Source organism: Amycolatopsis sp. MJM2582 (assembly GCF_000754115.1).
Classification (GTDB): Bacteria; Actinomycetota; Actinomycetes; order Mycobacteriales; family Pseudonocardiaceae; genus Amycolatopsis; species Amycolatopsis japonica.
Map to the genome: position 1 here is coordinate 1000825 of NZ_JPLW01000003.1, position 56334 is coordinate 1057158.

Here is a 56334-nt window from a genome sequence, read left to right on the forward strand (position 1 = left end):
ACCGGTGAGACCGTTCGCGTCAAGAAGACCAACGTGCCCGCGTTCCGCGCCGGCACGACCTTCAAGGACGTCATCAGTGGTTCGAAGAAGCTGCCGAAGGCCACCGCTGTGAAGCGCGCGACCGCCGGCACCGCGACTCGTTCCACCGCCACCCGCGCGACGACGACCCGGACGGCCGCCAGCCGCCCGGCCGCGACGCGTTCCACGACCACGCGGACCCGCGCCGCCGCCACGACGACGCGCGCCGCCGCGAAGCCGGCCGCCAAGGCGACCGCGACCAAGGCCGCGGCCAAGACGACCGCGACCAAGGCCGCGCCGAAGACCGCCGCCAAGGCCACGACTCGCGCCACCACGGCCAAGAAGGCGACCGCCACCAAGGCCGCCGCGAAGCCGGCCGCCAAGGCGACCGCTGCCAAGGCTCCCGCGAAGAAGGCTCCGGCCAAGCGGACTTCGGCTGCCGCGAAGAAGAAGTAAGCTCCCTCTCCACGAGTGAGCCAACGGCAAGGCCCCGCGCATCGCGCGGGGCCTTGCCGCATTTTCCGGGGCCTCTGTTCAGCCCTCACGCGCTCGCGCGCGGTCTCCGGGGATCTTGTCCCGCCACGGATCCGCGGCCGCCCTGTGGGCGAATGTGACGCGATTCTCGTGTTTCCGGCCGAAGTCGCGGAAAAGAATCCGCTTCGATCGTCACTCCGATGGACGCATGGTCCCGGTGATCGGCTCCACAGTGGAGCGACGTGCGCCGGTTCGCCTCGACACCGCCGGAGTAGGCGCGTCACCCACGTGGGGGAGCCGCGCCGTCGGATTTCCTTGAGGGGCCAAGCCTGACGCGAGGGTTGCGAAAGCCACTTTCGCAACCTTCAACGTTGCGAAAGCCACTTTCGCAACGGGGAGGCGCGGCGGGCTCGGCCGACGTGGAGCGCGCCCCTTCGCATGTCGCGAAAGCCACTTTCGCGACATCAGACGTCCCGAAAGTGGCTTTCGCGACATCCTCGCGGTACGCGGATACGCCCAGCCAGACCTCAAATAGCCCTGTAGCGCGTGAAGGCCTCCTTCCCTCGGCTCAGCCGAGGGAAGGAGGCCTTCACGCGCTATGAAGCCTCAGGGATGAGCGGGCGCGGGCGTGGGCAAAGGCGACGCGAAATAGTCCGCGGCCACCAGTACCGGCCCGTCCTCTTCGGTCGGCGCCCGGAACGACAGCACCCAGAACGAGCCCTTCTTCGACGGCACCACACCACCGCGCGCGGCGGTCAGGTCGACGCCGTCGCGGTCGGCCAGCGCGCTGACGACGTCCGGGATCACCCCGCCCTGGCTGGAGATCACCGGCGTCCCACCGTCTCCGGCGATGGCCAGCAGCCGGGCGACACCGAGCACCGGGTCCGGCCAGTAGCCCTCTTCCGACAGCAGCGGCTCGTGCCGGATCTCGACCCCGAGATCCTCGGCGAGCCCGTTCACCGTTTGGACGCAGCGGAGCCGCGGCGCCGAAAGCACCCTGCCGGGCGCGTAGTGCCGCAGCAGCGAACGCAAAGCCTCGGCCTGACGCTGGCCCGCGTCCGACAGCGGCCGCAGATCGTCGTCGCCGTTCCACTCGTCGCGTTTACCCGCTTTGGCGTGCCGCACCAGGATCACCGTGGTGAGTTCGGGCGGCAGCGCGGAGAACTCGCGCAGCACCCGGACGTCGCCCGGCCGCGTCAACAGTTTCTCCGCCGACTCCGTGTCGAGCCAGCGCAGCTCGTCGACTTCCTCGTTCGGCGCGAACGCGCCGGAAACCGCGTGCGCGGAGAAGTAGTCGACGGTCTTCGGCGCTCCCGCGACGGTGTATTCGGTCCGCACCAGATACCGGCCGAGCACCGCTTCGAATCCGGTCTCCTCGGCGATCTCCCGGACCGCCGCGCCCGCGATGGTCTCGCCCGGATCCAGCTTTCCCTTCGGCAGCGACCAATCGTCGTAGCGCGGCCGGTGGACCAGCGCGACCTCGATCCGGTCTCCCTGACGACGCCAGAGAACGGCTCCCGCTGCCCGCACGGTCCCGCTCATCCCGCCGCTCCGTGCCGCTTCGCCAGTTCGACCTGGTGGTCTCGGACGTCGTCCCCGGACGCGGGGAACGGGGTCCACTCGCCGGTCGAGTTCAGTACCCAGCACCGGGTCGAGGGGTGCAGCGCGGATTCGAAGATGTAGTCCAGCTGCGCCGTGAGTTTCGGATCCTTGACCCGCACCAGCGCTTCGATCCGGCGGTCCAGGTTGCGGTGCATCATGTCCGCGCTGCCGATCCAGCGCGTGCCGCCGGCGAGGAAGGTGAAGATCCGCGAGTGCTCCAGGAACCGGCCGAGGATGGAGCGCACGTGGATGTTCTCGCTCAACCCCTCCACGCCCGGCTTCAGGGCGCAGATCCCGCGCACCACGATGTCGACCGGGACCCCGGCCTGCGAGGCGTGGTACAGCGCGTCGATCACCTGCTCGTCGACGAGCGAGTTGCACTTGATCCGGATCCCGGCGGTCTGGCCCGCCCTGGCGAGCTCGATCTCCTCGCCGATCGCGCGCACGATGCCGCGCCGGATCCCGTGCGGTGACGTGAGGATGTTGCGGTAGGTGTCCTGGCGGGAGTACCCGGTCAGCACGTTGAACAGATCCGTCAGGTCCGCGCCGATCGTCGGGTCGGCGGTCAGGATGCCGAGATCCTCGTACAGCCGCGCCGTCTTCGGGTTGTAGTTGCCGGTACCGATATGGCAGTAGCGGCGGATGGTCGAACCCTCCTGGCGCACCACCATCGACACCTTGCAGTGCGTCTTCAGCCCGACGAGCCCGTAGACCACGTGCACGCCCGCGCGTTCCAGCGTGCGGGCCCAGGTGATGTTGGCCTGTTCGTCGAACCGCGCCTTGATCTCGACCAGCGCGACGACCTGCTTGCCCGCCTCGGCGGCGTCGATCAGCGCGTCGACGATCGGGGAGTCGCCGGAGGTGCGGTACAGCGTTTGCTTGATCGCCAGCACCTTCGAGTCCGCGGCGGCCTGTTCGATGAACCGCTGGACGCTCGTGGAGAACGAGTCGTACGGGTGGTGCACGAGGACGTCGCCCTCGCGCAGCGTCGCGAACACCGACTTCGGCGTCTCGCGTTCACCGAACGCCGGATGCGTGGCGGGAACGAAAGGGCGGTCCTTGAGTTCCTTCCGGTCGACGCCGGACAACTGGTGCAGGCAGGTCAGATCCAGCAGACCCGGGACCTCGACGACGTCGCGCGGGTCGACCTCCAGTTCGCGCAGCAGCAGTTCGAGCATGTGCTCGCTCATGTCCTGCGCCACTTCGAGCCGCACCGGCGGCCCGAACCGCCGCTGCGCCAGTTCGCGTTCCAGCGCCTGGAGAAGATCCTCGTCCCGGTCTTCCTCGACCTCGAAGTCCGCGTTGCGGGTGACCCGGAACGCGTGGTGCTCGGTGACCTCCATCCCGGTGAACAGCTCGCCGAGATGCGCGGCGATCAGTTCCTCCAGCGGCAGGAAGGTCGCGGTGCGGACCTCGCGCGGCTGCTGCTCGATGCGCATCAGGCGCGGCACGTTGCTCGGCACCTTGACGCGCGCGAACCGCTCGGTGCCCGCCTCCGGGTCCCGGACCGTGATCGCGAGGTTGAGCGAAAGGCCGGAGATGTAGGGGAACGGGTGCGCGGGATCGACGGCCAGCGGTGTGAGCACCGGGAAGATCTGCTCGCTGAAGTAGTTGGACAGCCGGAGCTGGTCGGCGCCGGTCAGGTCGTTCCAGCCGACGATGTGGATGTCCTCGTCGGCCAGCTGCGGCCGCAGGTGCAGCTCGAAGGCGTTCGTGTGCCGCTCGACCAGGTCCTGGTTGCGCTTGGCGATGTACGCCAGCTGTTCGCGCGGGGTGAGCCCGTCCGCGCTGCGGACCGGGAGGCCGGTCTCGTCGCGGCGTTTCAGCCCGGCGACCCGCACCATGTAGAACTCGTCCAAATTGGACGCGAAGATCGCCAGGAACTTGGCGCGTTCGAGCAGCGGCTGCGACTCGTCCTCGGCCAGTGCGAGCACGCGCGCGTTGAAGTCCTGCCACGACAGCTCACGGTTGAAGTACCGGTCGTCGGGAAGGCTCCCGGCGGCCGTGGGCGCCGCCGTCACCGCGGGCGGCGCGGCGGGCAGCGCGCGGAACTCCTGGGCGGGACGGCTCGCCGAGCCACCACGCGTCGCGCGGACGGCCGTGCGCGGGGTCGAACTGTTCGTCTTCCGCGCACGGACGGGTTTCGCCGTGCCGTTGTCCGGTTCCGGTTTCGCGGCGGAGGTCTTCCGCTTCCTTGCCGAGTTCGGGGTGCCGCCGTCATTTGTGCTCACGGGCTTCATTGTTCACCACTCGGGGCGATTATGTGCGCCGCGCGCGGGTCGGCAGGGTGAACTCTCGTCACATCGGCACGCAGGGTGTTCCCAACAGCGTTGAAGTGCGCTTTCCGACACCGAGGGTGCGGACGTGAGCGAGATCATCCGCGGTGTCGACGTCGGCGCGAAGCGATTCCGCGGCGATCGTGAGCGGGGTCGCACCGGAGGCGGTGTGCGCCCGCGCGGAACCCGTGCCGAAGCGGGGTGCCAGCGCCTGCCCCGCGCCCGCGAGCAACAGGGTGGTGCCCGTTCCCTGCCGGTCCGCGACGAACGCCCGTTGCCCGGCGGCCCCGGCCAGCGCGGCGGTGAGGTCTTCGGTCCGCAGCGCGGGCAGGTCGGCCTGCAGGGCGCCGACGAGACCGGACGGCCTGTCCCGGCGCAGCAGCTCCTCGCCGTGGCGCAGGGCCGCGTTCAATCCGCCGCGCGACGGTTCGGTGACGATTTCGACGCCCAGCTCGGTGAGATCCGCCACCGACGCCGGGTCGGCGGCGACCACCAGCACCCGCCGGACCCCGTCCGCCGAGGTCGCCGCGGACAACGTGTCGTAGGCCAGCGCCAGCACCAGTTCGGCGTGCCGCTCGGGCACCACGGCGCCGCGAAGCCGTGACTTGCCCTCGGCGGGGCGTTTCATCGGCACTATCAGGTCAAAGCCCACACGGTCCACATCTCACTTCTTACCCGACCCTCCCTGGACCGCGCTCGTATGCGCGCGGCAGGATCAATGGCCTGGGACGACACGTGTGACTTCGAGGAGGACGAATTGGCCCGGCGTGAGAAGGGCGGCATCTGGGTGGGCATCGCCGCCGCACTGTTCTACCCGGCGACGGCCATCGGCAAGCGGGTCTACCGCAACGCCGAGCGGATCCCCCGCGAAGGCGGCGCGCTGCTCCTGCTCAACCACGTGTCCCACATGGACCCGGCGGTGGACGCGGTGTTCGTGCACCGGCAGAAGCGGGTGCCGCGGTTCCTCGGCAAGGAGAGCCTGACCAGGACGCCGCTCTTCGGCAAGATCTTCGTCGGCGCCGGGCAGATCCCGGTGTCCCGCGGTTCGGCCGCCGCCGGCGACAGTCTCAAGGCCGCCCACCAGGCGTTGCGTGACGGCAAGGTCGTGGTGATCTATCCGGAGGGGACGATCACCAAGGACCCGGACGGCTGGCCGAAGAAGCCGTTCACCGGGGCCGCGCGGCTCGCGCTGGAGACCGACGTGCCGGTGATCCCGATCGCCCGCTGGGGCACGAACCACATCTTCAACGGCTACACGAAGAAGTTCACGCCGTTCCCGCGCAAGAAGATCACGCACCTGGTCGGCGAGCCGATGGACCTTTCGGCCTACAAGAACGGTTCGACCCGCAGCGCGTCCAAGCTGCGCGAGGTCACCGACCTGATGATGACGGAGATCACCGCGCTGCTCGCGGAGATCCGGCAGGAGGAACCGCCCGCGAAGAAGCCGGAGGACGACGCCTGATGGCCGAGGTCCAGCGGGTGACCGTGCTCGGCGCCGGATCGTGGGGGACGGCGTTCGCCAAGGTGCTCGGCGACGCCGGTCGCGACGTGACCATGTGGGCCCGGCGGCCCGAGGTCGCGGCCGAAATCCGGGAGCGGCATCTCAATTCGTCCTATTTACCCGGTATCGAACTGCCGGAGCGGATCACCGCGACAGCCGATCCGGCCGAAGCCCTCGACGGCGCGCAGGCCGTGGTCCTCGCGGTGCCGAGCCAGACGTTGCGGACCAATCTCTCGGAGTGGTCCGGTCTGCTGCCGTCCGACGCGATCCTCGTGAGCCTCGCGAAGGGTGTCGAGCTGGGCACGCTCAAGCGGATGAGCGAGGTCATCGCCGAGATCGCGCGGGTCGACGACGGGCAGATCGTGGTCGTGTCCGGGCCGAACCTGGCGAAGGAGATCGCGCTGGGGCAGCCCGCGGCGGCGGTGCTGGCGTGCACCGACCACGACAACGCCAAGGCGATCCAGCAGGCGAGCTTCAACCAGTACTTCCGGCCGTACACCAACACCGACGTCGTCGGCTGCGAGCTGGGCGGGGCGTGCAAGAACGTCATCGCGCTCAGCTGCGGGATGGCGGCGGGGCTGGGGCTGGGCACCAACACCACGGCGACGCTGATCACCCGCGGGCTGGCCGAGATGGCCAGGCTCGGCGCGAAACTCGGCGCCGACCCGCTGACCTTCGCCGGGCTCGCCGGTGTCGGTGACCTGGTGGCGACCTGTTCGTCGCCGTTGTCGCGCAACCGGACCTTCGGCGAACGGCTCGGCCGGGGCGAGACGCTGGAGCAGGCACTGGCGGCCACCGGCGGCCAGGTCGCCGAGGGTGTCAAGTCGTGCACGTCGATCCGGGAACTGGCGATGGGGCTCGGTGTCGACATGCCGATCACCGACGCGATGCACCGCGTGTGTCACGAAGGTGTCGACCCGCGGCGTGCGGGAGCCGAACTGCTCGGGCGGTCGCAGAAGCACGAGTGGTCCTGAGACCGCAATATCGCGACAGACCGGGGCGGATCCGTGTTGCGAGCATGGACGTCAGGTGCGGAACTCACGGTCCACGGTATGAGATCTGTTGACCGCCGGGCTCCGCACTGGTTCGCTGGGAGCATGTTCGCACGTGGGATGACTGTGTCGCGGGGCCTCTCGGGTCTTGGTGCGGTCGCGTGCGCGCGTTTTTCGTGTGCGCAGTGCTGTTGTCGGTGAACCCAGCCCCGACCCCCTGCTCGACACCTTCTTTCTTCTGCGAGGACACCTCCATGTTCGCCGTCCCGGACAACACGCTCGTCATTCCCGAAAACCCCGCCCTGCGTCACCCGGTGCGCGTCGCGCTCGAATTCGCCGCGGACCGTGACCGCTGGCGGCACCTGCTGCGTTACGACCCCGACGAGCGCTTTTCGGCGCTCGTCGACGCGGACGAACTGCAGGAGATCTGGTTGATGAGCTGGCTGCCCGGCCAGCACACCGACCTGCACGACCACGAGTTCGCCGCGGGCGCGTTCACCGTCGTCAGCGGGAAGCTGAGCGAGACCGTCGCCCGGCGGGCGGCCGACGGGCGGGCCGTGACCGAACTGCACTCGCTGTCGGAAGGGCAGTCCCGCGTCTTCGGCCCCGGCTACATCCACGAGGTGCGCAACGACGGGCCGGATCCCGCCGTCAGCGTGCACGTCTACCGGCACCGGCCCCGCGCCATGCGGCCGTACCACCTGGACCCCATCTCGGGCCCCTCTCGCGTTTAGTCCTCTGAATGCGTTCCTTACGCATTCAGAGGACTAAATGCGGGCATCAGGCGAGGTCGCCGCGCAGGCGGAATTCGGCTTCGACGCGCTCCCGGGAGGCGCCGGTGGCGAGCAGGGTGTGCAGCAGGAGCCGGGATTTGCGCGGGTCCAGCCAGCCCGCCATCGTCGCGCCCATCGCGATCAGATCCGACTCCGAACCCCGGAAGCCGTAGGTGCCGCGGAACGTCGGCCCGGCCCCGGTGCGGCCGGCGACCACGATCGGCACCTCCGCCAGGGCCCGCTCGATCACGTCGGCGGACCCCGCCGAAACGTGCCCGGCGCCGTTGGCGGCGAGCACCACTCCCTTGACCCCGGCCTTGACCAGTGTTTCCAAGAGTTCGCCGGTGTCCTCGACGCCGCTCTCGACGATCGGCACCAGCCCGGAGAAGTCCGCGTTCTCCAGCGGCAACGCCGCCGGACGGGCGGCCGCCGGGTGGAAGTAGTGCACCAAACCCTCGCTGACCAGCGCGAGCGGGCCGGCGGGGGCCGAGGAGAACGCCTCGACGTGGCTCGAATGCGTCTTCCGGACCCAGCGCCCGGCGTGGACGTCGTCGTTGAACGCGACCAGCGAGCCGCGGCCCCGGCTGCGGGGATCGGCGGCGACGGTCAGCGCGGCGAGGATGTTCCCCGCGCCGTCGGCGCTGGGCAGGCTGGGGTTGCGCATCGCGCCGGTGATCACGATGGGCGCCTCGGAAGCCCACGTCAGCTCGAAGAAGTACGCGGTCTCTTCGAGCGTGTCCGTCCCCTGGATCACGACGACGCCTTCAGCGCCTTCGTCGACGGCCCGGGCGGCCCAGTCCCGCGTCCTGATCAGGGTCGCGAAGTCCATCGAGGCGCTGGAAATCCCCGCCAGCGTCTCCGCGCGGACGTCCATCTCGAGGTTCTCGCCCAGTTCGCCGAGCAGGTCGGCGGCGGTGAGCCGGGGGACGGCGTGGTCTTCGCCGTCACCGGGGACCATGGAGATGGTGCCGCCCAGGGCGGCGACTGCGACAAGGGGCCGTTTCTCAGGGGAGACGCTCATACGGACATCTTCCCAAAACTTTGTGAAGGGCAAGGCGAATGTGGCGCGATGCCGAGGCGCGTCGCGGCGCGGACAGAAGCGATGTCCTGAAGGCCACCTTTGAGACATCCAGCGTCCCGAAGGGGGCCTTCAGGACGCCATGCCTGACAAGTACGTGAAGGCCCCTTCCCTCGGCTCAGCCGAAGGGCCCGGCAAAGTCGCATAAGCGCTGGTCGGTGCCACTCTTGATGACTCGGGCTGGATGTCCGTTTGATGCGCATATGCACGATTTCCGGTCGGGGTCGTGAGTGGCGATGAGGGTTCTAACGCTCATTGCCACTCACGACCCCTGTGTAATACGCCTGAATCGGGCACCGTCACCCCGAAAGTGTCTCTTGTGGACATTCGAGAAGGCGGCAGGCCGATGCAGTGAGCCCCCGTCAGTCGCTTGACCAGTGCTTATGCGACTTAAATGCTCACCGTGCCTTGACGGCCTCGATGGTGAAACTCGCCGCCAGCCGCTGCGGATCCTCGGTCAGCCGCCATTCCTCGGTCGCCTCGTTCAGCGTCATGAATCCCGGCAGCGCGTTCCACGGCACGCTGTCGTGCTCCACCAGCCGCGTCAGTGTCAGCCCCGCGTCGAGCAGCGACATGACGATCTCGCCCAGCCCGTGGTTCCATTCGTGCGTCCGGTTGTGCTGGAACGAAACGTCGGTGTCCACATAGGTCCCCGGCTCGTCGAACACCAGCGGTTCGGCCTGCTCGAAGTACGGGTATTTCGGCGTTATCTGCGGCTGCGTCTCGTCGAGGGTGCCCAGCATCGGATGCATGTCGCGGATGAACAGCCGTCCGCCCGGCTTCAGCAGCTGCCCGACGACCTGTCCCCAGCGGGCGATGTCCGGCAGCCAGCAGATCGCGCCGATCCCCGTGTAGACGAGGTCGAATTCCCCGGCGCCCAGCACGTCGGCGGCACTGTACACATCGGACTCGTGGTAGTCGATCTCCGCGCCGGTCTCGGCGGCCAGCCGTCGCGCGATCTCCAGCGCGGGCGCGGAAAAGTCGAGACCGGTCATCCGGGCGCCGAGGCGGGACAGGGAAAGCGTGTCCGTGCCGATATGGCACTGCAGGTGGACCCCGCGCGCCCCGGAGACATCGCCGAGCAGCGGCTGGTCGAAGGTGACCACGCCGCTGAGATGCGTCGGATCCGCGACGAACTTCTCGTAGCCGTAGTCGGCCGAAGCGGCGTGCGCGGGAGCGCGTTCGTCCCAGTTCGCCCGGTTGACCGTCACGTAATCCGTCACGACGTCGCGGCCTTCTCGGCGGCGCTGCGCAGCACGCAGAATTCGTTGCCTTCGGGGTCTGCGAGGACGGCCCAGCCGGTGCCGTCGGGATTGCGCCGGTCGTGCAGGAGGGTCGCGCCGAGCTTCAGTAGACGCTCCACCTCTTCGTCGCGCGGGATGTCCGGGGTGAGGCAGAGATGGATCCGGTTCTTCACCGTCTTCGGCTCCGGGACCTGCCCGAAGAACAGCGTGACACCGTTGTCCATCTCGATGATCGCCTCGGGATCGCCGGGCTGATCGTCGTCCGCCATCGGTTTGCCGACGACACCGCTCCAGAACCGGCCCAGTTCGTAGGCGTCGGCGCAGTCGAAGAAGAAGTTCTGTACGACAGAGGTCATGACGCCGCAGTCTGCCCGAGCCCGCGGAACCCGGCCAACGGTTTACGCCAGCCGCAGCCCCGGCGACCGGTGCACCTGCCGTTCCGCGTCGATGACCAGCACCTGGCAGCCCGGCCGCGACGCGACCCACGCGATCCCTTCCGTCCCCATCGCGAAGGCGGCCGTCGCGAGGGAATCCGCGGTGACGAGGTCGTCGGCGGCGACCGTGACGCTCAGCAGCCCGACGGGCGGGCGCCCGGTCCGGCCGTCGAGGATATGCGCGCCGCGTTCGTATTCGGCCGACGTCGCGACCGCGCCGCCGGAGGATTCCACCACGGCGCAGACCGCGTCGGGCCGTTCGGGATGCCGGATGCCGACCCGCCAGGCGCGCCCGGGTTCCGGTTCGCCGGAGGTGATCACGTCGCCGCCGGCGTTGATGCAGAACACGTCCAATCCCTCGGCCAGCAACAGCGACGCCGCCTGCTGCACCGCCCAGCCCTTGACCACCGCGTTCGGATCGAGCCGCCGTCCGGGGAGCCGGGCGGTGAACGCCCCGCCGGACAGCCGTTCGTAGTGGTCGCACAGCGAAAGCACTTCCAGGAGGTCGTCGCTCAATTCCGAAGGCGAGAGTTCGCCGCGGTCGTAGCGGCAGACCTCGCTGTCGGCCTTGAACGGGCTGAACCGCGCGTCGACCTCCCGCAGCCAGCCGAAGACGCCGTCGATGGCGTGGTCGACGAGCCCGCCGCCCGCCCGGACGTCGACCGAGACCGGCAACCCCATCACCTGTTCGACGCGGTTCATCTGGCGTCCAGCGCCGCCTGCAGCGATTTGACGTACGACTCGCTCGTCGACGTCGCCCCGGAAACGGTGTCGATGTCGGCGCTCTGCGCGGTCAGCGTCTCCTCCTGCAGGATCGGGATCGCGTCGACCCCTCGGCCGCTCGTCGGCCGTTGCAGCAGGCGGACTTCGGCGATCTTGTCCTCGGCCGAGATCACCAGCCGCACCTGCACGGTGCCGTAACGGTTGCTCTCCACCGAGCCGTCGAGCGTGCGTTCGGCACCCTCGGACGCTCCGCCGTCCGCACTCGACGACGGTGCCGGGGCGGGTGCGGCGACGGCCACGGTCTCCGAGCCGAGCGGTCCCGGTTCGTACAGCCACACACCGAGGAACCCGGCGGCCGACAGGGCGACCGTGGCCGCGACGATGGTCTTCTTCATGATCGGGTCTCCCTGGTTCAGGCGGCGAGGCTGAAACGTTCGGCGTGGACCTGGCTGCCCGGCACCCGCAATTCCCGCAGGCTGCGCAGGGCCGCCGAGGTCATCCCGGGCGGGCCGCAGACGAAGACGTCCCGGTCCGCGATATCCGGCACCAGCCGCCGCAGATTGGGGGCGCCGAGTACCGGACCGGCCTGATCGGACGGTCCACTGAGGACTCGGACGGCCGCGCCGCGCGCCCGCGCCAAACCGATCAGCTCCGGCAGGAGGACGGCGTCGCGTTCGTCGCGGACGCGGTAGAGCACCACGACATGCCCGGAGATCTCCTCCAGCAGCGCGCGGATCGGGGTGATCCCGACGCCGCCCGCGACCAGCAGCGCGTCCGGCTTCTGTTGGTGCATCGTGGTGAACGCGCCGTACGGGCCTTCGGCGAACACCCGGGTGCCGACCTTGAGCGACCGCAAGGACGCGCTGCCGTCGCCGGCGGCCTTCGCGGTCAGCCGCAGGGTGCGGCCGTCCGGCGCGGCGGAGAGGGAGAACGGATTCGCCTGCCACCATCGATCCCGTGTCATGAAGCGCCACAGGAAGAACTGGCCCGCCCTCGCGGGCATCTTGTCGAGATCCTTGCCGGAGATGTACACCGAGACGACGTCGTGGGATTCGGGCACCACGGCGACGACCTTCAAGCGGTGCCGCAGATTCCGCGCCAGCGGCAGCACCACCCGGCCGGCGACGACGGAGCCGAGCGCGACACCCCACACCGCCCACCAGTAGACCTGGGCTCCCGGCGAAGAAGCGAACGATCCGCCCAGCGCGATTTGATGCGTGAACGCCAGCACGACCGCGGCGTAGGTGTAGAGGTGGATGAAATGCCAGGTCTCGTACGCCAGCCGTCGGCGGGCGAACCGGGCGGAGACCGCGCCGACGAGCAGGATCAGCGCGAACGCGACGACGGCGCGCAGGATCCCTTCCAGTTTGGTCACCATCGTGACGAACTCGTCGACCACACCGTTGTCCTCGACCTGCGCGTAGCCGAAGACGATGAACACGAAATGGGCGAGCAGCGTCCACAGCAGCCCGAATCCCGTCCAGCGGTGCCAGCCGGTGAGCCGGTCCATGCCGAGGCGGCGGTCGAGCCACGGCAGCCGGGCGACCAGCAGCAGCTGGAACGCCATCGTCAGCGCCCCGTACAGCCCGGCGAGCCTGCCGATGCTGATGAGCACGTTGTCCGACGGCCCGGCGGCGAAGAACAGCACGGTCACGGCGGCCACGTTGGCCCCGAGGAAGAGGAAGAGCCCGGCGCGCGCGGCGATCCTGGGCCGGATCGCCGGGCGCGGTCTCACGGCGGTCTGCGTCATGGTGGTCACACGTGGTCCCTTCCGGCCCGGTTCAAGTCCCGAGCCTGCTGTGCCAACCTGTGACCTTTCTTGGCGGAAGCTGTCGGCTTGCTGTCGTATGCGGTCCCGCCTCGCCCTCGCGCGCGCGTTCACGGAGGATGGCCTTTGTGAACACCGAGAACCCCGTGCGCCTGCTGGTGGTGGACGACGAGCCGCATATCGCCGATCTGGTGGCCACCGTCGCCCGCTACGAGGGCTGGCAGGCCGTGACCGCCGGATCGGGCGAGGCCGCGCTGGCCAAGGCGGCCGAATTCGTGCCCGACATCGTCGTGCTCGACCTGATGCTGCCCGGGATCGACGGGTTCACCGTGCTGGACAAGCTCCGCGAAGCCGGGACGGCGGTGCCCGTGGTCTTCCTCACCGCGAAGGACGCGACCGCGGACCGCGTCGCCGGGCTCACCCGGGGCGGTGACGACTACCTCGTGAAGCCGTTCTCCGTCGAGGAACTGATGGCGCGGCTGCGCGCGGTCCTGCGACGGAGCACCAACCAGGCCAAGGCCGCGGTGCTGCGGGTCGGCGACCTGACCCTCAACGAGGACACTCGCGAGGTCGCCCGCGACGGCGAACCGGCCGACCTGACCCCGACCGAATACGAGCTGCTGCGCTATCTCATGCGGCATTCGCCCACGGTGATGACGAAGGCGCAGATCCTCGACCACGTCTGGGAGTACGACTTCGGCGGCCGGTCCAATGTGGTCGAACTCGTCATCTCGCATCTGCGCCGCAAACTCGACACGGGCGACGAACCGCTGATCCACACCGTGCGCGGCGTGGGCTACGTCGTGCGGCAGGCGGCGAGATGAAGATGGTGCGCCGGTGGTACGACGCCTGGCGCCGGTCGAGGCTCGGAACCCGGCTGGCGCTCGGGCTCGGCGCGCTGGCGCTGGTGGTGTTCGCCGTCGTCGGCACCGTGATGGTCGGCATCATGAAGGGCTATCTCAACGACCGGCTCGACGAACAGCTCGCCAAGACCCAGATCAGCCAGGTGCCGTCGCTGCGCACCACGCACGGCGGGAAACCGCAGCAGGCCTACGGCTGGTTCTCCGCGGTCTTCGCGGTGCAGAACGGCGACGCGCTGCCGCAGGCGGGCGGTTCCCTGCCGCCGGACACGAAAGCGCTCGAAAAGGTCGCCGAGGACGCGACGCGGACCGAGGTCCTGCGCACTGTCTACATCGAGGACAAGGGCACGTACCGCGTCCGGGCCTGCCCGATCGAACCGACGCGGAACATCGTGCTGGTCAGCGCCGCGCCGCAGGCGGATCTGGACCGGACGGTCAGCCAGCTGATCATGGTCGAGGTCGTCGCGTTCCTGCTGGCGCTCGCGGTACTGGTGATCGCGGGACGGCTCGTGCTGCGGCGCGGGCTGCGGCCGCTGAGCGACATGGCCGGGACGGCGCACGACATCGCGTCGCACGACCTCACCACGAACGCCGATCTCCCGGTGCGCGCGCGGGCGAACGGCGGCGGCGCCGAGGTCGAGGAACTGCGGACGGCGTTCAACGTCATGTTGGCGCATCTGGATTCCTCGCTGGTCGCGCGCCGGGAAGCCAACGAACGACTGCGGCGGTTCATCGCCGACGCCTCCCACGAACTGCGCACGCCGCTCACGTCGATCCGGGGCTACGCCGAGCTTTTCCGCTACGCCGCGGCGAACGAACCCGCCGAACGCGAGGCGCATCTGGCGAAGATCCGGGAAGAGACGCAGCGGATGAGCGTGCTCGTCGACGACCTCCTGCTCCTCGCGCGCCTCGACGCGCCGGAGAGCGAACCACCGTTGCGGCTGGTCGATGTCGACCTCGCCGAGCTGGTCACCGACGCGGGAGAGGCCTTCGCGGCCGGACGTCCGGAGCATCCGCTGAGCGTCGGCGCGTTACCGGAAGGTGTTGTCCTGCAAGCGGATCCGGTGCGCCTGCGGCAGGTGTTGGACAATCTGCTCGCCAACGCCGCGGTACACACGCCGCCCGGGACCGCGGTGACGTTGTCGGCCGCGGCGTCGGATTCGGAGGTCGTCCTGCGGGTGAGCGACGCCGGGCCCGGGATCCCGCCGGAGGCGCGGGAACGGATCTTCGACCGGTTCTACCGGGTCGACACCGCCCGCACGCGCGGCAACGGCGGGACGGGGCTCGGGCTTTCGGTGGTGCTCTCGCTGGTTTCGGCGCACGGCGGGACGATCGAGGTCGAGAGCGTGCCGGGGGCGACGACGTTCACCGTGCGGCTGCCGCGCCACCGCTCGTAAGCCCCTTCCCGAGTGTCATGAAAGGGCCGTTCAGGACGAAAAATGTCCTGAACGGCCCTTTCATGACATCCGCGAGTGCTACCCGACGCGCCGCTTCACATGGTCCGGCACCGTCCACTCACCGACCAGGTCCACCGACGGCTCCGGCTCCCCGAACACGGTCCGCACCGGCAGCACCCCCGCCCACGCGAGATCGTCCGCGACCTCGTCTTCGGGATCGTCGGGACCTTCGCCGCGCATCTTCACCGACGCCTCGGTGAGGTCCAGTTCCAGCACCGAAACGGACGCGAACTCCTTCGCGTTGATGTCCCGCGCGTGTTCCCACGAACCGGGCGCGAGGTGGTCGGTCAGCACGTGGAGGCCGTGCATCTTCCGGTCGCGATCGGTGACCGCGGCGGCCTTCCCCAGGATCACCGCGCTGCGGTAGTTCATCGAGTGGTTGTTGATCGAGCGCGCGTAGACGATGCCGTCGAGCAGGGTCACCGTGACGCAGACCTCGACGCCGTCGGAGTCGCGCATACTCCTCGCCCCGGTGGATCCGTGCAGGTAGAGCGTGTTCCCGTCGCGGCCGTAGCCGGTCGGGATCACCAGCGGGACGCCGTCGCGCACGACGCCCAGATGGCAGATCAGGCCTTCGTCGAGCACCGCGTACAGCGCCGAGCGGTCGGTGAGCGCGCGGTTCTTCTTGCGGCCGAGGGTGGTCCGGTCGGTGGGAGAGAGCGGGGTGGACATGCGACCAGTCTCACCCACGAGAGTGGCCTGTAATAATGTCCAATTCTCCTATACTTGAGAAGTCCACTTCAGGAGTACGCCATGTCCGACACCGCCCTGCCGGTCAGTCTCGACCGCGATTCGGCCGTCCCGCTCGCGGTCCAGCTGGCCGACGCGTTGCGCGCGGCCGCGGGCGACGGGCATCTGCGCGGCGGGGACAGGCTGCCGTCGACCAGGGCGCTCGCGAGCCGTCTCGGCGTCAGCCGCACGGTGACGTCGGCCGCGTACGAGCAGCTCCACGCGGAAGGCTGGATCGCGGGCCGTCACGGCTCCGGCACGTATGTCACCACCACACCGCCCGCGGACCGGCCGTCGAAGGGGCCCGCTCCCGGAACACCCGCCGCGCCGCCCACGCTGGTCGACCTCACCCCGGGTGTCCCGTGGGCCGACGGCGTCGAGAAGGCCGCTTGGCGCCGCGCGTGGCGGGCCGCCGCCGATCCGCGCCCGACCTACCGCGAGGACCGGGCCGGGCTGCGCGCGTACCGGGACGCCGTGTCCGAACATCTGCTGCGTCACCGCGGTCTCGCGGCCGGAACGGTGCTCGCGACCGGCGGGACCACGGCCGCGGTGATCGAACTCGCGGGCGCGATGCTCTCGCGCGGGGACCGCGTCGCGATCGAGGAGCCGGGGTATCAGCGGGCCGTGCAGGCGTTCCGCCGGGCGGGGATGGAGGTCGTGCCCGTCCCGGTCGACGAAGAGGGCCTGCGCCCGGACGCCGTCCCCGCCGACGTGCGCGCGGTGTACTGCTCGCCCGCGCACCAGTATCCGCTCGGCAGCCGGATGAGCGCGTCGCGCCGCGTCGACCTGGTCCAGCTCGCCCGTGCCCAAGGCATGCTGGTGATCGAGGACGACTACGACGGCGAGCTGCGGTTCGACGTCGCGCCGCTGCCGCTGCTGGCCGCGCTCGCGCCCGACGTCGTCGCGCATCTCGGGACCACCAGCAAGATCCTCACCCCGGCGCTGGGCGCGGGCTGGATGGTCGCGCCCGCCCCGGTCGCGGCCGCGGTGCTGGAGTACCGCGAGGCGACCGGAACGCGGCCGTCGCCCGCGGGGCAGCGGGTACTCGCCGAACTGGCGCGGCACGGCGATCTCGGCAGGCATCTGCGGAAACTCCGGCGGGAACTGTCGGAGCGCCGGTCACTGGTGTCGGCCGCGCTGACGTCGGCGGGGATCCCGGTGCTCGGCGACGACGCGGGCGCGCATCTGGTCGTCCCTTGTGGATCCGCGGCGGAGGAGGCGGCGCGGATGGCGGCGGCGGAACGCGCCGGGATCCGGCTCGACGGGCTGGCCCGGCATTTCGCCGGGACGCCGACGGTGTTCGGGAACCTCATCGGTTACGCGGGCTGCTCGCGCGAGGCGCTCCATTCCGCGCTCAAGCCGCTGATCGCCGTGCTCGGTTGACCTCGACCAAGCTGGAGGTCATAGCTTGCGTTCATGCGTGAGATCAGAGTGTCCCGGTTCGGCGATCCGAGCGTCCTCGAGCAGGTCGAAGTGCCCACTCCCGAACCCGGCGCGGGGGAGCTCCGCGTCACGGTGACGGCGGCCGGGGTCGGCTGGCTCGACGCCCTCATCCGGCGAGGTGACGGTCCCGACGTGTTCGCCGTCGAGCCGCCGTACGTCCCGGGCGGGGCGGTGGCGGGCACCGTCGACGCGGTGGGCGACGGCGTCGACGAAGACTGGCTGGGCAAGACGGTCCTCACCCACGCGCCGGGCGGTTATGGCGGGGGATACGCGGACACGGTCGTCGCGCTGCCGGACGACACCTTCGCGATCCCGGAGAAGCTGGATCCCCGGCACGCGGTGGCCCTGTTCGACGACGGCAGTACCGCGCTGGCGTTGCTGGAGAAGACCCCGGTCGCCGCCGGCGAGCGGATCCTGGTGATGCCGGGTGTGGGCGGACTCGGCAGTGTCCTGGTGCAGCTCGCCCGCGCCGCGGGCGCGACGGTCGTCGCGGCGGTCCGAGGTGAGGAAAAGGCGGCGATCGCGCGGAAACTGGGCGCCGAGCCGGTCGACTACTCGGCGGCGGACTGGACGGGGGAGGTCCTCGCCCGCACGGGAGGCCACCGGCTGGACGTGGTCTTCGACGGCGTCGGAGGTGAACTGGGAGCCGCCTCCCTGGCCTTGCTGGGCAACGGCGGCCGCTTCTCCGGCTACGGCATGTCCAGCGGGGCGGAGACCGTGATCGGTGACGCCGACCGCGCCCGGCTGTCCGTTGTGGACATGGCGCAGCTGGTCGGGTTCTGGCCCGACAACGCGCGCCGGGTGCGGGAGATCCTGCGGCGGGCGGCCGGAGGAACGGTGACCCCGGTCATCGGCCGGACGTATCCGATGGCCGAGGCGTCCGCCGCGCACTCGGACATCGAGGCGCGGCGGTACACCGGGAAGAGCCTGCTCCTGCCCTGAGCGCTCAGAACCGCAGCGGCACCGCGGGGAGGTTGGCGGCGATGACGTCCGAAACGGTCTGGAGCGGCCCCGTCCCCGCGGTGTTCGGCACAGTGAGCGCTGTGTAGACGGGCCGGTCCACCACGAACCACGTCGCGGTGCCCTCACCCTCGACCTGCAGCCACTGGACGGTGTTGATCGTCCGCAGCTGCGAGGTCCGGGTCAGCTCCGGCGGCTTGCCGAGACCGCACCGCAGGACCACTGGATCGCCGGTGCCCCAGCCGATCGTCGCCTCGGGGGCCGGATCGGCCAGCGTCCGCCGGACCAGCGTGGTGCCGGACGACGTGAGCTCGTGGGGGAGCGCGCCGATGAGTTTCGCGCATTCGGGTGACCCCGACTGCGGCGCCGGGACCGGGACGAGCGGGAGCGGACCGTCCGCCGCCGGGGCGTCGGATTCCGCGCCGCGGGTCAGCCCGAAGACGGCCACGCCCGCGACGAGCAGGATCGCCAGGCAGGCGGCCGCGATCAGCAGAGGTTTCGGCGGAGCGCCGGTGTCCGTGTCAGCCACCGGACCACTACACCACCTCTTACAGATGCACCACCGGGCAGGTCAGCGTACGCGTGATGCCCTCCACGTTCTGCACCTTGGCGACCACGAGCTGGCCGAGCTGGTCGACGGTGTCGGCGGCGGCCTTGACGATGACGTCGTACGGGCCGGTGACATCCTCCGAACTGGTGACACCGGGGATGGTGGAGATCTCCGCGGCGACCGCGGCGGCTTTGCCGACCTCGGTCTGGATGAGGATGTATGCGTGGACCACGGCGCGCCCCTTCGTAAAAGTCGGCTCAAGGTAGGAACGTTGTAGCAACGTATCGCCAGCCCCGGGAAAAACCTAGGGCTTCCGACTATCGGTGATCGATATTTGTCCGGACAAGGGAAAGTGGAGGTGACGGGTGTCACCGAACGACGGCACGGTCGCCGGGACCGGTGAATTCCGGTTGATCGAAGCGGTGACGGCAGGCCGGAAACAGCCGGAGTCGACCCTGCTCGGACCGGGGGACGACGCGGCCGTCGTGGCCAGCCCGGACGGCCGGACGGTGGCGTCCACCGACGTCCTCGTGCAGGGCGTCCACTTCCGGCTCGACTGGTCCAGTGCCGAACAGGTGGGCCGCAAGGCGGTCGCGGTGAACCTCACCGACATCGCCGCGATGGGCGCCCGCCCGACGTCCGTCCTCATGGGATTCGCCTGCCCGTCGGACACCCCGACGGCACTCGTCACCGAACTCACCCAGGGCATGTGGCTCGAAGCCGATCGCGCCGGCATCGGGATCGTCGGCGGCGACATGGTGCGCGCCGACCAGATCGTGATCAGCGTCACCGCCCTGGGCGACCTCGGCGGCCGGGAGCCGGTGACGCGGTCCGGTGCGCGGCCCGGCGACGTCGTCGCGGTCTGCGGACGGCTCGGCTGGGCGGCCGCCGGTCTCGCCGTGCTCGGCCGGGGTTTCCGGTCACCGGTCAGCGTGGTCAACGCGCAGCGCTGCCCCGAACCGGATTACGAGGCGGGCATCCGCGCGGCCGACGGCGGCGCGACGTCGATGATCGACGTGTCCGACGGGCTCCTGTCCGACCTCGGCCACATCGCCGAGGCGTCCGGCGTGGGGATCGACGTGCGGACGGCGGATCTCGACGTGTCGAGCAGGCTGACCGAGGTCGGGACCGCGCTCGGCGCCGACCCGCTGAAATGGGTGCTCACCGGCGGCGAGGACCACGCGTTCGCGGCCACCTTCCCCTCGTTCGCCGAACTGCCGGAGGGCTGGACCGAGATCGGCGTCGTCACCATGCCGGATTCGGGGGTCACGGTGGACGGGAAACGGTACGGCCACGACAGCGGCTGGCAGCACTGGCGTTAGGAGCGTGAAGCCCACCAGGTCGACTCGCCGGCGACGGTGAAGCCGAGGGATTCGTACAGGGGCCTGCCCGCTTTGGACGCGGTGAGGGTCACCGGCTTTTCCGCCAAGGGGACGAGGGAACCGAGCATCACGGCTCGCCCGACGCCCCGGGAGCGGAAGGCCGGCGGCGTGCCGACCCAGTAATGGCTGCCGAAGCCGTCCTCGACGACGGTGACGCACGCCCCGGCGACCTCGCCGTCGAGCCGCGCGACGAATACCTCGACCCCCGGCTCGTCGAGCAGGGCCATCGGGAACAGCTCTCCCGCGCGGTAGGGCTCGAACCGGTCGAGTTCGAAGCCCGCGATGACCGCGCGTTCGGCGGCTCGCAGGTCTTCCTCCCCGTCGACCCGGGCCACCTCCATCGAGGGTTCGGCGACCGGGGAGGGCGGGCGCAGCATGACGGGCATCCGCCAGCTGCGCATATCCCCAAGGTGGCTCAGATCGGTGACGCTGAAGGGATCTTCCGCGTCCACAGGGCCCTTCGCCCGCCCGGCGAGCTCCGTGATCTCCGCCACCTCGGCGTCGGTGAGGCCGGGTTCCTGGATCAGGACACGCAATCCCGCGCGCTCGTCACCGGCGACGGCGAGAAAACCGTTGCGGCGGATCACTTCGTGACCGCGGGAGCGGCCGGTGGCCGCCCAGAAGGCGGCGGAGTTGCGGGCCTGGCGGAGTTGCGCCTCGTCGAGGCCTGCTTCGATCGACATGAGCAGAACCTAGCGCTCGCTTCCCCGGCGGGAGGGCGGATCGCTAATCTCGCGCCCATGGACCTTCGTGTGCTGGCCTACGACCACCCCGACGCGGTGAAACTGTTGGCCGAAGCCCAGCTCGAGCTGGCCGCCCGGTACGGCAGCGAAGACGAGACGCCCATGGACGCGGCGCAGTTCGCCTCGCCGAAGGGACTGTTCCTGGCCGCCTACCTCGACGACGTCCCGGTCGCGTGCGGTGCCTGGCGGGCGCACGACGGTCCGGACCCGCTGCGGCCCGGCGACGCCGAGATCAAGCGGATGTTCGTGATGGCCTCGGCGCGCGGCCGTGGCCTCGCGCGGGCGCTGCTCGCCGATCTGGAGCGGACGGCCGCCGAGGCCGGGCGGCTGCGCATGGTGCTGGAGACCGGGGACAAGCAGCCGGAGGCCATCGCGCTGTACGAGTCGGCCGGTTACCGGGAGATCCCGGGTTTCGGGTACTACAAGGACGAGCCGGAAAGCATCTGTTACGGCAAGTCGCTGGTATAGGAGGACGGATGCCGATCTACGCACTGGGCGACCTCGAACCCTCGATCCACCCGGACGCCTACGTCCATCCCGACGCGACGGTGATCGGCGACGTCCGGATCGCGGCGTTCGCGTCGGTGTGGCCGCAGACGGTGCTGCGAGGCGACCACGGGTACATCGAGATCGGCGAGCGGTCCAACGTCCAGGACGGCTGCGTCCTGCACTGCACCCGCAAGGAGCCGACGATCATCGGGAAGTCCTCCGCCGTCGGGCATTCCGTGCACATCGAGGGCGCGCGGATCGGCGAAGGCTGCCTGATCGCTTCGGGATCGGTGGTGCTGAACGGAACCGTCGTCGAGGACGGCGGGATGGTCGGCGCGGGCGCGGTCCTCTCCTACGGGTCCTATGTGGACAGTGGGCATATCGCGCTCGGTGTCCCCGCCAAGACCCGGCCGAACACGTCGTTCGGGCCGGACATGATCAAGCTCGTGGTGGACGGGTATGTCGAGCGGGCGGCCCGGTTCCGGGTCGAACTCCGGCGGCTCGACGGACGTGAGTAAGCTCGCACGCCGTGACCGCACGACCGCTGCAGGACATCGTCGAAGCAGGCTGGGCGCAGGCCCTCGAACCGGTGGCGCCGCAGGTCGCCGCGATGGGGGAATTCCTCCGCGCGGAGATCGCCGCGGGCCGGACCTATCTCCCGGCGGGTGAACACGTGCTGCGGGCGTTCCAGCAGCCGTTCCACGACGTGCGGGTGCTGATCGTCGGGCAGGACCCGTACCCGACGCCCGGGCACGCGGTCGGGCTGAGCTTCTCGGTGGCGCCGGACGTCCGGCCGATCCCGAAGAGCCTGATCAACATCTACAAGGAGTACTGCGAAGACCTCGGGTACCCGCTTCCGTCGAACGGCGACCTGACGCCGTGGGCCGACCAGGGAGTCCTGCTGCTCAACAGGTCGCTGACCGTGCAGCCGGGCAAGTCGAACTCGCACCAGGGCAAGGGCTGGGAAGCGGTCACCGAGCAGGCCATCAAGGCCCTCGCGGCGCGGGACGAGCCGATGGTCGCGATCCTGTGGGGCCGCAACGCGCGGAATCTGAAGCCGATGCTGGGGAAGGTGCCGTGCATCGAGTCGGCGCACCCGAGCCCGCTCTCGGCGCACGCCGGCTTCTTCGGCTCGCGGCCGTTCAGCCGGGCGAACCAGCTGCTGGCCGATCAGGGCGCCGGCCCGGTGGAGTGGAAGCTCCCCTGAGGTTTTGCGCGTGAAGGCCTCCTTTCCTCGGCTGAGCCGAGGAAAGGAGGCCTTCACGCGCATTGAGGCACTTGTGTGACAGCAGTGACCGCTGTGACTCCTGAGGTTTCGCCGCGGTCCGTGAAGGCCTCCTTCACTACCTTCAGGGTAGGGAAGGAGGCCTTCACGGACGGTGCGGGCTGCGGCTCGGTCACCGTGGTCGTGAGTGGCGATTCGGGTTCTAAGCCGAATCGCCACTCACGACCAACGCCACCCGACCGCCACCAGAGCACAAAAAATGGCGGGTGCCCCGAAGAGCACCCGCCATTCCCCAAAAACCCGGCTCAGCCGCGAACGACCTTGCCCGCCTTGATGCACGAGGTGCAGGCGTTCAGGCGCTTGCGCTGGGACAGACCGATCTTGGCGTGAACGGTCTGGATGTTCGGGTTCCACCGGCGGTTGGTACGCCGGTGGGAGTGCGAGACCGACTTGCCAAAGCCCGGTCCCTTGCCACAGACGTCGCACACGGCAGCCACGTCGAACTCCTCTGGATCTGGGACAAAGAATGATGCGCCCAGCATGCTGGGCAACTCGACCATAGTAACCAGTGGCTCAGAGCCCTCCGGCACCGGGTCGATACCCTCGCTGGAACAGGTAGGAGGTTACGGGGTGCGGGTGCTGGACGTGGCGGCGGTCTCGGCTTGGTCCGCGGCCTGTGTGCACAGCTTGGCCGTGCTGCGGCCGGCGATCGACGGCATCAACGTCTACCCGGTCGCCGACTCCGACACCGGCTCCAACCTGCTGTTCACCATGACCGCGGCCCGCGACGCGCTGGCGGGGGCCGAGCCCGCGACGACCGCCGAGGCGCTGGCGGCGTTCGCCAAGGGCGCGGTCGCGGCGGCCAAGGGCAACTCCGGCGTGATCATGTCGCAGGTAGTACGCGGGATCGCCGAGTCGGCGGCCGCGAGGGAGCTCGACGGGCCCGGGCTCGCGGAGGCGCTCGGCTGCGCGGACCGGGCCGCCACGGGCGCGGTGAGCCGTCCGGTGGCCGGGACCATTCTGACCGTCCTCCACACCGTCGCCGCGGCCGTCCGCGACGCGACGGGCTCACTCGAAGAGGTAGCCGCCGAAGCCGCGCGCGTCGCCGCCGAAGCGCTCGAAGAGACCCCGAAGCAGCTGCCCGTCCTGGCGGTGGCCGGGGTGGTCGACGCGGGTGCCCGCGGCCTGGTCGCGGTCCTCGACGCCCTTGCCGGCGTGATCTCCGGCGGCCTCACCGAGCCGGAGCACCCGCTCGAAGCGCATCACCATCACACGATCGACGCGCCGACCGCGTGGGAGGTCATGTACCTGCTCGACGGCGTCGACGAAGGCAGCCTTCCCGGGCTTCGCAAGACCCTCAGCGGCCTCGGCGACAGCGTCACCGTCGCGGGGGACGGCGCGGGCGCGTATGCCGTCCATGTCCATTGCGCGGACATCGGCGCGGCGCTGGAGGCAGGGATCGAGCTCGGCCGTCCCCGCCGCGTCCGGGTCGAGCCGCTGATCACGCCCACCCCGGTCGAGGTCGGCGGCGGGATCGACCGGTCCGTGGTCGCCGTGGTCCACGGTGGGCAGCTGGCCGAGCTCCTCCGCGCGGAGGGGGTCGCGGTGCTGGCGGTCCCGCAGGGCAGCGAGCCGACGGTCGAGGAGATGCTGGGCCTGATCAACGAGGCCGCCGGGCACCACGTCACCGTCCTTCCCGGCGGGCAGCGGCTGACCGCGGCGGCCGACGCGGCGGCCGGGCACGCGATGGCGGCGGATCGCGACGTCGTCGTCATCCCGTGCGTTTCACCCGTCCAGGTGCTCGCCGCGCTGGCCGTCCACGACAAGGACCGCCGCACCAACGACGACGTGGTCGCGATGGCCGAAGCGGCGGCCGCGACCAGGCGTGGCGAACTGCGGATCGCGCAGGAGGAGTCGCTAACCTGGGTGGGCCGGGCGCAGGCCGGTGACGTCGTCGGCCTCGTCGACGGCGAGGTCGTGCTGATCGAGCCCGCGCCCGCCTCGGAGACGAGCCTGGTCGCGGCGGCGGTCGGCGTGCTGAACCGGATGCTGGCCCTCGGCGGCGAACTGGTCACCGTGCTGACCGGCGTGGACGCGCCGGTCCGGCTGCCGGGTGAGCTGGCCGACCAGCTCCGCCTGGAGCATCCCGAGGTCGAATTGACGAGTTACGCCGGCGGTCAGTCCGACGCCGTGCTGCTGATGGGGGTGGAGTGACCGCATGACCAACCTGCGCGCGGACCTCAAGCTGGTCGTGGGCGCGGCGACGGCGAAGGCGCTGGCCAAGGGCCTCAAGATCGAGACGGTCAGCGACCTCCTGCGCCACTACCCCCGCCGCTACGCCGAGCGCGGGCAGCTCACCGACATCGCCGGTCTCGAACTCGGCGAGCACGCCACCGTGATGGCGCGGATCGAGCGGGTCAACAAACGCCGGATGAAGGCGCGCAGCGGCACCTTGCTCGAAATGGTGATCACCGACGGCAAACGCCGCCTGCAGTGCACCTTCTTCAACCAGGCCTGGCGCGAGAAGGAGCTCGTGCCCGGCAAGAACGGGCTGTTCGCGGGCAAGGTCACCGCCTTCCGCGACGTCCTCCAGCTGGCGAACCCCGAATACGAACTGTTCGACGCCGACCGGCAGGCCGAAGCGATGGACGACTTCCTCGCCGAGATCATCCCGGTGTACCCGGCGGCGCAGGGGATCCCGACCTGGGTGATCGCCAAGGCCGTCCGGCAGGTGCTGGACGTGCTGGAGGTCGACGAGGACCCGATGCCGATCGAGCTGCTCGCCCAGTACGGCCTGCCCAGCCTGGAAAGCGCGCTGCGCGGTATCCACCGCCCGTCGGGCTGGGACGCGCTGAACTCCGCGCGCCGGCGGCTCAAATGGGACGAAGCCATGGCGGTGCAGCTGATTTTCGCGCAGCGACGGCATTCCCTGGTCTCGCGGCCCGCGAAAGCCTGCCCGCACACCGAAGGCGGCATCCTCGACGCCTTCGACAAGCGGCTCCCGTTCGCACTGACCTCGGGCCAGCAGGAGATCGGCGAAGAGATCGCCCGTGATCTGTCCACCGAGCATCCGATGAACCGGCTGCTGCAGGGTGAGGTCGGTTCCGGCAAGACGGTGGTCGCGTTGCGCGCCATGCTGCAGGTCGTCGATTCCGGACGGCAGGCGGCGATGCTCGCGCCGACGGAGGTTCTCGCCGCGCAGCACGCCCGGTCGTTGCGCGAGATGCTGGGCGACCTCGGGCAGGCGGGTGAACTCGGCGGCGCGGAGAACGCGACGCGCGTGACCCTGCTGACCGGTTCGATGGGTGCCAAGGAACGCAAGAAGGCGTTGCTGGAGACGGTCAGCGGCGAGGCCGGGATCGTCGTCGGCACGCACGCGCTCATCCAGGACACCGTGTCCTTCGCGGATCTCGGCCTGGTCGTGGTCGACGAACAGCACCGCTTCGGCGTGGAGCAGCGGGACGCGCTGCGTTCCCGCGGTTCCGACGAGACCAGCCCGCACGTCCTCGTCATGACCGCGACACCCATCCCGCGCACGGTCGCGATGACCGTCTACGGGGACCTGGAGACGTCCGCGCTGCGCGTGATGCCCGCCGGCCGGTCGCCGATCAAGACGTCGGTGGTGCCGGTCGCGGAGCGGCCCGCCTGGCTGGACCGGGCGTGGCAGCGGGTCCGCGAGGAATGCGGCAAGGGCCATCAGGCGTACATCGTCTGCCCGCGTATCGGGGACGAACCGGCTTCGGACAAGGGGGACAAGCGGCCCGCGCTCGCCGTCCTCGACGTGGCGCCCGAGCTGGCCGAAGGACCGTTGAAGGGGCTGAAGATCGGCGCCCTGCACGGCCGGATGCCCGCCGACGACAAGGACGCCGTGATGCAGGCGTTCGCCAAAGGTGACCTGGACGTGCTCGTCGCGACCACCGTGATCGAGGTCGGCGTGAACGTGCCGAACGCGACGGCGATGGTGATCATGGACGCCGACCGCTTCGGCATCAGCCAGCTGCACCAGTTGCGCGGCCGGGTCGGCCGGGGCAGCGTGCCGGGGCTGTGCCTGCTGGTCACCGAAACCCTGGACGGCACGACCACCCGCGAGCGGCTCGCCGCCGTCGAGTCCACGACGGACGGTTTCGAACTGTCCAGAATGGACTTGGAACTGCGCCGCGAGGGCGACATCCTCGGCGCCGCGCAGTCGGGGAAGAAGTCGACGCTGAAGCTGCTGTCGTTGCTGCAGGACGAGGAGGTCATCGCCGAGGCGAGGGCCCGCGCGTCGGAAATCGTCGAAAAGGACCCGGCCTTGGGGAATTACTTGGGGCTGGCGCACATGATCGCGGACGTCGTCGACGAAGATCGCGTGGAGTACCTGGAAAAAAGCTGACGTGAACATCTCTGCCCGATCGGACCTTGCCGCCGGACGGGCAGAGGGGTTTTCCTCGATCCGTACGGGCGAGGGAGGCCGGGATGACAGCAGCGGTGCGGGTCCAGCTCGGTGAGGAGGGGGCCGACGCGGAACGGGTCGAGCGGCTCGCCGGGTACCTCCGAGGCGAACTGATCGATCGCGGCGTCTCCGACGTCAAGGCGTTGCCCGCCGGCGAGGCGCCACCAGGTTCGCGGGGCTTCGACGTGGCGACCGCGGGAGGCCTGCTCGTCACGCTCGGGAAGTCCGCCGACGGCCTGCGCTCGGTGGTGACGGCCGTGCGGGAATGGCTTTCGCGCGGCGGACGGGTGAAACGCACGGTCCGGCTGGAGATCGACGGCGACGTGCTGGAGCTGTCCGAAGCGACGCTCACCGATCAGGACAAACTCGTCGATCTCTTCGTGCGCAGGCATTCGTCGTCATGACCGGCGAACGGCGGGCCCTGATCATCGCCAACGGGGAGTACGACAACCCCGGGCTGAGCGCGCTGCGGTCCCCGGCCGCCGACGCCGAGGCGCTCGCCGAGGTTCTCGCGGACCGTGCCGTCAGCGAGTTCGACGTCCAGGTGGTACGCGACGAGACCGCGCACGTGATCGCGGGCCGGGTCGAGGATCTGTTCGCCGACAGCGCGCCGGACGACGTCCTGCTGGTGCATTTCTCTTGCCACGGCTTGAAAAGCGAATCGGGCGAGCTGTTCTTCGCCGCCCGCAACACCCGGCCGGAGCGGCTCGCGTCGACCGCCGTCCCCGCCGACTTCGTCCAGCGCTGTATGCGGATGAGCCGGTCGCGCAGCATCGTCCTCCTGCTGGACTGCTGTTACGGCGGCGCTTTCAGCCAAGGGGTCGCCGTGCGCGCCACCGGCGAGGCCAACGTGCTCGACGCGTTCCCCGGCGGGGGTTTCGGCGGCCGCGGCCGCGCGGTGATCACGGCGTCGAACTCCATCGAGTACGCCTTCGAGGGCGATCAGCTCGCCGACGACCACGCGCGGCCGTCGGTGTTCACCTCGGCACTGGTCGACGGGTTGCGGACGGGCGACGCGGACCGCGACGAGGACGGCTGGATCGCGCTCAGCGAGCTCTACGACTACCTGTTCGACAGCGTCCGGGAACGGAATCCGAACCAGACACCCAGTCGTGACATCGAGATGCAGGGCGAGCTGTACCTGGCCAGGAGCAGGCGCCGCCGGATCAAACCGTCGCCGGTCCCGGCCGATCTGCGCGCGGCGAGCGAGGATCCCAACATGTTCACCCGCCTCGGCGCGGTGACCGAACTCCAGCGACGGCTGACGAGTGAGAACCTGTCGGTCGCCATCGGTGCGCACGAGGTCCTCACGACGATGGCGCAGACCGACATCCGGCATATCGCCGAGGCAGCCGAACTGGCGCGGGCGGAAGCACGGGTGCGGGCAGAGTCCGACGTGGTCCGGTTCGGCGAGGTCGTCCGGGGAACGCGGCCGGTGGCGCGCGTCCGGCTGGCCGGGCCGCCGATCGCGCGGGCGTGCCACTTCGCTTCGTCGCATTCCTGGCTGCGGGTGACCGAGGACGCCGACGGCGCCGAGATCTCCCTGGAGCTGTCGGAACTCGGGGCGTTCGACGGGCGGATCACGGTGACCGGACCGACCGGCGAGGTCGTGGTGCGGGTCGAGGGCCAGGTGGTCGCGGAACCCGCGCCGGTGCCGCCGTCGCGGCCGGAGCCCGCCCCGCCCGTGGAGATCCCGGAAGCGGCGGTCGTGGAACCCGTGCGGCCGGTCGAAGCGGCGCCGAAGTCCGAGCCGTTCGCCATCGCCGCCGGTCTGCTCGCGTTCGCCGCCGCGGTGTACCTGGTGCCGATCAGTTTCGCGCTCAGCCACAGCATGGAGGACTTCTTCGAAGACGGCGGCTGGACGGTCTTACCGCTCGTCGCCTTCGCGACCGCGGTGGGAATCCTGATGCTCCTGCCGAACACCCGCCGGATGACGGGGCCGGGCGCACTGTGCGGGCTCGCGCTGCTGTCGGCGATCCCGTCCGGGCCGGTACTGCTGGTCCTCACTGACGGCTGCCTGTTCGCGGGCGCCGTCTGCGCGCTGATCGCGGTGCGGCGTGACCGGAGTTTCCGTCTCGGGCTGGGGAAGCCGAGGGGCGGACTCGCCGTCGCGGCCCTCGTGGCGGGGGCCGCCGGTACGGCCGGGCTGGTGGTGGAGGCCGTCGAACTGATCGACTACTCGTCGAGCCGGGCCGACGAGGCCGCGATCTACCTCGTGGTCTCGGTGGTGCTCCTGATCGGGACGCTGCTCGGTGTGCTGCTGCGGCCGGCGGCCTTCGGGATCGCCTTCCTCGGTGGAGTGGCCGGAGGCGGCATCGTCATGGTGTGCGTGCTTTCCTATGCGATGCCGAGCAGTTCGAGCGTCACCGGCGCCGGCTGGTGGATCGCGCTGGGGGCGGTGCTCGCGCTGGCCGCCGTGACCGGTTTCGCCGCCCGTAAAGCGAACGGCTGACGATGGCCACGATCCGCCTCGCGACCGTCGAGGACGCCTGGCCCATCGCGGAGGTGAACGTGCGGTCGTGGCAGTCGGCGTACCAGGGCCTGCTGCCCGAGCTCTATCTTCGCGATCTGTCCGTGGAGGGACGCGCGGCCCGCTGGCAGCGGACGCTCGCCGATCCCGCCAACCGGGGCGACATCCTGGTCCTGGTCGAAGACGGATCGCTGCTCGGCTTCACCGCCGTCGACCGGATCCGCGGGGAACTGCGCGCGATCTACCTCGAACCGGCGCGCTGGGGAACCGGACTGGGCAGGCTGCTGCTCGACACCGCCGTCGCCGCGCTGCGGGATTCGGGGCACCGCGAGGCGACGCTCTGGGTGCTCGAAACCAACGAACGCGCCCAGCGTTTCTACTCGGCCGGGGGATGGGTGCCGGACGGGGCGACGAAGACCGACACCATGCCCGGCGAGGACGTCCCGCTTTCCGAAGTGCGCTACCGGATCGATCTCGTCAGCGCTTGAACCAGGCGGTCTCTTCGGGTTTGTTGAGGGTGACGATGATGCCGACGGCGATGCCCATACCGATCAGCTGGGTGATCGCCCCGCCGTTGACCAGGCTGATCAGTCCCATGACGACGGAGAGCCCTTCCACGGCGATGACCGTCGGCCGCACCCAGGGCGAACCGTGGGAAATCCTTATCGCGCAAGCGATCAGCACGACGGCGACGACGAAACCGAGGATCGCCAGCGCCAGGGCGAGGCCGGCTTCCTCGTTGCCGTGGTCGAGTTCGTTGATCGCGAGCGCGGTCACGAGCACGCTGACGAGGACGTTGAGGACCGCTTGCACCCAAAGGAAAACGCGGACGATCTTGAGCTGGCGCGGCATCTCGCGCGTCGGCTTCCGGACTTCCTCGGTCATGACGGTCCCCTCTCGTGGCACGGAGAGACCAGTCTGGCCCGGAAAGTTCCCGGCGCTGACGGTAAAACTGACCAACCCTCCCGCATTCAGAGGACTAAACGCGGGTGGTTGGTACCCCGAACTTCCGCATTTAGTCCTCTGAATGCGGGAGGGGGACGAAGGCGCCGGAGGCGGCAGCGGCGGCCACGGCCCGTGCGGTGACCCGAGCGTCCGCCAGCGTGACACTTTCCCGCGACAGGAAGAGCCGGTAGAACATCGGCCCGCACACCGCCCGCACCAGTTCGTCGCCATCCGTGCCTGCCGGGATCTCGCCCCGCGCGACGGCCCGTTCCGCGATCGGCGCCATACGCACGTGCCGGTCGGCGTAGAAGTCGTGCAGCGCCTCGGCCGCTTGCGGAGACTGGAAGGCCGCCAGCACCGACGCCGTCGGCAGTTCCTTCAGCGCGGGCTCGGTGAAATACCGCACCACCTCGGCCGCGAGTGCGTACAGATCGTCCTCGAGCGACCCCGTGTCGGGCGCTTCCCAGTCGTCCTCCGCGCCCATCTGCAGCGCGGCGGCGACGAGACCGTCCGGTGAGGACCAGCGCCGGTACACCGTGGTCTTGTGCACGCCGGACCGCTCGGCGACCGCGTCCACGGTCAGTTCGCCGAACCCGCGTTCGGCCAGCAGATCGAGGGTGGCGTGCAGGACGGCTTGGCGCGTGCGCTCGGTCCGGCCGCCAGGCCGCTGGGTACCGGAGGTTGCCAATTGCTACTCCTGTTGCGTTAGTGTGGCCAGTATGTCAGACCCAGCGAAGATCGCCGAACTCGTCGGGGACGCCAAGATCGTCGCCATCGGTGAGAACAACCACCACGTCCACGAGTTCGGGGACCTGCGCAATCGTTTGCTCCGCCACCTCGTCGAGCAGCACGGCTTCCGGGTCTTGGCGTTCGAATCCGGATTCGCCGAAGGACAGCTCGTCGAAGACTGGCTGAAGGGCGCGCCCGGGGACGTCGCCGACATCGGTCGCGACGGCTTCACGTTCTCGCTCGGGGAGTCCCCCGAGGCGCACGAAATGCTGACGTGGCTCCGCGAACGGGGCGACGTCCGGTACTACGGTCTCGACGTACCGAGTTCCGCGGGCTCGCCGGTACCGTCGCTCGACGCCGTCCGCGCCTATCTGTCCACTGTGGATGAGAACGCCACGGGCCTCGTCGATGCGGCGATCGAGGCGACCAAGGGGTACGCGTCGGTCAGCAGCGCGGACGCGCCCGCCAAGTACGCCGCCCTGGACGCCGAGGCCAAGGACAAGGCGACCGCGGCGCTCACGCGGCTCAAGACGCACCTCACTTCGCTGCGTCCCGTCTACGGGGACACCGCCGTCGCAGAGCACCACGTCGAAGGCGCGTTGCGCGTCGACGCGTACCTCGCCGAGGTCGCCGCGATGATGTCCGGCGACGCGCCCGCCCTGCAGAGCGGTTCGCGCGACGCGTACATGGCCGACACCGTCCGGCTGATCCGGCGGCTTCACGGTGACGACACGAAGATCGTCGTGTTGCTCCACAACGGACACCTCCAGCGCGTGCCGTTCTCGCCGTTCCCCGGCCTCACCTCGCCGTCGGCGGGGACGCATCTGGCCGCCGAATTCGGCGACGACTACTTCGCGCTCGGGCTCACCGCGGTCGAGGGCGAGACCACCGGGCTCAAGCCCGATCCTGAAGCACGGCTCGGGTTCACCGTGTACCGCCAAGACCTCGAAGCACCGGTGGACGGCAGCGTCGAAGCCGAAGGCCCTGGGTTGATGGATCTCCGCGCACGGCGGGGAACCGCTGGACCCCAGAGCATCCGGCACGCGCACCTGTTCAACCCCGTCGACGTCGTCGAGGCGTTCGACGCGCTGGTCTGCTTCCCGAAGTCGACGGTCAGCGCCCATATCGGCCAAGACCAGTCGAACGGGTGACACTCCGGGGTTGCCGCCCCACAGGTACAGGCGTAGAGCCAAGGCATGATCATTCGACTGGTACGGATCATGGCCGCGCTGGCGCTCCTGGTGCTGGTGGCGCAGCCCGCTTCCGCGACGGAAGTCCAGCAGAACCCGCCGAACTGGGGGCTGGACCGGATCGACCAGCGAACGGGCCTCGATCAGCTCTACCACTACGAGACCGAAGCCAAGGACGTCACGGTCTACGTGATCGACAGCGGGGTCGACGCGGCGCATCCGGACTTCGGGGGCCGAGTCAAACCCGGTAAGGACTTCCTGAACGGCGGCACGGACACCTCCGACACCAACGGTCACGGCACGTACCTGGCCGGTGTCGCCGCGTCGAGGACCTTCGGCGTCGCGAAGGCCGCGCAGATCGTCCCGGTCCGGGTGATCGACGCGCAGGGCGGCGGCGCGACGGACAAGATCATCGCGGGTATCGACTGGGTGACACAGAACGCACAGCAGCCCGCCGTCGCCGTCCTCGGTATCGGCGGTGCGGCCAACGACCAGCTCGACGCCGCCGTCCGGGCGCTCGCGGCGGTCGTCCCGGTCGCCCTCCCGGCGGGCGGCGAGGCCACCGACGCGGGGAAGTTCTCACCCGGCCGGGTCACCGAGGCGCTCACCGTCGGATCGACCGACGCCAGTGACCAGGTCGGGTCGACGTCGAACTACGGCGAGGTCGTCGACCTGTTCGCACCCGGCGTCGACGTGCCGGGACCCAATGCGGGCGGAAGCGGCGGCCGGGTGCTCAGCGGCACGTCGTCGGCCGCCGCGCACGTCGCCGGGGTGGCCGCGCTGTACCGGGCCCTGCACCCGGACGCCTCGGCGCCGGACGTCGCGAAAGCCCTCGTCGACCTCGCTTCCGTCGATGTGCTGACCGGCGTCCACGAGGGCACCGCGAACAGGTTGCTGCAGAGTCCCGGAGCGCAACTCAGCCAGGGATGATGTCCATCACCTGGGCAACAACTCCCGCCCTGCGGGAGCAAGCAGGTAACGTGCCTCACCTACCGATCCGATGATGGGAAGGACCGGCATGTTCCGCAAGGTACTGGTCGCCAACCGGGGTGAGATCGCCATCCGCGCGTTCCGCGCCGGATTCGAGCTCGGCGCGGGCACGGTGGCTGTGTTCCCGCACGAAGACCGCAATTCGCTCCACCGGCTGAAGGCCGACGAGGCCTATGAGATCGGCGAACCCGGTCACCCGGTGCGGGCCTATCTGTCGGTCGAGGAAATCGTGGCGGCCGCCAAGAAGGCGGGCGCAGACGCCGTCTACCCCGGCTACGGCTTCCTCTCCGAGAACCCGGACCTCGCGCGCGCGTGCGAGGACGAAGGAATCACCTTCGTCGGACCGAGCGCGGACATCCTCGAGCTGACCGGCAACAAGGCCCGCGCGGTCAAGGCCGCCCGCGACGCCGGTGTGCCGGTGCTGGGTTCTTCCGAACCGTCCTCCGACGTCGACGCGCTGATCGCCGCGGCCGAGGAGATCGGCTTCCCGGTGTTCGTCAAGGCCGTCGCCGGTGGTGGCGGACGCGGTATGCGCCGCGTCCAGGACCCCGCGCAGCTGCGCGAGTCCATCGAGGCCGCCGCGCGCGAGGCCGAGTCGGCCTTCGGCGACCCGACGGTGTTCATCGAGAAGGCCGTCGTCGAGCCGCGCCACATCGAGGTCCAGATCCTCGCCGACGGCGCGGGCAACGTGATCCACCTCTACGAGCGCGACTGCTCGGTCCAGCGGCGGCACCAGAAGGTCGTCGAGCTGGCCCCGGCGCCGAACCTGCCGTCCGAACTGCGGGACCGGATCTGCGCCGACGCGGTGAAGTTCGCCCGCCAGATCGGCTACCGCAACGCCGGCACCGTCGAGTTCCTGCTCGACCGGGACGGCAACCACGTCTTCATCGAGATGAACCCGCGTATCCAGGTCGAGCACACGGTGACCGAGGAGGTCACCGACGTCGATCTCGTCCAGTCGCAGCTGCGCATCGCCTCCGGTGAGACACTCGAAGACCTCGGCCTCTCGCAGGACAAGGTGTACCTGCGCGGCGCCGCCCTGCAATGCCGCATCACCACCGAGGATCCCGCCAACGGCTTCCGCCCGGACACCGGGATGATCAGCGCGTACCGCTCGCCCGGTGGTTCCGGCATCCGCCTCGACGGCGGGACGGCGTTCGCCGGCACCGAGATCAGCGCGCACTTCGACTCGCTGCTGGTGAAGCTCAGCTGCCGAGGCCGCGACTTCAAGACCGCCGTCGGCCGTGCCCGCCGCGCCGTCGCCGAGTTCCGGATCCGCGGTGTGGCCACGAACATCCCGTTCCTGCAGGCCGTCCTCGACGACCCGGACTTCCGCGAAGGCCGCGTCACGACGTCGTTCATCGAGGAGCGCCCGCATCTGCTCACCGCGCGCCATTCGGCCGACCGCGGGACCAGGCTGCTGACCTACCTCGCCGACAAGACGGTCAACAAGCCGCACGGCGAACGTCCGCGCACCCTCGACCCGCAGCTCAAACTGCCGAAGCTGCCCAAGGGTCTCGAACCGGCGCCCGGCTCGAAGCAGAAGCTCACCGAACTCGGCCCGGAGGGCTTCGCCCGCTGGCTGCGGGAGTCGCCGACCATCGGCGTCACCGACACCACCTTCCGCGACGCGCACCAGTCGCTGCTCGCCACCCGCGTGCGGACGAAGGACCTGCTCGCCGTCGCGCCGGTCGTAGCGCGGACCACGCCGCAGCTGCTTTCGCTGGAGTGCTGGGGCGGCGCGACCTACGACGTCGCGCTGCGGTTCCTCGCCGAAGACCCGTGGGAGCGGCTGGCGAAGCTGCGGGAAGCGGTGCCGAACATCTGCCTGCAGATGCTGCTGCGCGGCCGCAACACCGTCGGCTACACGCCGTACCCCACCGAGGTGACCAACGCCTTCGTCGAGGAGGCGACGGCGACCGGCATCGACATCTTCCGGATCTTCGACGCGCTCAACGACGTCGAGCAGATGCGCCCGGCGATCGAAGCCGTCCGCGAGACCGGATCCGCCGTGGCCGAGGTGGCGCTCTGCTACACCTCGGATCTGTCGGACCCGTCGGAGAAGCTGTACACGCTGGACTACTACCTCAAGCTGGCGGAACAGATCGTCGGCGCGGGGGCGCACGTCCTGGCCATCAAGGATATGGCGGGCCTGCTGCGGGCGCCGGCGGCGGTGCGGCTGGTTTCCGCGCTGCGCAAGGAATTCGACCTCCCGGTGCATATCCACACGCACGACACCGCGGGTGGGCAGCTGGCGACGTACCTCGCCGCGATCCAGGCCGGGGCGGACGCCGTCGACGGTGCCGTCGCGTCGATGGCGGGCACGACGTCGCAGCCGTCGCTGTCCGCGCTCGTCGCGGCCACCGACCACTCGGACCGGCCGACCGGGCTGGACCTGCAGGCCATCGGCGACCTGGAGCCGTACTGGGAGAGCGTGCGCAAGATCTACGCGCCGTTCGAGGCTGGGCTCTCGTCGCCGACCGGGCGCGTGTACCACCACGAGATCCCGGGCGGCCAGCTGTCGAACCTGCGCACGCAGGCGATTTCGCTCGGCCTCGGCGAGCGGTTCGAGGACATCGAGGCGATGTACGCGGCCGCGGACAAGATCCTCGGGCACCTGGTCAAGGTCACCCCTTCGTCCAAAGTGGTCGGTGACCTCGCGCTGCACCTCGTCGGCGCGGGCGTCTCGCCTTCGGATTTCGAGGCGGAGCCGAACAAGTTCGACATCCCCGACTCGGTGATCGGCTTCCTGCGCGGCGAACTGGGCGACCCGCCCGGCGGTTGGCCGGAGCCGTTCCGCACCAAGGCCCTCGAAGGCCGCGCGCAGCCGAAGCCGGTGCAGGAACTGTCCGAAGAGGACCGCAAGGGGCTCGCCGAAGACCGGCGCGCGACGCTGAACCGGCTGCTGTTCCCCGGGCCCACGAAGGACTTCGAGGCGCACCGCGAGCAGTACGGCGACACTTCGGTGCTGCCGTCCAAGGACTTCTTCTACGGCCTGCGGCCGGGCGAGGAGTACTCGGTCGACCTGGAACAGGGTGTCCGGCTGCTGATCGAGCTGGAGGCCATCGGCGAGGCCGACGAACGCGGCCTGCGCACGGTGATGTCCACGCTCAACGGCCAGCTGCGCCCGATCCAGGTCCGTGACACCTCGATCGCGTCGGACATCCCGGCGACGGAGAAGGCCGCCAAGGGCGACCCGAAGCAGATCGCCGCGCCGTTCGCGGGCGTGGTCACGCTGCAGGTGTCCGAGGGCGACGAGGTCGAGGCCGGTGCCACGGTCGCGACCATCGAGGCGATGAAGATGGAGGCGTCGATCACGGCGTCGACCGGCGGCAAGGTGTCGCGGCGCGCGATCAACGCCGTCCAGCAGGTGGAAGGCGGGGACCTGCTGCTCGTCTTGGAGTGATTTGCCCGTGAAGGCCTCCTTGCCTCGGCTGAGCCGCGGGAAGGAGGCCTTCACGCGCTTGCGGCGCTCGCTAACGTGGACCGGTGCTGATCAACGCCGTACCCCAGTTCCAGGGCGCACTGACCGAGCGGGCGCCGGAGTTGCCCGAGGGCTGCGTCGCGCTCGCCGAGCTCGCGGGCCACGTGCTGGGCATGCCGGTGCACCACATCCGGCAGACGCGCGAGACCTCGCCCGCGGTCGACGGCATCGCCAACCGCGCGGTGCTCACCGGCGCGAACCGGGCCGCACAGCTCGCCGCACTGGAGGCGCCTGGCGGGCCCGTGCTCACCATCGGCGGTGACTGCGGGGTCGAGCTGATCCCGATCGGCGTCGCGCGCTACCGCTTCGGTCCGGGGCTCGGTGTCGCCTGGTTCGACGCGCATTCCGACCTCAACACCGCGGAGACGTCGCCGTCGGGCGCGTTCCACGGCATGGTGCTGCGGTCGCTGCTCGGCGAGGGCGACCCGGAGTTCGCCGCGAATCCGCCGGTCGAACCCGGGCGCGTGGTGCTCGCCGGGACGCGGGCCTTCGACGACGCCGAGCGGGCCGTGGTCGAGCGCGGGCTCGTCGTCGAGACGGCCGACGTCGCCGCCGGGCTGGCGGGTGCGGACAAGGTGTACGTCCATCTCGACCTCGACGTGCTCGACCCGGCGGAGTTCGACGGGCTGAACTATCCGGAGCCCGGTGGCTTGACGATCGAACGTCTGGTGACGATGCTTCGCGGGCTGAGCGATTTCGAGGTCGTCGGCGCGGGGATCACCGAATGCGCCGGCACCGAGGTCCGCGTGCTGGCCCCCGTGCTCGAAGTACTCGGTGAATTGCTCACCGGAAGGCGATGACTCTGCGTCACGGTCGCATCCACTTCGGCCGTTCGTACGTACCGCGCGAGGCGTTTGCCGGGCACTTGTCATCAAAATTCAGGGCTGCCCCGTGATTTTGTCACGATGGTGACAAGAAATCGGTTTCTTCTGCGAAAGGTGACACATTCACGGGCGACTTCGCGATGTGTTCGTTGTCACCCCACGACGATCGTGGGATGTCTGGACGCTGGGCGGAGCAAAGGAGCTGCGATGTCGGTGGAGCGCGGAATCGAACACGCTGCGCAGCCTCCCGCGGTACTTCCCCGCAAACTCGCCGACATTTTGCGACCGGAGCTCGGCAGTCTCGCCAACGAGATCGTCGACGAGATCCGGGCGACCATCCCCGCGTACGCGCGCCCGCTCGACGGGCCCTACGGCAAATCGATCCGTGCGGGCGTCGAGTACGCGATCACGCTGTTCGTCGCCCAGATCGCGGATCCCAGCGTCTCCAAGGAACAGTCGCACGAGGTCCATCACCGGCTCGGGCAGAACGAGATGCGGGAAGGCCGCAGTCTCGACACCCTCCAGTCGGCGTACCGGGTCGGCGCCCGGGTCTCGTGGCGGCGCATCATGCGCGTCGGGCGCCGCAGCGGGCTCTCGTCCGCGGTGATGTCGCAGCTGGCCGACGCGATGCTCGCGTTCATGGACGAACTCGCGTCCGTCGCGCTGGACGGGTACCTCGAAGCGAAGGCGCGCACCGCCGGCGCGCTGGACACGTGGCGCCGCAAACTGCTGCACCTGGTGCTGGAGACGCCGCCCGCGCCGTCGAAGGCGATCGCGGAACTCGCGCAGCTGACCGGCTGGACGGTGCCCGAACGCGCCACCCCGGTGGTGCTGCACCCGATCGGCGAGACCGTCAGACCCCGGCGGCACAACGCGGTGGATTCGGACGTCCTCGCCGAACTCGACTGCGCTGAGCCGCGTCTGCTCGTCCCCGGCGAGATCTCGATCGCCCGTCTGGCCACCCTGCAGGCCGCGCTGCCGGAGTACCGGCTGTCGATCGGCCCGTGCCGTCCGCTGGATTCCGTCGCCGATTCCCTCCGCTGGGCGCGCGAAGCCTTGTACCTGTCCGAACGCGGCATCATCCAGGCCCGCCGGGTGATCCGCGCCGAAGACCATCTCGCCACCCTGCTCGTGAACGCCGACGCCGCGCTGACCTGCCAGCTGCGCGAACGGCTGTTCGCCCCGCTCGCCGAGATGACCGGGAAACAGCGGGAACGGCTGCTCGAAACCCTCCGCGCCTGGCTCGACAGCCAGGGCAACGTCGTCGACATCGCCGAGCGGCTCCAGGTGCATCCGCAGACCGTCCGGTACCGCATGCGGCAGCTGCAGGCGACCTTCGGCGAGCACCTGCGCGACCCGGGGGCGCGGTTCGAGATGGAGCTCGCGCTGCGGGCCGGGGTCGGCCTTTCCGCTTCGCCCGAAGGCTTCACGCTTCCTGAGGTGCTGCCGTCGCCGCGTAAGAGTCCACAGTGGACGCCGAGTGGGTCGTAGGGGCCCGCCTGGATGTCATGAAAGGGCCGTTCAGGACGAAAAACGTCCTGAACGGCCCTTTCATGACACTCGTCAGCGGCCCGCCGGCGGCTCGACGTTCGGGCACTTGCGCTCGGGGTCCCAAGGCAACCCGACCTGGTTGACCCCGACGCAGGCCTGGTTCCCCGGCCCCGAAGCCATCCCGGTCAGCAGCGAGTCGAGATCCTCCTTCGCGCCGCAGCCCGAGAACGGGGGCAGCGTGAAGTCCCGATAGGCGGGATCCGTCCACTTCGGATCGGTGCGCACCACGCCGCCGGTGAACATCCCGTACTTCTCCCCGCGAAGATTGATCTTGATCGGCTCGGCGGTGAGGCAGTGGTCGCCGACGTCGAGGGCGACCCCGTTGATGGTGACCCCGCTCAGTTTCCCGTAGACCTTGAGCGGGGTGAGGACGGTCGAGCTGCCCTCCGGCTCCGGGATCGAAACGCCGTCGACGTCGATGATGTGATTGCCGGTCGCGTAGTCCTCCGGCAGCAGCTCCATGGTCGCGGTGATCGGAACGAAGCCGAAGCCGAGGAAGCTCATCTTGCTCGGCGGCATGATGACGGAGCCGGTGATCTTGCCGGGCCCTTCGGTGTTCTCCAGATCGACGTGCCACACCGCGTTGACCATGAACGCGGGCTTCAGCCGGGCGAAGGCGCCGAGCTTCGTGATGGACGACGTGCCCTGAAGCTCGAACGGCTGCAACGCGATCGGGAAGAGGGCGTCGGCGTGGACGTCGTCCGCGGCCCGCGCGTCGGTACCGGGTTTCTTCTGCTCGCCGGGTTTGCCGGACTGCGGCTTGGGTTTTCCGAGCGGCAGGAGCGCGACACTGCCGAGAAGCGTGTTCTGGTCCGGCTTCTGGGTGCAGGTGATCGGTTTGAGCGGCGTTTCCGCTGCGGTCAGCGCGAGCGACGGCGCGCCCGTGCTCAGCCGCAGTTCGGACGGCACCTTCAGCAGGATGTCGGGGACGGTGCCCGTCGCGACCAGCTTCAGTTCGCCGGTGGCGGGGACCTTCGTCGCCGGGATCGTCACGGACACCGGGATCGGGGTCTTCTTGTCCCCGTTCGCGGCCGTGAGTTCGACGGTCGCGCCACCCGTGACCTCGGCGACGGTTCCGAGCGAGCCCTCGCCGATCGTGAAGGTCAGCGAGAAGTCCTTGATCTGAACGGGTTTCCCGGTCGGGACGACTTTCGGCAGCGTCGCCTGGACGTCCATGGTGACCGGCCGTTCCCCGGCGGGATCCGGGAAGACGCAGGTGTTCGCGAGGCTCTGGTGCGCGGACGTGGTGCCCTGCGACGGCGCCGGCGGTGGCGTGTCCGGATCGGTCGCGGCCGAAGAGGACAGTGCCCCGCTCACCCCCACGAGCAGGATGACGCCCGCCAGAACGGGAAACCTCCCGAGTGCCCGGCGAACCTGCTGCGTCATGGGTGTTCCTCTCGTGCCTCGCGCGGATGGAGACCGTGCGGGGCGGGCGTCCCCGCCCCGCACGGGTGGTTCATCAGGTGATCGGGATCGCCGGGCTGAACGCGCGGTTCTGCGCCGGGTTGGTGTTCTTGACGGTGCAGTTGAAGTTCCACGCCGTCCAGGTGCCGTCCTTCTTGTGGAAGTCCAGCGGAGCGTTGATCGTGGTGCCGAGGGAGATCACGCCCGAGCCGGGAGCGCCCGCGGTCAGCGTCGGAACACCGGTGCCGGCGTCCTGGACGATGTTGAACGACCGGGGGCCGGGCACGTACGGGTTGATCTGGGTCGGAACGTCCAGGTTGGTCACCGTCGCCGACGTCGGGGTGGCGTTGGTGGCGGTGATCGGCATGTTGGCCTTGCCGCGGACACCGTCGTAGTTGGCGGCGTTGAGCAGCGCGTTGATGGTCGCGTTGATCGTCGCGGTGCCGCCGACACTCGACGGAGTGGCGGTGCCGCCGGAGGCGACCGAGTCCGGCCCGACGAAGTTCGCCTTCACGTCCAGCTGCTGCTGGCCGATGCCGGGGAAGTTGCACATGTAGGCGACGGTGCCGGTGGCGTAGGTGGTCGCGGCGGCGGCCGTGCCGGCGGTGAGCACGGCGACGGCGCCGAGCACGATGCCGGTGGTGGCGACGCCTGCCGACAGCTTGCCAAGTCTACGGGACATACCTGTCATCTCCTTTGATCCAGTTTACGTCTCGGGCGGCTTTCCCCATGCGCCTTTCGGCGGATTTTTCTGATCAAATATGCTCGACTCGAGCGGCTTTCTCGGTGGTGGGGTAAACCGAGGTTACCCGCGAGTTATGTACGTAACAAGGATTCATGTCGACATGTTTCGAAGTGGGTGAGACGCCCGTTCTTTCTTGTCAGCGGGCGCTGAATGCGATTATGAAGTTTGTCCGTGGATGACAAAGAGGCGGCCGATCGGTGCAGCCGGGTTAACATTCGGCGCATGTCTTCCGAGAATCGACGATCGGCATCACGACGGGTAGCGGGCGTCGCGATTACCGTAATGATCGCAACGGTTTCCCTTTGCGGTACGGCGAGCGCCGCGCAGACCGGCGAAGCGCGGCCATGGGGGAGCAACGACTACGGGCAGGGGACCATACCGGCCGCCGCGCTCGGCGCCAGTGCGGTCTCCGCCGGCGCGATCACCCATCTCGCGCTCAAGGACGGCGGGGTGATCGCCTGGGGGAACGACAGTTACGGCCAGTTGTCGGTTCCGGCGGCGGCCACGTCCGGCGTCTCGGCGATCGCCGCCGGCTGGGCGCACGAACTCGCGCTGAAGAACGGCGGGGTCATCGCCTGGGGCAACGGTTTCTACGGCCAGAACGTCGTACCGTCGTCCGCGACCTCGGGGGTCACGGCGATCTCCACCAGCGCGTACTTCAACCTGGCGCTCAAAACGAACGGCAGCGTGGTGAGCTGGGGCTCGCGGACCACGGTCCCCGCGTCCGTGTCCTCCGGGGTCACCGCGATCTCGGCGGGCGGCGACCACGGGCTCGCGCTGAAGAACGGCGGCGTGATCGGGTGGGGCAGCAACGGAAAGGGCCAGATCACGGTGCCCGCGGCGGCGACCTCCGGGGTCAGCGCGGTCTCGGCGGGGCTCCGGCACAGCATCGCGCTGAAGAACGGCGGCGTGATCGCGTGGGGTGACAACTTCTACGGCCAGGCCACGGTTCCGCCGGAAGCGCAGTCCGGCGTGATCGCCATCGACGCGGGCTTCAACCACAACGTCGCGCTGAAGGCCGACGGGAGTGTCTTCGCCTGGGGCAGCAACGTGAAGTCCGAAAGCCGTGACACCAGCACGGAACCGCCGACGGACTTCTGGAAGTTCTCCGGCGTGTGCGCTCCGGTCTACGCCGTTTCCGCCGGTGACAGCACCGGCGTCGCGCTGGTCGACCCCACGGCGCCGTACTTCTGCTGACGTTCCGTGAAGGCCTCCTTGAGAGACCCAGGGTCCCTCAAGGAGGCCTTCACGGACTTGAGCGTCAGGACAGGTTCGACTTCATGCTCAGGTTGATCGTGTTGTCAGGACCGGAGATCAACGCCCCCAGCGCGAGGTCGTTGATGAAGCAGTCCTTGAACTCGGGGATGGTGAAGGTGCCCGAGGACGGGATCGTCTCCGCGAACAGGTCGACGTTCTTCGAGATCAGGGTCAGGTCGAGCGGCTTGACCGTCTTGCAGGCGTTCGGCACCGTCGGCAGCGGGATGACCGGCCAGAACAGGCCGACCACGATGTTGTCGATCAGCATGTTCGCCTGCGAGTGGGTGGTCAGGTCGCCGTTGGCCAGCGTGCCGGTGACCGGGCCGGTCGGCTCGATCCGCACGCGGGCCTTGATCTTGAAGACCCCCGAGACCAGCGAGATGTTCGCCGTCGACGGCGGCAGGGCCAGATCGCCGCGGATGCCGACGTTGTCACCGTCGATGACCAGTGCGCCGTTGAGCTGACCGGGGCCGAGGTCGAGGGTGCCGCCGGTCTTCTTGACCGTGGTCTTCCCGGTGACGGTGTAGGAGACCGGGATCTCCACCGGGTCGTCCGCCAGCGCGGGGGTCGCGGCGAGGCTGCCCGCCATGGCGAGCGCGGACGTGAGCGCGACGACCGTGCCGAGACGGCGACGGGCTGTTTTAGGGCGCGTTCGACCGAACATGGGATTCTCCTCGTTTTCTCTCCTGGTTTACAAAGCGGATCACCTGGGGATGAGGTCGGTGATGACCCAATTGTCGCCTTCGCGTTCCGCGGTGATCGAAAGCTGTGCCGCGGCCGCCGTCGAAGAATTGTTGTCGGCCCGGACGGCCGCTTGATCGAGGAATACCAGCAGCCTCGCTTTACCGCCGCCGAGTTCCTGGACGGCGGATGAGGAGACCCGCGTGGTGAGGACCAGTTTCTGTGCCGGAGCCTTTTCCCGGACTTGGGCGAACAGCCGGTTATAGGACTCCAGCGCCTTTCCTCTGAGAACCGCGGCAGCCGCCTTTTCGGTGACGTCGGTCCGGTCGTAGGAATAGGAGAAGATCTTGTCGAGCGCCACCGTCACCGCGGAGTTCACCTCGGCCGTCGCGCCGACGTCGGTGAGCGCGGTGTTGGCCGCCGACGGCGCCGCCGAGATCGACCTCGCCTCCAGCGTGAACCACACCCCGGCCGCCACCAGCACGGCCGCCGCGACCAGCAGGATCAGTGGCAGGTCCGGCCGGCGGGACGGCTTCCGGGCGGCCTCTTCGGTGGTCTCTTCGGCCGTGGTCTCGGGCTCGGTCTCCGCAGTGACATCGGTGTCGGTGTCGGTCGTGGCGGTCATCGCGCACCCACCGGCAGCTGGTCGAGCGCGCTGAGCTTCCAGCCCTCGGCCGTCCTGGTCAGTCCGGCGGCGAAGCGGTTGCGTTTCGTCGTCGGCGCCGCGCCTTCCTTCGCCATCGTGATCTCCACCGATGCCAGCATCTTGGCCGTTCCCGCGTGGTCGTCGAGTTCGCTGATCGCCGCGTCGAGCACCTTGCCCGTCGAGACCGTCGCGTCCTTGGTGAGCGCCTGCCTGGTCGCGTCGTCGGTCTTGCCCAGCTGATCGCGCAGCGGGCCGGTCGACGCCGCGAGCCAGTCGGCGATGCCCTGGTCGACCCGGTGATGATCGAGGCTGGTCAGCCGGGCGACGAGTTCGCGTCCGGATTTCAGCGCTTCGTCGCGGGAGTTGCCGTAGGACACGGCCTCGGAAGCCGTCGCGGTGAACCAGGTGTACCCGGCCCATCCCGCGAACGCGCAGGCCGCGGCGAACACCGCGATCGCGATCTTCAGTTTCGCAGCCACAACATCTCCTCGAGGCTGGTGGACGTCGGCTGGCCGTCGGCGCCGAAGCCGCCGGGGATCGCGGCGGGCGGGACGCCGCCCTTCGGCGCGTTCTGCGAGCCGCGGACCGAACTCGCGTCGCCCCTGTCGAGCGTGCACGCGGCACTCGTGTTGAACGGCAGGGCCGAGAGCTCCGCGCTGTTCCGGACCTTCGTGCCCTCGTAGCCCTTGGTGCACGGCATCGGATCGAAGAAGGTCAGGACCAGTCCGATCTTCCCGGACTCCTCGTCGACGGCCGCGTCCACCGCGGACACCGCCTTCGGGGTGTTGATCAGCAGCTGCCGGAGGCCGTCGGTGCGCGCCGAGAACACGTGCGACGTCGTGAGCAGGTTCGCCAGCAGGATCGGCAGCCCCGGCTCGTTGTCCCGCAGCAGACCGGAAAGCTGTGTCGCCGCGTCGGGTGCCGTCGCGATCAGCCGCCGCAGGTCACCGTCCGAACGGGACAGCTGCTCGGCGAACTGCTTGGCGTTGCCGCTGAACTGCCGCCAGGCCTGCGACGAGTCGACCTGGGTCTTCAGCACGGTCGAGCCGTCGGTGATCAGCTTCTCCGTCTGCGGCAGGTGATCCGACGCCTGTTTGGTGAAGTCGGTGGTGGAGTCCAGCAGCACCTGCAGATTCGCGCCGGAACCGCGCAGGGCGTTGTCGAGTTCGTCGACCACGGTCCGCAGGTCCTCGGTCGGCACCGAAGCGGTCAGCGAGTCCAGATCGGTCAGCAGATTCTGTACCGGCAGCGGAACGGTCGTCGCCTCGCGCGGGATGACCGAACCCTCGGCGAGGAACGGCCCGTCGCCGGTCCGGGGTTGCAGGTCGACGAACTGCTCGCCGACCGCGGACCGGTTCGCCACGACCGCCCGCGAGTTCGCGGGGATCGGGGGCGCGCCGTCGTCGATCAGCAGATCCGCCTCCATCCCGCCGTCGGTGAGCCGCAGTTCGCCGACCCGGCCGACGGCGACGCCCCGGTAGGTCACCTCGCCGTTGGTGAACAGGCCCCCGCCGTCGGTCAGCGCGAGCTTCACGGTGTACCCGCTCGCCCCGAAGAGCCTGCCGAGCCCCGCGTAGTTCGCCCCGACGAACGCCGTCGTCGCCAGGGCGAGGATCACGAACGCGATCACCTGGATCCGGACACGGGTGGTGAGCATCAGCTACCTCCGGAGGACGGCAGCGGCAGGGTCGGGAGCCCCGGCGGGACCCCTTCGCCAGGGGGAGGGAGTTCGACGCCCGGCGCGGGGATCATCGTGGCGTAGACGTTCAGGTAGTCGCCCTTGATCCCGTCGCGGACGGCGTCGGTGAACGGGAACGTCGGCAGGATCTCCAGCGACTTGGGCAGGCTCTCGCCGGCATCGGCCAGCCGTTTCAGGATCGGTGCGAGCGCGGTGAGGTCCGCGACGAGGTCGGCGCGGCTCTTCTTGATCACGTCGACGCCGACCCCGGAGAGCCGGTCCAGCGACTGCAGCATCGAGACGAGCTGGGTGCGCTGATCGGAGAGGCTCTGGAGGCCGGGCGTGAGATCGGTGAGCGCGCCTTCGACCTGCTTCTTCCGGTTCGCCAGCGTGGCCGAGAGCTGGTTGAGACCGTCGAGCGCCGAGGTGATCTCGGAGCGGTGGGAGTCCAGGTTGGACACCAGTTTCTCCACAGTGGACAGGAACGAGCGGATCTCCTCCTCGTTGCCGTCCATCACCTTCGACAGCTCGCGGTTGATGGTCTGCAGCTGGCCGATCCCGCCGCCGTTGAGCAGCAGGGACAGCGCGCCGAAGATCTCCTCGAACTCCGGGTTGCGGTTCGTGCTCGAGACGGGGATCACCGCGCCGTGGCCCAGCCTGCCCTCGGCCTTCGCCGCGCTCGGGGCGAGTTCGATGAACTTCTCGCCGAGCAGGCTGGACTGCCGCAGCCGCGCGATGGCGTTGGCGGGCAGGTGGACGTCGCCGTTGACCGCCAAGACGGTCTCGGCCGTCCAGCCGTCCTCGCCGAGCCGGATCGTCTCGACCCGGCCGACCGGGACGTCGCCGACCTTCACCGCGGCCTGCGGGACCAGGTCGAGCACGTCGGCGAACTGCACGGTCACCCGGTACGGATGGTCGCCGATGTCCGCGCCGCCGGGCAGCGGCAGGTCGTAGACGCCCTTGAAATCCGACGAGCAGGAGGTGAGCGCGACGCAGCACGCGGCGAGCGCGGCGATCGCCCGTTTCGTGGCCATCAGCGCCCCCCGGTGTAGGTGTCGCCGGCGACGGGCAGCGGGAGCGGGGCGTATTCGAGCATGTTGCCGCGGCTCTGCAGTTTGCCGGTCTTCGGGTCGACGGCTTCGAGCACGTTCGTCACCGCCAGCGGGATCGTGTCGAGGGTCTCGGCCAGCGCGGCGCGTTTGTCGACCAGCGTCCCGGTCGTCACCGCGAGCTTGTCCACATTGGACTTGATCAGCGCGCGGTTCTCCTTGATGAACTGCTGGATCTCCGCGAGCGCACTACCGAGGCCGTTGAGCGCGCGGGCGAGTTCGTCCTTGTTCGCGGCCAGTGTCCCGGTCACCGAGGCGAGCTGCTTGTTGACCTCGCTGACGTTGCGGTCGTTGGTCGCCAGCATCGAGGTGAACCGCTGCAGCTCGTCGACGGTGGCGAACAGGTTCTGCGAGTTCCCGGACAGGGTCCTGGCGAGGTCGGCGAAGTTGCGCACCGACTCGTTGAACGGTTTGCCGTTGCCCTGCAGGTTCTTCGCGCCGGTGCGCAGCAGATCCGAAAGCGCGCCGTCGGCGTTCGCCCCCTTGGGTCCGAGCGCCTTGGCGAGCGTGTCGAGGCTGGAGTAGAGCTGGTCGAGTTCCACCGGGGTGCCGGTGCGCTCGACCGGGATCACCGCGCCGTCGTCCAGCCGGTTTCCCGCGCGGGTGAGCTTGGTGAACTGGACGTACCGGTCCGCCACCACGCTCGGCGCCACGACCAGGACGTTCGTGTCGGCGGCGATCGGTGTCGAGCCGTCGACGGTCAGCACGACCTTGACCCGCTCTCCTTCCGGGGCGACCGATTCCACCTGGCCGACCCGGACGCCGAGCACGCGCACGTCCGATCCACTGTAGACACCGACCGCGCGCGAGAAGTACACGGTGACGCGGTCGAGCCCGCTGCCGGAGAAGATCCACCAGAGCCCGCCGACGACGGCCAGCGCGAGCACGAGCGCGAGGGTGACGAATCTGCTGATCACCGGCGGCCTCCCGGGATCTTCGGGGTGCAGGGGTCCCGGTTCTCCGGGACGAGGCCGCACAGGTAGCCGTCCACCCAGCGCCCGTTGCCGAGCGAGTTGTTCACCACGCGGAAGTACGGCGCGGCGAGGTCGAGGCTCTTGGCGAGATTGTCGTTCTGCCGCTGCAGGATGTCGGTCACCTCTCCGAGCTGTCTGAGCGCTCCGCCGAGCTGGTCCTTGTTGTCCTTCACCAGTCCCGAAAGCTGGGCGGCGAGCTGCTGCGAGCCGGTCAGCAGGTCGTGGATCGCCTGCCGCCGGCGGTCCAGTTCGGTCAGCAGGAGATTGCCGTTCGAAAGGAGCTTGGCGAAGTCGTCGTTCGAATTCGCGAGCGTGGTGGTGAGGCCGTGCGCGTTGGACAGCAGGCTGGCGAGCTCGCTGTCCCTGGAGGACACGGTCTTCGACAGCGACGTCAGCCCTTCGAGCGCCTTCTTGATGTGCTCGGGCGAGTTCTTGAACGTGTCGGACAGCGTCGTGAAGCTCTCCGCGAGCTGATCGGTGTCGATCGCGCCCGCGGTGTCGGCCAGCCCGTTGAAGGCCTCGGTGACGTCGTAGGGCGTCACGGTCCTGGTGCGCGGGATGATCTGCTTCGGGTTCTGCACCGTCTCGCCGGTCGGGCGCAGCGCGAGGAACTTCCGGCCCAGCAAGGTCTTGATCTTGATCTCGGCGGCGGTCTTGTCGCCGACCCAGGCGTCCTTGACCCGGAAGCTGACCACCACGTGGTCTTCGGCGAGCCGGACGTCGCTCACCTCGCCGACCTTGATCCCGGCGATGCGGACCTCGTCGTCCTGCTGCAGGCCCGCCGCTTCGGAGAATTCGGCCTGGTAGGTGGTTCCGGAGCCGATGATCGGGAGGTTCTCGTAGTTGAGCGTCGCGGTCAGCACCGCCGCCGCCACGGCACTGCCGACGAGACCGACGACGATCGGGTTCCGTTCCTTGAAGGGTTTCACGACGTGCACCTCTCCGCCGTCGCCGGGATCCCGCGGGGAGGCGTGACCTTGAGGACGGCCGAGCACAGGTAGAAGTTCATCCACGATCCGTAGGAGCTGATCCGCCCCAGTTCGTTCAGCTTCCCCGGGAGGACGGTGAGGAAGTTGTCTACCTCGGCCTTCGCCTCGTCGGTCGTCAGCTGACCGGAGAGCAGGCCGAGGCCTTCGATGCTGTCCTTGAGCGGTTTCCTGCCCTGCTCGAGCAGACCGGCCGTGGCCGTGGTGAGTTCCGCGAGACCCGAGACGGCTTCCCCGATCTCGGTGCGGTCACCGGCGAGGCCGGTCACCAGCTCCTTCAGCGTGGAGACCAAAGTGGACAGCGCGTCACCCTTGCCGTTGATGCTCTTCAGCACCGTGTCCAGGTTCGTGATCACCTCGCCGATCACCTTGTCGCGGCCGGCGAGCGTGGTGGTCAGCGAACCGGTGTGCGCCAGCAGGCTTTCCACCGTGCCGCCCTCACCCTGCAGCACCTGGACGATTTCGCCGGAGAGCTGGTTGACGTCCTTGGGCGAGAGGGCCTGGAACAGCGGTTTGAAGCCGTTGAACAGTTCCGTGAGATCCAGCGCGGGTGTCGTGCGCTCCAGCGGGATCTCCGCGCCGGGCTCCAGGAGTTCGCGCGTGCCCTTGCCGCGTTCGAGCGCGATGTAGCGCTGGCCGACCATGTTGCGGTACTTGATCACCGCGGTGACGTCGGCGGGCAGCCTGCGCTGGGAGTCGAGGGAGAACTCGACGCGGGCCAGGCTGTGGTCGGCGATCTCGAGTGCCTCGATCTGGCCGACCCGCACCCCGGAGATCCGGACGTCGTCGCCGACGTTCAGCGAGGTCGCGTCGAGGAATTTGGCGCTGTAGTTCTTGGTGTCGCCGAGGCCGGTGTTCGTGATGGACACCGCCAGCAGCACCGTCGCCAGCGTCGTGACGACGACGAAGATCAGCCCCTTGATCAGGGGGCTCACGAAGTTCCTCATCGCAGGGTCACCTCCGTGCCGCGGTAGAGCGGGCCGACGAGCACGCTGCCCCAGGCGGGTACCTCGGCCGTCGGAACACCCATGGACGGCGCGACCAGGGTGGAGATCAGTTCCCGCTCCTGCGGCGAGTTCGGCAGCCCGAGGTCGCCCTGCGCGCCCGGCAGCGCGGCGGTCTTCTCACCGGTCGCCGCGATCCCTTGGCCCATCAGGCCGTTGGACGGATAGCAGCGCGGCTCACCGGAGGCGTTGTAGACCGGATCGTCCTTGCCCGGGACGTATTTGCCACGAGGCTGGGTCACGACGATCTCCGCGTGCAGGCCGGGTTCGTCGGTTCCGGCGCCCAGCACCTTGTCCATCTGCGGTTTCAGTTTGGCGAGCGCGTCGAGCGTGCAGGCGAAACTGGGTGAGTACTTCGCGGCGACCTCCAGCGGTGCGCGGCTGTCGGCGGCGAGCGCGATGATGTTGGCGCGGTTGTTGGCGAGGAACGCCGTGACCTGCTGGGACGACGACGTCACCTGCTGGTACACCGACGCCAGCTCGGCCCGCTTCTCCTTGACCGTGTCGAGGGTGACGGCCGAGGCGCTCAGCGCGTCGAGCAGGTCCGGTGCGATGTCGCCGTACAGCTTCGAAACCGTGGCGAGGTCGCGGATGTTGTCGTTCAGCGCCGGGAGGTTCGGGTTGAACTCCTTGAGATACGCGGCCGCGGTGGCGAGCGTGTCGCCGATCTGGTCTCCGCGGCCTTCCAGCGCGGTGGAGACCGTGGTCAGCGTGGTCGCGAGCTTCTGCGGCTGCACCGCCTTGAGCAGCGGCAACAGGTTGTCGAAGACGCGCTCCAGTTCGATCGCGTTGGCCGAACGGTCCTGGGTGATGACGTCACCCGAACTCAAGGGTTCCGCCTTCGATCCGTCCGGAATGGACAGTTGCACGTAGCGTTCGCCGAACAGCGTCTTCGGCACGAGCAATGCGGACACGTTCTTCGGCAGCTGGGAGACCTTCCCGGGCTCCATGGCCAGGTCGATCTCCGCGCCGCCCGGCGTCGCGCGGACGTCGCGGATCTCACCGACCACCACGCCGCGGGCCTTGACCTGCCCGCCGGTGCGCAGCTGGTTGCCGACGCGGTCCGCCTGCAGCGTCACCGGCACGGAGTCGACGAAATCCTTCCGGTAGATCTTGATCGACAGCAGCACGAGAGCGGACATCACCACGAGGAACAGCACCCCGGCCGTCCTGACCCCGGCTTTGCGCAGCCCGCGCCGGCTCATCCGGCCACCTGCACCGTCGTGGTCGCGCCCCAGATCGCGAGGCTGAGGAAGAAGTCGAGCACGCTGACCGCCACGATCGCGGTCCGCACGCCGCGGCCGACCGCGACCCCGACGCCCGCCGGGCCGCCGCTCGCGCGGAAGCCGTAGTAGCAGTGGGCGAGCACGATCACGACACTGAACACCAGCACCTTGCCGAACGACCAGAGCACGTCGCCCGGCGGCAGGAACAGCAGGAAGTAGTGGTCGTAGGTGCCCGCGGACTGGCCGTAGAACCAGACGGTGATCTGACGTGACGCGAGGTACGAGGTCAGCAGGCCGATGGCGTACAACGGGATGACCGCGAGGAAGCCCGCGATGATCCGGGTGGTCACCAGGTACGGGACGCTGGGGATGCCCATCACTTCGAGCGCGTCGATCTCCTCGGAGATGCGCATCGCGCCCAGCTGCGCGGTGAACCCGCAGCCGACGGTCGCCGACAAGGCGAGCCCGGCCACGAGCGGCGCGATCTCGCGGGTGTTGAAGTACGCGGAGACGAACCCGGCGAACGCCGACGTCCCGACCTGATTGAGCGCCGAATACCCCTGGAGGCCGACGACCGTGCCGGTGAACACGGTCATCCCGATCATCACGCCGATCGTGCCGCCGATGACCGCGAGCGCGCCGCTGCCGAAACTGACCTCGGCCAGCAGGCGGGTGATCTCCCGGAGATAGCGGCGCACCGCGCGCGGAACCCAGGCGAGTGCCTTGAGGAAGAAGAGGATCTGGTCGCCGAGCGTGTCCAGGAACCCGAACCGGCGGTCGACGGCTTCGCGGACCCGCGCCGTTCGGGTGGGTGTCGTCGTGACCATCAGCTGCCCTTCGCCGGGACGAGCTGCAGGTAAAGCGTCGTCAGCACGAGGTTCAACAGGAACAGGAGGAGGAACGTGATGACCACGGATTGGTTCACCGCGTCACCGACGCCTTTCGGGCCGCCTTTCGGATTGAGCCCGCGATAAGAGGCGACGATCGCCGCGACGAAACCGAAGATGACCGCTTTGATCTCGCTGATCCAGAGGTCCGGAAGCTGCGCGAGAGCGGAGAAACTGGCCAGATACGCACCCGGTGTCCCGTTCTGCATGATGACGTTGAAGAAATAACCGCCGAGGACGCCGACCACACTGACCATTCCGTTGAGGAATGCGGCGACCCCCATCGCGGCGAGCACACGCGGCACGATCAGGCGCTGGACGGGGGAGACCCCGAGCACCTCCATCGCGTCGATCTCCTCGCGGATCGTGCGGGACCCGAGGTCCGCGCACATCGCCGAACCGCCCGCACCCGCGATCAGCAACGCCGTCACGATCGGGCTGGCCTGCTGGATGATCGCCAGCACACTGGCGGCGCCGGTGAAGGATTGCGCGCCGATCTGCGCGGTCAGGGACCCGATGTGCAGCGCGATCACCGCGCCGAACGGGATCGCGACCAGCGCCGTCGGCAGGATCGACACACTCGCGATGAACCAGAACTGCTGGATCAGTTCGCGTGCCTGGAAGGGCCGCCGGAAACTCAGGCGGACGACGTCGAGGCCGAGCGAATAGAGCCTTCCGGTCTCCCGGATCGCACCCGCGCCGGGGAATGAGGGTGCGCCAGTCCGGACGCCCACGCCGACCCTCCCGTTTTCCGGGCACGGCGAATACACCCCAGCTTGCGCAATTCCTTTGCTCCGAATGGCGGAACGGAATCGTTGAATGGGATCAACGGGGTGTTACCGTGCTGTTTGCTACTGGTCGGTACGCTAATCACGCGCCTGCCTGGTGACAAGAACTTCGGTGTGATCAAGACGTCACGTCCTGGTAACCGGTGAATTCTTGTCTTTTTCTGACAAAGGCGGGCGGGGATCTTGTCGGTTCTTTCGTGTTCGGTGGGGCGTTGGTCCGTTCGGGGCGCGGGGTGGGTGAGTGCGCTTGTCCGTGAAGGCCTCCTTGAGGGACCCAGGGTCCCTCAAGGAGGCCTTCACGGAACGGCTGACCTCTACAGGCTCTGAAGCAGGTCGGTCACGTGTCATGAAAGGGCCGTTCAGGACATCTTTCGTCCTGAACGGCCCTTTCATGACATTGCCGCAGCGGGCAGGAGACCGCCCGGCGTCAGCGCGCCAGTTCGGCGACCAGCTCGTACGACCGCACCCGGTCCGCCTGGTCGTGCACCATCGTCGTGATCATCAGCTCGTCGGCACCCGTATCCGCCAGCAAGGTCTCCAGTCCCTTGTGGACGGTCTCTGGCGAACCGATGACGCTGCTCGAAGCCCGGTCCTCGATGAACACGCGCTCGATGTCGGTGTACGGGTACGCCGCGGCCTCCTCCGGCGTCGGCAGCGGGATGGGACGGCCCTTGCGCAGGCTCAGGAACGTCAGGCCGCTCGGGGCGGCGAGGTACTGGGCGCGCTCGTCGGTTTCTGCGGCGACCACGGAGACGCCGAGCATCACGTACGGCTCGTCGAGGACGTCCGACGGTTTGAACGCGTCGCGGTAGAGCGCCACGGCGGGCAGCGTGTTCTCGGCGCTGAAGTGGTGCGCGAACGAGAACGGCAGGCCCAGTTCGCCCGCCATCCGCGCGCTGAATCCGCTCGAACCGAGCAGCCAGACCGGCGGCTTGTTGCCCTCGGCGGTCACGGCGTTGACGGCGCGCTGGTCGGAGTGCTCGAAGTAGGCCAGCAGTTCCGCGAACTGCTGCGGGAAGTTCTCCGCGCTGAGCCCGCCGGGGCCGCGCAGCGCGAGCGCGGTCCGCTGGTCGGTGCCCGGGGCGCGCCCGATGCCGAGGTCGATCCGGCCGGGGTGGAACGCCTCCAGGGTGCCGAACTGCTCGGCCACCACCAGCGGCGCGTGGTTCGGCAGCATGACCCCGCCGGAGCCGACCCGGATACGTTCGGTGGCGGCCGCGACCTGGCCGATCATCACGGCAGTCGCCGAACTCGCGATACCGGGCATGTTGTGGTGCTCGGCGAGCCAGTACCGGTGATAGCCGAGGGCCTCGGTCCGGCGGGCGAGGTCGAGGGTGTTGCGCAGCGAATCCGCCACACCGCCTCCGGCCACGACGGGCGAGAGGTCGAGCACGGACAGCGGGATGTCAGGCAAAGAGGTCACGCCCCGGTACAACGCGGTGGGACCCCGATCCCTTCCCGCGCCTGTCGATCGATCGAAATTAACCACCTCGATGTACCCGGTACTCGGCGGAGTCCCCCCGTTTCCACGGTACGGTTGCCCCCGAATGCGAGGGTGGGAAAACCACTGAAAAGAAAGGATTTAGGGTGCCGCGTCCGGAGCGACCTTTGGACCCCGGGGACGATCCGTTGCTGGAGTTCGCCGCCGATCTCCGGCGTTTGCGGGAGAAGGCCGGAAACCCGACGTACCGCGAGCTGGGCAGGCGTGCCCACTACTCCGCGGGAACCCTCTCCGAAGCCGCCGGCGGGAAGAAGATGCCCAGCTTGGCGGTGACGTTGGCCTATGTCCGGGCGTGCGACGGCCCCGAGGAGGAGTGGGAGGCCCGATGGCACGACGTGACCGAGCGAACGCGCGGCGGAGTCCATGATTCACCGGTTGCCCCGCTGAATGGGGAATCGGCACCTTATATCGGCCTGACCGCATTCGGACCGGACGACGCGAGCCGATTCTTCGGTCGCGAACGACTTGTCGGAAAACTCGTCGCGAGGCTTTCGGATCAACGATTCTTGGCGGTTCTGGGAGCCTCCGGTTCCGGTAAGTCGTCGTTGCTCCGGGCGGGCCTGCTCCCCGCGCTCGCCGAGGCCTCCGTGACCATGCTGATGACCCCGGGGTCGCGGCCGCTGCAGGAGTGCGCCGTCCAGTTCGGCGCCGCGCTCGGGCTCGCGCCGGGCGGGCTGCTCGCCGAACTCACCGAGCATCCGCGCAACCTCGGCCTGGCCGCCCGTCAGCTGGTCGCCGACCGCGAGGGCGACGTCGTGCTGGTCGTCGACCAGTTCGAAGAGGTCTTCACGCTCTGCCAGGACGCCGACGAGCGGGCCGCCTTCCTGTCGGCGCTGGTCACCGCGACGACCGAGCCGGAGAGCCGGACGAGGGTCGTCCTCGGCATCCGCACCGACTTCTACACGCACTGCGCGCGGCATCCCGAGCTGGTCGAAGCCATGCAGGACGCGCAGGTCCTCGTCGGCCCGATGAGCACCGAGGAACTGCGTCAGGCCATCTCGCGGCCGGCGATCGACGCCGGGTACCGCGTCGAGAACGCGCTGGTCTCGCGGCTCGTCGCCGACGCGACGGGGCAGCCCGGCGTGCTGCCGCTGCTTTCGCACGCCCTGCTGGAGACCTGGCGCCGCCGTCACGGCAACACGCTCACCCTCACCGGCTACGAGTCCACCGGCGGGATCGAACGGTCGGTCGCCCAGACCTCCGAGCACACCTTCACCGCGCTGAGCGAACATCAGCAGCGGCTGGCGAACCAGATCTTCCTGCGGATGACCGCGCTCGGCGAAGGCACTGAGGACACCAAACGCCGCATCACCCGCGACGAGGTGGACGCCGACGACCCGGACGTCGCCGTCGTGCTGGACAGGCTGGCGTCTTCGCGGCTGGTCACCCTCGACGACAACGGCATCGAGATCGCGCACGAGGCGCTGATCCGGGGCTGGCCGCGCCTGCGCGAATGGCTCGCCGAGGATCGCGAGGGCCTGCGTGTGCACCGCCAGCTCACCGAGGCGACCGAAGCGTGGGAATCGGTCGGCCGCGACGAAGGCTGGCTCTACCGCGGCGCGCGGCTGTCCATCGCCAGGGATTGGGCGGGGGAGCACGAGAGCGCGCTTTCCCAGCGTGAACGCCGGTTCCTGGAGGCGAGCGCGGCGATCGAGAACCACGAGCAGGCCGTCGCGCGGCGCCGCACCCGGCGGCTGCGCCAGCTGGTCGCGCTCCTGGCCGTCCTGCTGGTGCTGGCGACGGCCGCGATGGTCTACGCTGTCCGCGCCGAGCAGACCGCGACCGCCCAGCGCAACAGCGCGCTCGCACAGAAGGTCGCCGGGCAGGCCATCGAAATGCGGACGACGAATCCGGCGCTGGCCGCGCAGCTCGCGCTGGCGGCGTACCGCGTCGATCCGAGCGTCGACACCCGCGGCAGCGTGCTCGGGATGTTCGAGTCGCCGTACTCGACCCGCGTCCGCGGGCACGGCCACCGCGTCAACGCGACCGCCCTGCGCGGCGACGGCCAGGTGATGGTGACCGGCAGCTGGGACCAGACGGCCAAGCTGTGGGACATCAAGGATCCCCACCGGCCGAGCGAGCTGGCCACGCTGACCGGGCACACCGGCAACG

Annotated in this window: 54 protein-coding genes (2 of these 54 cut by a window edge); 24 read left to right on the forward strand and 30 right to left on the reverse strand. The window is 69.3% G+C overall.

Annotation, left to right across the window (positions count from 1 at the left end; all coding sequences use genetic code 11):
* A protein-coding gene (locus tag ED92_RS23500; RefSeq protein ID WP_037342062.1) for an HU family DNA-binding protein crosses the window boundary here: on the forward strand, positions 1-474 show its 3' portion. It extends 192 nt beyond the left edge of the window; only the last 474 of its 666 coding nucleotides appear in the window; the start codon falls outside the window, past its left edge; the stop codon is at positions 472-474.
* 624 nt (positions 475-1098) lie between these two features.
* Here ED92_RS23500 and ED92_RS23505 read toward each other — a convergent pair.
* The 3 genes from ED92_RS23505 to cofC are packed head-to-tail and all read right to left on the reverse strand — an operon-like array spanning position 1099 to position 4998.
* Complete coding sequence (locus ED92_RS23505; RefSeq protein WP_037342064.1) at positions 1099-2034, reverse strand: NUDIX hydrolase; 936 nt, start codon at positions 2032-2034, stop codon at positions 1099-1101.
* On the reverse strand, positions 2031-4334 hold the full coding sequence (locus ED92_RS23510; protein ID WP_199755183.1) for an RNA degradosome polyphosphate kinase: 2304 nt from the start codon (positions 4332-4334) through the stop codon (positions 2031-2033). Before ED92_RS23510 ends, ED92_RS23505 begins: the two co-directional genes overlap by 4 nt.
* Before the next feature lie 58 nt (positions 4335-4392).
* The gene (gene cofC / locus ED92_RS23515; RefSeq protein ID WP_037342065.1) at positions 4393-4998 is read right to left on the reverse strand and encodes a 2-phospho-L-lactate guanylyltransferase; all 606 of its coding nucleotides are present in this window, start codon (positions 4996-4998) and stop codon (positions 4393-4395) included.
* Positions 4999-5088: 90 nt separating this feature from the next.
* On the opposite strand from cofC, the gene ED92_RS23520 reads away from it, so the two are divergent.
* The 3 genes from ED92_RS23520 to ED92_RS23530 all read left to right on the forward strand — a co-directional run bounded on the left by ED92_RS23520 (position 5089) and on the right by ED92_RS23530 (position 7597).
* The gene (locus ED92_RS23520; RefSeq protein WP_037342066.1) at positions 5089-5832 is read left to right on the forward strand and encodes a 1-acyl-sn-glycerol-3-phosphate acyltransferase; all 744 of its coding nucleotides are present in this window, start codon (positions 5089-5091) and stop codon (positions 5830-5832) included.
* Positions 5832-6845, forward strand: a complete 1014-nt coding sequence (locus ED92_RS23525) for an NAD(P)H-dependent glycerol-3-phosphate dehydrogenase (protein WP_200882740.1) — start codon at positions 5832-5834, stop codon at positions 6843-6845. The genes ED92_RS23520 and ED92_RS23525 overlap by 1 nt, the downstream gene beginning before the upstream one ends.
* Positions 6846-7117: 272 nt before the next feature.
* Positions 7118-7597 carry a cysteine dioxygenase family protein gene (locus ED92_RS23530; RefSeq protein ID WP_037342068.1) on the forward strand — a complete coding sequence of 160 codons (480 nt, stop codon included), beginning with the start codon at positions 7118-7120 and terminating at the stop codon, positions 7595-7597.
* Positions 7598-7643: 46 nt separating this feature from the next.
* Here ED92_RS23530 and ED92_RS23535 read toward each other — a convergent pair whose 3' ends face one another.
* The 6 genes from ED92_RS23535 to ED92_RS23560 form a co-directional block, all read right to left on the reverse strand.
* The gene (locus tag ED92_RS23535; RefSeq protein ID WP_037342069.1) at positions 7644-8657 is read right to left on the reverse strand and encodes an asparaginase; all 1014 of its coding nucleotides are present in this window, start codon (positions 8655-8657) and stop codon (positions 7644-7646) included.
* A gap of 455 nt (positions 8658-9112) precedes the next feature.
* Entirely contained in the window at positions 9113-9937 is an 825-nt protein-coding gene (locus tag ED92_RS23540; protein WP_037342070.1) for a bifunctional 2-polyprenyl-6-hydroxyphenol methylase/3-demethylubiquinol 3-O-methyltransferase UbiG, read from the reverse strand.
* The gene (locus ED92_RS23545; protein WP_037342072.1) at positions 9934-10314 is read right to left on the reverse strand and encodes a VOC family protein; all 381 of its coding nucleotides are present in this window, start codon (positions 10312-10314) and stop codon (positions 9934-9936) included. Before ED92_RS23545 ends, ED92_RS23540 begins: the two co-directional genes overlap by 4 nt.
* Before the next feature lie 42 nt (positions 10315-10356).
* On the reverse strand, positions 10357-11094 hold the full coding sequence (locus ED92_RS23550; protein WP_037342073.1) for an FAD:protein FMN transferase: 738 nt from the start codon (positions 11092-11094) through the stop codon (positions 10357-10359).
* Positions 11091-11510, reverse strand: a complete 420-nt coding sequence (locus ED92_RS23555; RefSeq protein WP_037342075.1) for an FMN-binding protein — start codon at positions 11508-11510, stop codon at positions 11091-11093. Before ED92_RS23555 ends, ED92_RS23550 begins: the two co-directional genes overlap by 4 nt.
* 17 nt (positions 11511-11527) lie before the next feature.
* Complete coding sequence (locus ED92_RS23560; RefSeq protein WP_037342595.1) at positions 11528-12865, reverse strand: ferric reductase-like transmembrane domain-containing protein; 1338 nt, start codon at positions 12863-12865, stop codon at positions 11528-11530.
* Between the two features lie 146 nt (positions 12866-13011).
* Between ED92_RS23560 and ED92_RS23565 the strand changes: the two genes are divergently transcribed.
* Both ED92_RS23565 and ED92_RS23570 read left to right on the forward strand, forming a co-directional pair.
* Positions 13012-13707: a response regulator transcription factor gene (locus ED92_RS23565; protein WP_037342077.1), complete on the forward strand. Its 696-nt coding sequence runs from the start codon at positions 13012-13014 to the stop codon at positions 13705-13707.
* Positions 13704-15140 (forward strand): cell wall metabolism sensor histidine kinase WalK, encoded by a 1437-nt coding sequence (locus ED92_RS23570; RefSeq protein ID WP_037342078.1) that lies wholly within the window; start codon positions 13704-13706, stop codon positions 15138-15140. The genes ED92_RS23565 and ED92_RS23570 overlap by 4 nt, the downstream gene beginning before the upstream one ends.
* A gap of 78 nt (positions 15141-15218) precedes the next feature.
* Here the strand turns inward: ED92_RS23570 and ED92_RS23575 are convergent, their stop codons facing one another.
* Positions 15219-15872 (reverse strand): pyridoxamine 5'-phosphate oxidase family protein, encoded by a 654-nt coding sequence (locus tag ED92_RS23575; protein WP_037342079.1) that lies wholly within the window; start codon positions 15870-15872, stop codon positions 15219-15221.
* A gap of 81 nt (positions 15873-15953) precedes the next feature.
* Between ED92_RS23575 and ED92_RS23580 the strand changes: the two genes are divergently transcribed.
* Together ED92_RS23580 and ED92_RS23585 are read left to right on the forward strand one after the other, a co-directional pair.
* A complete protein-coding gene (locus ED92_RS23580) occupies positions 15954-17312 on the forward strand; it encodes a PLP-dependent aminotransferase family protein (protein ID WP_037342080.1) in 1359 nt (452 codons plus the stop codon).
* Between the two features lie 33 nt (positions 17313-17345).
* On the forward strand, positions 17346-18314 hold the full coding sequence (locus tag ED92_RS23585; protein ID WP_037342081.1) for a zinc-binding dehydrogenase: 969 nt from the start codon (positions 17346-17348) through the stop codon (positions 18312-18314).
* A gap of 4 nt (positions 18315-18318) precedes the next feature.
* On the opposite strand, the gene ED92_RS23590 is transcribed toward ED92_RS23585, so the two are convergent.
* Both ED92_RS23590 and ED92_RS23595 read right to left on the reverse strand, forming a co-directional pair.
* Positions 18319-18861: a DUF3515 domain-containing protein gene (locus tag ED92_RS23590; RefSeq protein WP_037342082.1), complete on the reverse strand. Its 543-nt coding sequence runs from the start codon at positions 18859-18861 to the stop codon at positions 18319-18321.
* Positions 18862-18880: 19 nt separating this feature from the next.
* Positions 18881-19114 carry an Lrp/AsnC family transcriptional regulator gene (locus tag ED92_RS23595; RefSeq protein ID WP_007031456.1) on the reverse strand — a complete coding sequence of 78 codons (234 nt, stop codon included), beginning with the start codon at positions 19112-19114 and terminating at the stop codon, positions 18881-18883.
* 133 nt (positions 19115-19247) lie between these two features.
* Here ED92_RS23595 and ED92_RS23600 point away from each other — a divergent pair, with 133 nt between their 5' ends.
* Complete coding sequence (locus ED92_RS23600) at positions 19248-20204, forward strand: thiamine-phosphate kinase (protein WP_037342083.1); 957 nt, start codon at positions 19248-19250, stop codon at positions 20202-20204.
* Here ED92_RS23600 and ED92_RS23605 read toward each other — a convergent pair.
* The gene (locus ED92_RS23605) at positions 20201-20947 is read right to left on the reverse strand and encodes a GNAT family N-acetyltransferase (RefSeq protein WP_037342084.1); all 747 of its coding nucleotides are present in this window, start codon (positions 20945-20947) and stop codon (positions 20201-20203) included. The genes ED92_RS23600 and ED92_RS23605 overlap by 4 nt on opposite strands.
* A 57-nt stretch (positions 20948-21004) precedes the next feature.
* Here ED92_RS23605 and ED92_RS23610 point away from each other — a divergent pair, with 57 nt between their 5' ends.
* Genes ED92_RS23610 through ED92_RS23620 form a run of 3 tightly spaced genes read left to right on the forward strand, consistent with a single transcriptional unit; the run spans position 21005 to position 22703 of the window.
* Complete coding sequence (locus ED92_RS23610) at positions 21005-21475, forward strand: GNAT family N-acetyltransferase (protein ID WP_037342085.1); 471 nt, start codon at positions 21005-21007, stop codon at positions 21473-21475.
* 8 nt (positions 21476-21483) lie between these two features.
* On the forward strand, positions 21484-22014 hold the full coding sequence (locus tag ED92_RS23615; RefSeq protein ID WP_037342086.1) for a gamma carbonic anhydrase family protein: 531 nt from the start codon (positions 21484-21486) through the stop codon (positions 22012-22014).
* A gap of 11 nt (positions 22015-22025) precedes the next feature.
* Complete coding sequence (locus ED92_RS23620) at positions 22026-22703, forward strand: uracil-DNA glycosylase (protein WP_037342088.1); 678 nt, start codon at positions 22026-22028, stop codon at positions 22701-22703.
* A gap of 323 nt (positions 22704-23026) precedes the next feature.
* Here the strand turns inward: ED92_RS23620 and rpmB are convergent, their stop codons facing one another.
* Complete coding sequence (gene rpmB / locus ED92_RS23625; protein WP_007031450.1) at positions 23027-23218, reverse strand: 50S ribosomal protein L28; 192 nt, start codon at positions 23216-23218, stop codon at positions 23027-23029.
* A gap of 133 nt (positions 23219-23351) precedes the next feature.
* On the opposite strand from rpmB, the gene ED92_RS23630 reads away from it, so the two are divergent.
* From ED92_RS23630 to ED92_RS23650, 5 genes are all read left to right on the forward strand, one after another.
* Entirely contained in the window at positions 23352-24935 is a 1584-nt protein-coding gene (locus ED92_RS23630; RefSeq protein ID WP_037342089.1) for a DAK2 domain-containing protein, read from the forward strand.
* 4 nt (positions 24936-24939) lie between these two features.
* Complete coding sequence (recG, locus tag ED92_RS23635) at positions 24940-27093, forward strand: ATP-dependent DNA helicase RecG (protein ID WP_037342091.1); 2154 nt, start codon at positions 24940-24942, stop codon at positions 27091-27093.
* A gap of 83 nt (positions 27094-27176) precedes the next feature.
* Positions 27177-27557, forward strand: coding sequence for a hypothetical protein (locus ED92_RS23640; RefSeq protein ID WP_052120821.1), 381 nt, complete (start codon positions 27177-27179; stop codon positions 27555-27557).
* Positions 27554-29605: a caspase family protein gene (locus ED92_RS23645; protein ID WP_052120823.1), complete on the forward strand. Its 2052-nt coding sequence runs from the start codon at positions 27554-27556 to the stop codon at positions 29603-29605. The genes ED92_RS23640 and ED92_RS23645 overlap by 4 nt, the downstream gene beginning before the upstream one ends.
* A 2-nt stretch (positions 29606-29607) precedes the next feature.
* Positions 29608-30111: a GNAT family N-acetyltransferase gene (locus ED92_RS23650; RefSeq protein WP_037342093.1), complete on the forward strand. Its 504-nt coding sequence runs from the start codon at positions 29608-29610 to the stop codon at positions 30109-30111.
* Here the strand turns inward: ED92_RS23650 and ED92_RS23655 are convergent.
* Both ED92_RS23655 and ED92_RS23660 read right to left on the reverse strand, forming a co-directional pair.
* On the reverse strand, positions 30101-30508 hold the full coding sequence (locus ED92_RS23655; protein ID WP_037342095.1) for a hypothetical protein: 408 nt from the start codon (positions 30506-30508) through the stop codon (positions 30101-30103). The genes ED92_RS23650 and ED92_RS23655 overlap by 11 nt on opposite strands.
* Before the next feature lie 130 nt (positions 30509-30638).
* Positions 30639-31256 carry a TetR/AcrR family transcriptional regulator gene (locus ED92_RS23660; RefSeq protein WP_037342096.1) on the reverse strand — a complete coding sequence of 206 codons (618 nt, stop codon included), beginning with the start codon at positions 31254-31256 and terminating at the stop codon, positions 30639-30641.
* A gap of 31 nt (positions 31257-31287) precedes the next feature.
* On the opposite strand from ED92_RS23660, the gene ED92_RS23665 reads away from it, so the two are divergent.
* The 5 genes from ED92_RS23665 to ED92_RS23685 all read left to right on the forward strand — a co-directional run bounded on the left by ED92_RS23665 (position 31288) and on the right by ED92_RS23685 (position 39276).
* Complete coding sequence (locus ED92_RS23665) at positions 31288-32448, forward strand: erythromycin esterase family protein (RefSeq protein ID WP_037342598.1); 1161 nt, start codon at positions 31288-31290, stop codon at positions 32446-32448.
* 69 nt (positions 32449-32517) lie between these two features.
* A complete protein-coding gene (locus ED92_RS23670; protein ID WP_037342600.1) occupies positions 32518-33417 on the forward strand; it encodes a S8 family peptidase in 900 nt (299 codons plus the stop codon).
* Between the two features lie 88 nt (positions 33418-33505).
* Positions 33506-36883 carry a pyruvate carboxylase gene (locus tag ED92_RS23675; RefSeq protein WP_037342097.1) on the forward strand — a complete coding sequence of 1126 codons (3378 nt, stop codon included), beginning with the start codon at positions 33506-33508 and terminating at the stop codon, positions 36881-36883.
* 83 nt (positions 36884-36966) lie between these two features.
* Entirely contained in the window at positions 36967-37761 is a 795-nt protein-coding gene (locus ED92_RS23680) for an arginase family protein (protein WP_037342098.1), read from the forward strand.
* A gap of 231 nt (positions 37762-37992) precedes the next feature.
* Positions 37993-39276, forward strand: coding sequence for a CdaR family transcriptional regulator (locus ED92_RS23685; RefSeq protein ID WP_037342100.1), 1284 nt, complete (start codon positions 37993-37995; stop codon positions 39274-39276).
* Between the two features lie 72 nt (positions 39277-39348).
* Here the strand turns inward: ED92_RS23685 and ED92_RS23690 are convergent, their stop codons facing one another.
* Complete coding sequence (locus tag ED92_RS23690) at positions 39349-40722, reverse strand: DUF6801 domain-containing protein (RefSeq protein ID WP_037342102.1); 1374 nt, start codon at positions 40720-40722, stop codon at positions 39349-39351.
* Positions 40723-40795: 73 nt separating this feature from the next.
* Positions 40796-41422, reverse strand: a complete 627-nt coding sequence (locus ED92_RS23695; RefSeq protein ID WP_037342104.1) for a DUF6801 domain-containing protein — start codon at positions 41420-41422, stop codon at positions 40796-40798.
* 345 nt (positions 41423-41767) lie between these two features.
* Here ED92_RS23695 and ED92_RS23700 point away from each other — a divergent pair, with 345 nt between their 5' ends.
* Complete coding sequence (locus ED92_RS23700; protein WP_037342106.1) at positions 41768-42682, forward strand: hypothetical protein; 915 nt, start codon at positions 41768-41770, stop codon at positions 42680-42682.
* A 64-nt stretch (positions 42683-42746) separates the two neighbouring features.
* Here the strand turns inward: ED92_RS23700 and ED92_RS23705 are convergent, their stop codons facing one another.
* The 12 genes from ED92_RS23705 to ED92_RS23760 form a co-directional block, all read right to left on the reverse strand.
* Positions 42747-43406: a hypothetical protein gene (locus ED92_RS23705; RefSeq protein WP_037342108.1), complete on the reverse strand. Its 660-nt coding sequence runs from the start codon at positions 43404-43406 to the stop codon at positions 42747-42749.
* Between the two features lie 39 nt (positions 43407-43445).
* The gene (locus tag ED92_RS23710; RefSeq protein WP_037342109.1) at positions 43446-44048 is read right to left on the reverse strand and encodes a hypothetical protein; all 603 of its coding nucleotides are present in this window, start codon (positions 44046-44048) and stop codon (positions 43446-43448) included.
* A complete protein-coding gene (locus ED92_RS23715) occupies positions 44045-44548 on the reverse strand; it encodes a hypothetical protein (RefSeq protein ID WP_037342110.1) in 504 nt (167 codons plus the stop codon). The genes ED92_RS23710 and ED92_RS23715 overlap by 4 nt, the downstream gene beginning before the upstream one ends.
* On the reverse strand, positions 44533-45726 hold the full coding sequence (locus tag ED92_RS23720) for an MCE family protein (RefSeq protein WP_037342111.1): 1194 nt from the start codon (positions 45724-45726) through the stop codon (positions 44533-44535). The genes ED92_RS23715 and ED92_RS23720 overlap by 16 nt, the downstream gene beginning before the upstream one ends.
* Positions 45726-46781, reverse strand: a complete 1056-nt coding sequence (locus ED92_RS23725) for an MCE family protein (protein WP_037342112.1) — start codon at positions 46779-46781, stop codon at positions 45726-45728. The genes ED92_RS23720 and ED92_RS23725 overlap by 1 nt, the downstream gene beginning before the upstream one ends.
* Positions 46781-47773, reverse strand: a complete 993-nt coding sequence (locus ED92_RS23730) for an MCE family protein (protein WP_037342113.1) — start codon at positions 47771-47773, stop codon at positions 46781-46783. Before ED92_RS23730 ends, ED92_RS23725 begins: the two co-directional genes overlap by 1 nt.
* Positions 47770-48759 carry an MCE family protein gene (locus tag ED92_RS23735; RefSeq protein ID WP_037342601.1) on the reverse strand — a complete coding sequence of 330 codons (990 nt, stop codon included), beginning with the start codon at positions 48757-48759 and terminating at the stop codon, positions 47770-47772. The genes ED92_RS23730 and ED92_RS23735 overlap by 4 nt, the downstream gene beginning before the upstream one ends.
* Positions 48756-49763, reverse strand: coding sequence for an MCE family protein (locus tag ED92_RS23740; protein ID WP_037342114.1), 1008 nt, complete (start codon positions 49761-49763; stop codon positions 48756-48758). The genes ED92_RS23735 and ED92_RS23740 overlap by 4 nt, the downstream gene beginning before the upstream one ends.
* Positions 49760-51025 carry an MCE family protein gene (locus ED92_RS23745; protein ID WP_037342115.1) on the reverse strand — a complete coding sequence of 422 codons (1266 nt, stop codon included), beginning with the start codon at positions 51023-51025 and terminating at the stop codon, positions 49760-49762. The genes ED92_RS23740 and ED92_RS23745 overlap by 4 nt, the downstream gene beginning before the upstream one ends.
* Positions 51022-51873, reverse strand: coding sequence for an ABC transporter permease (locus tag ED92_RS23750; RefSeq protein WP_037342116.1), 852 nt, complete (start codon positions 51871-51873; stop codon positions 51022-51024). Before ED92_RS23750 ends, ED92_RS23745 begins: the two co-directional genes overlap by 4 nt.
* Positions 51873-52667 carry an ABC transporter permease gene (locus tag ED92_RS23755; protein WP_037342604.1) on the reverse strand — a complete coding sequence of 265 codons (795 nt, stop codon included), beginning with the start codon at positions 52665-52667 and terminating at the stop codon, positions 51873-51875. Before ED92_RS23755 ends, ED92_RS23750 begins: the two co-directional genes overlap by 1 nt.
* Positions 52668-53148: 481 nt before the next feature.
* Positions 53149-54144 carry an LLM class flavin-dependent oxidoreductase gene (locus ED92_RS23760; protein ID WP_172843578.1) on the reverse strand — a complete coding sequence of 332 codons (996 nt, stop codon included), beginning with the start codon at positions 54142-54144 and terminating at the stop codon, positions 53149-53151.
* A gap of 185 nt (positions 54145-54329) precedes the next feature.
* Here ED92_RS23760 and ED92_RS23765 point away from each other — a divergent pair, with 185 nt between their 5' ends.
* Positions 54330-56334: the 5' portion of a WD-40 repeat protein gene (locus ED92_RS23765; RefSeq protein WP_037342118.1), read on the forward strand. It continues 1790 nt past the right edge of the window; the window shows 2005 of its 3795 coding nt (coding positions 1-2005); it begins with the start codon at positions 54330-54332; the stop codon falls past the right edge of the window.

What these genes read in the sequence shown, in the direction of transcription:
- ED92_RS23505 (WP_037342064.1), bottom strand. Translation starts at nt 2,034, where the DNA reads ATGAGCGGGACCGTGCGGGCAGCGGGAGCCGTTCTCTGGCGTCGTCAG.
- ED92_RS23510 (WP_199755183.1), bottom strand. Translation starts at nt 4,334, where the DNA reads ATGAAGCCCGTGAGCACAAATGACGGCGGCACCCCGAACTCGGCAAGG.
- cofC (WP_037342065.1), bottom strand. Translation starts at nt 4,998, where the DNA reads ATGAAACGCCCCGCCGAGGGCAAGTCACGGCTTCGCGGCGCCGTGGTG.
- ED92_RS23520 (WP_037342066.1), top strand. Translation starts at nt 5,089, where the DNA reads ATGGCCTGGGACGACACGTGTGACTTCGAGGAGGACGAATTGGCCCGG.
- ED92_RS23525 (WP_200882740.1), top strand. Translation starts at nt 5,832, where the DNA reads ATGGCCGAGGTCCAGCGGGTGACCGTGCTCGGCGCCGGATCGTGGGGG.
- ED92_RS23530 (WP_037342068.1), top strand. Translation starts at nt 7,118, where the DNA reads ATGTTCGCCGTCCCGGACAACACGCTCGTCATTCCCGAAAACCCCGCC.
- ED92_RS23535 (WP_037342069.1), bottom strand. Translation starts at nt 8,657, where the DNA reads ATGAGCGTCTCCCCTGAGAAACGGCCCCTTGTCGCAGTCGCCGCCCTG.
- ED92_RS23545 (WP_037342072.1), bottom strand. Translation starts at nt 10,314, where the DNA reads ATGACCTCTGTCGTACAGAACTTCTTCTTCGACTGCGCCGACGCCTAC.
- ED92_RS23550 (WP_037342073.1), bottom strand. Translation starts at nt 11,094, where the DNA reads ATGAACCGCGTCGAACAGGTGATGGGGTTGCCGGTCTCGGTCGACGTC.
- ED92_RS23555 (WP_037342075.1), bottom strand. Translation starts at nt 11,510, where the DNA reads ATGAAGAAGACCATCGTCGCGGCCACGGTCGCCCTGTCGGCCGCCGGG.
- ED92_RS23560 (WP_037342595.1), bottom strand. Translation starts at nt 12,865, where the DNA reads ATGACGCAGACCGCCGTGAGACCGCGCCCGGCGATCCGGCCCAGGATC.
- ED92_RS23570 (WP_037342078.1), top strand. Translation starts at nt 13,704, where the DNA reads ATGAAGATGGTGCGCCGGTGGTACGACGCCTGGCGCCGGTCGAGGCTC.
- ED92_RS23575 (WP_037342079.1), bottom strand. Translation starts at nt 15,872, where the DNA reads ATGTCCACCCCGCTCTCTCCCACCGACCGGACCACCCTCGGCCGCAAG.
- ED92_RS23580 (WP_037342080.1), top strand. Translation starts at nt 15,954, where the DNA reads ATGTCCGACACCGCCCTGCCGGTCAGTCTCGACCGCGATTCGGCCGTC.
- ED92_RS23585 (WP_037342081.1), top strand. Translation starts at nt 17,346, where the DNA reads ATGCGTGAGATCAGAGTGTCCCGGTTCGGCGATCCGAGCGTCCTCGAG.
- ED92_RS23605 (WP_037342084.1), bottom strand. Translation starts at nt 20,947, where the DNA reads ATGTCGATCGAAGCAGGCCTCGACGAGGCGCAACTCCGCCAGGCCCGC.
- ED92_RS23610 (WP_037342085.1), top strand. Translation starts at nt 21,005, where the DNA reads ATGGACCTTCGTGTGCTGGCCTACGACCACCCCGACGCGGTGAAACTG.
- ED92_RS23615 (WP_037342086.1), top strand. Translation starts at nt 21,484, where the DNA reads ATGCCGATCTACGCACTGGGCGACCTCGAACCCTCGATCCACCCGGAC.
- recG (WP_037342091.1), top strand. Translation starts at nt 24,940, where the DNA reads ATGACCAACCTGCGCGCGGACCTCAAGCTGGTCGTGGGCGCGGCGACG.
- ED92_RS23640 (WP_052120821.1), top strand. Translation starts at nt 27,177, where the DNA reads ATGACAGCAGCGGTGCGGGTCCAGCTCGGTGAGGAGGGGGCCGACGCG.
- ED92_RS23645 (WP_052120823.1), top strand. Translation starts at nt 27,554, where the DNA reads ATGACCGGCGAACGGCGGGCCCTGATCATCGCCAACGGGGAGTACGAC.
- ED92_RS23650 (WP_037342093.1), top strand. Translation starts at nt 29,608, where the DNA reads ATGGCCACGATCCGCCTCGCGACCGTCGAGGACGCCTGGCCCATCGCG.
- ED92_RS23655 (WP_037342095.1), bottom strand. Translation starts at nt 30,508, where the DNA reads ATGACCGAGGAAGTCCGGAAGCCGACGCGCGAGATGCCGCGCCAGCTC.
- ED92_RS23665 (WP_037342598.1), top strand. Translation starts at nt 31,288, where the DNA reads ATGTCAGACCCAGCGAAGATCGCCGAACTCGTCGGGGACGCCAAGATC.
- ED92_RS23670 (WP_037342600.1), top strand. Translation starts at nt 32,518, where the DNA reads ATGGCCGCGCTGGCGCTCCTGGTGCTGGTGGCGCAGCCCGCTTCCGCG.
- ED92_RS23675 (WP_037342097.1), top strand. Translation starts at nt 33,506, where the DNA reads ATGTTCCGCAAGGTACTGGTCGCCAACCGGGGTGAGATCGCCATCCGC.
- ED92_RS23685 (WP_037342100.1), top strand. Translation starts at nt 37,993, where the DNA reads ATGTCGGTGGAGCGCGGAATCGAACACGCTGCGCAGCCTCCCGCGGTA.
- ED92_RS23690 (WP_037342102.1), bottom strand. Translation starts at nt 40,722, where the DNA reads ATGACGCAGCAGGTTCGCCGGGCACTCGGGAGGTTTCCCGTTCTGGCG.
- ED92_RS23695 (WP_037342104.1), bottom strand. Translation starts at nt 41,422, where the DNA reads ATGTCCCGTAGACTTGGCAAGCTGTCGGCAGGCGTCGCCACCACCGGC.
- ED92_RS23700 (WP_037342106.1), top strand. Translation starts at nt 41,768, where the DNA reads ATGATCGCAACGGTTTCCCTTTGCGGTACGGCGAGCGCCGCGCAGACC.
- ED92_RS23705 (WP_037342108.1), bottom strand. Translation starts at nt 43,406, where the DNA reads ATGTTCGGTCGAACGCGCCCTAAAACAGCCCGTCGCCGTCTCGGCACG.
- ED92_RS23710 (WP_037342109.1), bottom strand. Translation starts at nt 44,048, where the DNA reads ATGACCGCCACGACCGACACCGACACCGATGTCACTGCGGAGACCGAG.
- ED92_RS23720 (WP_037342111.1), bottom strand. Translation starts at nt 45,726, where the DNA reads ATGCTCACCACCCGTGTCCGGATCCAGGTGATCGCGTTCGTGATCCTC.
- ED92_RS23725 (WP_037342112.1), bottom strand. Translation starts at nt 46,781, where the DNA reads ATGGCCACGAAACGGGCGATCGCCGCGCTCGCCGCGTGCTGCGTCGCG.
- ED92_RS23740 (WP_037342114.1), bottom strand. Translation starts at nt 49,763, where the DNA reads ATGAGGAACTTCGTGAGCCCCCTGATCAAGGGGCTGATCTTCGTCGTC.
- ED92_RS23745 (WP_037342115.1), bottom strand. Translation starts at nt 51,025, where the DNA reads ATGAGCCGGCGCGGGCTGCGCAAAGCCGGGGTCAGGACGGCCGGGGTG.
- ED92_RS23750 (WP_037342116.1), bottom strand. Translation starts at nt 51,873, where the DNA reads ATGGTCACGACGACACCCACCCGAACGGCGCGGGTCCGCGAAGCCGTC.